Raw genomic sequence first — 56,231 nt, forward strand, 5'->3', positions numbered from 1 at the left:
GGCCCGCGAAATGACCCGCCGCAAGGGCTTGATGGACGGCATGGGCCTGCCCGGCAAGCTGGCCGACTGCCAGGAAAAAGACCCCGCCCTGTCAGAACTCTTCCTGGTGGAGGGCGACTCCGCAGGCGGCTCCGCCAAGCAGGGCCGCGACCGTAAGTTCCAGGCCATCCTGCCGCTGAAGGGCAAGATCCTGAACGTAGAGCGCGCCCGCTTCGACAAGATGCTGTCCAGCCAGGAAGTGCTGACGCTGATCACCGCGCTGGGCACCGGCATCGGCAAGGACGACTACAACCTGGAAAAGCTGCGCTACCACCGCATCATCATCATGACCGACGCGGACGTGGACGGCTCACACATCCGCACGCTGCTGCTGACGTTCTTCTATCGGCAGATGCCTGACATCATCGAGCGCGGTTATGTGTATATCGCGCAGCCGCCGCTGTACAAGATCAAGCATGGCAAGGAAGAGCGGTATATCAAGGATGATGTCGAGCTCAATGCTTATCTGTTGAAGCTGGCGATGGAGAAGGCTGTGCTGGTGCGGCCGGATGGGTCGGAGATCAATGGGGATGCGTTGACTGAGTTGGCGCGGCAGTATCAGCTGACTGAGGGGGTGATCGGCCGCTTGTCGCGCGTTGTGGATACCGACGCGCTGCGTGCCATTGCGGACGGCGTGACGCTGGATCTGGATAGCGCTGCGGCGGCGGAGGCTTCAGCGGTGGCGCTGAAGGCCAAGCTGGCGGAGATGCATGCCAAGACGCTGATTGGCGCTGCGGTCAACGACGATGGTACGGCGGATGTGTATGCCCAGTTTGATGAGAAGACCGACAAGCATCGGTTGATGATTGCGCGTCGTCATCATGGCAACGTGCGGCTGTCGCATCTGGATGCGGATTTTGTGCATGGCGCGGATTACGCTGCCCTCTCCAACGCGGCAAAGACTTTCCAGGGGCTGACGCCGGAAGGGACTAAGGTGCAGCGGGGTGAAGGGGATAAGCTGCGGGACCAGACGGTGAATGATTTCCACGGGGCTATGCAGTGGTTGTTAGCTGAGGCTGAGCGTGGGGTGTCCCGGCAACGCTATAAGGGCCTGGGCGAGATGAATCCTGAGCAGCTGTTTGAGACTACGCTGGATGTTACCCAACGGCGACTGCTGAAGGTGCAGATTGAGGATGCTATTGCGGCGGACCAGATTTTCACCACCCTTATGGGTGATGAAGTGGAGCCGCGGCGGAACTTCATCGAATCTAATGCGCTAGTGGCTCGGAATATTGACGTTTGAGTAGTTACATATATTAGCTGTCGACAAGGCCAACCTATTGATTAGGTTGGCTTTTTTTATGGGCCATTTCGCACCAACGTTAAGGTCCGTGCCGGTGGGCCCTACTACTTTCGGGTGGTCAACAGGCGACGTCACGACGCCGATAATCGAGTATCTTTTCCGATCTCGAAGGTGTCATCATATGGCCGGTGAAATGGCAGTCCATCTGTTCGATGTGCGTAGATTCAATGGTTCACCACGCCTGGAAGTCCTGTTGGAACAGATTGCAGCGGATGACCTGACTGCAAGGCTAAAGCTAGTAGGGCAACAGGAGATTCGAGCCGAATCTATCCAAAGGCCGGACTCCGATGACAATCGGTCGCCATATTGGTTGATTGATTTCACCAAGATTCGTTTTGAACACGGGCCAGGAAAGGCTAGTCGAGAAGAGCCGATTGAGGGATTCGACTTGGCTGAAGATGAAGGCTTCGGTGAAGAAACGGCGGCTCTTTACGATCCCCGGCATCAGGTACTGCTTGTTCAGTACAACCATTTCGGAGTGCGCGCGAGCACCATTGGTCACTACTTCAGTCTTTACAATTATGAAGAAGACGCCATACGCTCATATGATCTTCTAATGCGCATGGACGAGAACGCCGATCTCCGCTTTGCATCAAAGGAAGTCATACGAAAGCTACATTTCAAGGTTGCTCCTCCAAAAATGACCTTCCGGCAGCGGGCAGGTAATGTGAGTCTAGGACGCGCACTTGATGTGAGTGATAGTCTCGGTGCCGAAACCATAGAAGTGGTCATTTCAGCAGGCCGGTCTGCCAATTCATCCCTGAGTATCGAACGTGCCCGAGCAATGGTGGCAAAGCTGATGGGCATGCGGCCTAATGATGGCGATAACGATCCGGTCCTAACGAAGCTGGAGGTGACGGGTAAGGACTCACCAATTGATCCGACAGACGTACTGAACTTGATCGCCCCCAAACTCGAAGTGCAAATTGCTGATCTGGAACTCGGACGGGATCTTCGATATACGCAACAATCCCGCTGGGCAGGGTTGATTCGAGCAAGAAATGGTTGGGCACGGGTGCTTCGGGCATGACAAGGCATTTGTGGCTGGAGCGATGGTACCCATATGGCGCAGCTTTGGTGGTCGGAGTCTTCTGGTGGCGTTTCGCACTCGTGCTTCCCGTAGACTTGAAGGAATTCCTTGCAGCGGCGATTAGTCTCGGTGCGATCCTTACGGGATTCATTGCCACATCACAAGCAATATTGGCCTCCCTCCCGACAGACACTGTGGTAGGACGCCTCCGAGCTTCCGGCTACATTGAAGACCTGATTTGCTATCTCGCGGCGGCCCTATATGGTTGCCTCACATTTAGCGCATTTTCAATTGCTGGATTCTTTCTAATTGGGGCGTTACCGAAATGGTATGGTGCGATTTGGGCGGCATTGGCGCTTTTCTCCACTCTAGCTTTTCATCGCGTTTCACGTATCTTTTTCAAAATTTTGCGTTGGTCTCCGCCTGAAAGCTAGGCGTCCGACGGCGTGGTTCCTGGCTCCATTCAATTTTGCACGTCGCTGTCTTTCCTTCGGAGTGACAAGTGACTAATCCGGTAGTTCTCGCGATCACGACTCAGGCAGTGTCGCATTATAGATACTGGTTGGTTCAATGGTTTGATTCGATAAAGCTCGTTGCGCAGCAGTTACAACATTTACTTCGAATCGTGAGAAATAATTTGAACGCTTTCTTTGATGTGGAATTGCAGCAGGCCATCGGCAATTAAGGGAATATACGTGAGCGAATCGACTACTAAAGCAGCTGTTGTAACTGCGATTATAACCGGCGTCTTTACTGTTGTTGCTGGGGTCGCGACTTATTGGCTAACTACAAAGGAGCCCGAACTCGCCTACTCGATTGTTGGCGGCCCAACGCTTGCTACAGCCGCTGGCTCAAAGCGAATATTTGTAGTTGAAGTAAGAAATAGTGGGCGGAAGGAAATAGCACAGACACTGGTGAGGCTCGGATTGCAGGGCGGCCACTTGAGTGAAATCGCATCCGAGGCAAGCCCGGGAGTAAGGTTAACGGAGGAAAAATCTGAGGCGCGTGTGGAAATTTACGCAGATCTTCTAAACCCAGGTGATCTTGTAAAGGTTTCGTTCCTGACCTCGCTGGCCACTCCAGGGGCAATGCCAGATGTAATTGTACGTGCTCCAGGTGTAAAAGGAACTGCCATTACGAGCAAGGATAGCAGCCTATTTGCCGGCATCTCAATCAACACTTTGTTTGCACTATTCGGAGTCGTTTTTGCAGCCATGCTGAGCTCTGTGCTATCCAGAACACCCATCGGCCGGAAGCTGGGGATACTTCAGGGAAACGGAATGGACCAAGCGGAGGTGGTTTCATTTGTGTGCGGAACATGCGGGCTATTTGATGAAGCAGATCAGCTTCGCTTTACTTCTGGAAATATTACATATCGAGGAGCTGCGGATTATCTGAGGCAACGCGCTCAAAGAGCCACTATGCAGGATAGGAAGAAATATCTAGCAGCTCTACATGGCCTTCTTCTTGTTAGGAAATTGGCGGACGAATCTGCCACGGCGATTCGCGCTTCTATTGGTGAGGTCGCAGGACAAGGGCTATTGGACGCTCAGTTCCAGGATCTAAGGCGGCAAGCAGCGGATGAGGCTTATGATCCCGTTGTCTGGAGATCTCAGGTAAAGAAGTACGTTGAAACTATGTTGCAGCGAAACTGAAGCGGGAACGCTGAACAGGGCTCGAGTCTTACTGCGAGTGAAAGGACTCTCTGGTCCCCAACCGATTCCTCTATAAGATAAGGCTGCCTGTCCGTAGCTGGACTGGTGCGCGAATTCTTAGTTGTTTTGTCTCATTGCATTACGCCGGCGAATAAATCTCCTGCGCGTGGATTATTAGGTTATCGGGGTCAGCTGAGATCTGGAGCTTCGCGTGGAGCTCTGCGAGCTGTGCGTAGGTTACAGGCCGTGAACCGAGCTTGTCCGATGTGAACATATATTCGAAAGCTTCGCCGGAAAGAGATGTTGAGCGCATCGATTTGTATTCGAGGACCTCAGTTCCAAAACGATTAGTTTTTGAGCATTCGTTTATTCTGCAAATGGGAAGGTGCTGGCCACTACTTATTAGTTTCTGGTCGGGACGCTGAAGCTTGTCGGTTGGTCGGAGGAAAGCAGCGCAGTGCGGGAACCGGTATGGACTTTTCGAGGAAAGATCTGTGCATAGTCCTCTGTCACACGTGACGGCCTTTAGCTTTGAAATTTGACCATGCAGTCGTGGATCGGCAAGGCTCAAAGTCTGCTTTTCCCAAATCTTGTATTGAATCAGCACGAGCGTTGCCTGGTCGCAACCTACCGCATGCCGTTCGTAAATTATGTCGGCTCCAGATACATGCTCGGGCTTGTCGGGATGCAAGAGATGTACACGAAGGGCATTCCCGTCAGGTAGCTGAAAACTGCGATAGCCTTTCCCTGTCTCTATGCATGGAAGGCCTTCAGGAAAAGCGGCCACATCCCGAAAAATCAATTGATTTTCCGTATGGGCTGGGGGTGAGATTTCCTCTCTGGTGTGACGAAGAACCTTCAGGCGATTTTTTAATTGGTCTACTTGACCTTTGTCTCGTGTGCTCTTGGCAAGAGCAAGTAATTGTTCTAGCTCTTGAATGTCGCTCTGTACCAGCTCTAGAGGACTTATCGTTCGTGCCTCTGCTTGCCCCTTCAGTCGGGCTCGCTGTCTATATTCGCGAGTCGTGTCGGATTCCTTCGCTCGCCGAAGAATACTAGTCTCGTGACCTAACAAGGCTGGATAAAGTTCTCCCCCAAAATCAATTGCTTCGTCATAAGTTGATTTTGACATATTGCCCTTCGTCGATATCTTGAGCAATTCCCGGAAGGCATTTAGCGCAACCCACTCGGAGTCGATCCTTTGGTCTTGTTGTCCTTGAGTCATCGTTTCTTAGTGAGGCGAGATTGTGATTGCTTGCTTAGTAAGTTGCTTATGATGTAGCTACGTACTTGAAGAAGCCGCCTTTCGAGGAGGCTTCTCCTTTAAGTTGTGGCTCGCATTGAGGCCAGTCGGCGCACTACTGCAATGCGCGAATACCTCGAAACGAGTTCCAAGGCATTCGCCTTTGTTGACAAGAGACAATTCGACGATGAAATGCTCCTCCATCTCAGTCAGATGTGCCCCCAAGTCGTTACTGTGCTGACGTGGTATTGCTAAGCAATTAGACTCCTACTGGCTCACCCCCCGCGCGAAACCGACCACCCCGACGACAACGCCTCGGCTTGCTGTAGTACCGTTTGCACAGCAGTGTCTTGGAGGTCAGGTGGGTAGCCATATTTCCGCAGGATACGCTTCACCAACACCCGCATCCTCGCTCGTGCCGAATCACGGTGAGCCCAATCCACCGACACGTTCTCCCGCAGGCTCACCAGCAGCTCGTGAGCGATCAGCCGAAGCTTGTCGTCGCCCATCATCTGCACAGCACTTTCGTTCTCGGCCAGCGCGTCGTAGAAGGCGATCTCCTCATCGGACAACCCGGACTCTTCGCCTCGCTGGCGGGCAGCGCGGATGTCCTTGGCCAGTTGGATCAGCTCCTGCAGCACTTCTGCAGTGGTGATGGCGTTGGCGTGGTAGCGCGCCACGGCATCTTCCAGGCGTTCCGAAAAGGCCTTGGTCTGCACCACGTTGGCTTTGCTGCGCGAGCGAATGCCGTCGTTGATCAGCTTGCGCAAGGCTTCCAGCGCAAGATTCTTCTTCTCCATCTGCTGAACTTCTGCAAGAAACTCGTCGGAGAGGATGGAGATGTCCGGACTCTTGATGCCCGCAGCGGCCAGGATGTCGACGATCTCGGTCGACACCACGGCGCGGCTCACGATCTGTTGGATGGCCAGCTCGCGTTCTTGCGCGGTGACACCTGACCCGGTAGCAGTCTTGACCAGCGCAGCACGAATCGCCTGGAAAAAGCCCACTTCCTCTCGGATTTGTCGGGCCTCGTCGGAGGCGGATGCCAGGGCGAACGCCTTTGAGAGCGCCAGCACGGCGTCCTGGTATCGCCGATGTGCGTTCTTCTTGCCTTCGTTGGTCTTCTCTTTCGCCGCCAGCTTCTGTTGGAGATCGAGAATCCACTCGATGGCTCCCGCCATCATCGCAAGGCGCTCCTGCGGTGTGCCGTTCATCGCGGAGACGTAATCGAAGCCGTGGTACATATCGCGTACGACCTCGTATTTCTCCATCATCACCGCGATGGCCTTCGCTTCGTCAACGCCGGTGTTTTCCTGGTCGTTCTTCGAGTATTGCTGCAGCGCAGATTTGAGACTTTGCGCGATGCCGATGTAGTCCACGATCAGTCCGGCAGGCTTGTCACGGAAGACACGGTTCACGCGTGCAATTGCCTGCATCAGGCCGTGCCCTTGCATCGGCTTGTCCACATACATCGTGTGCATGCAGGGTGCATCAAAACCAGTGAGCCACATATCCCGAACGATCACCAGTTTGAGCGGGTCCTTCGGGTCGCGGGCGCGCTTGGCTAGCAGATCTCGTCTGGCCTTGTTGCCAATGTGCTGTTGCCACGCCTCCGGGTCACTCGCTGCCCCCGTCATCACGATCTTGACCGCGCCAGCACTGTCATCGGCGCTGTGCCAGTCAGGCCGAAGCTTGACGATCTTGTTGTACAGCTCCACGCAGATGCGGCGGCTCATGCACACCACCATCGCTTTGCCATCGAGAGCTGCCACACGATCCTCGAAGTGGGCGACCATGTCCTTGGCCACCAAGGCGAGTCGCTTGTCACTGCCCACCAACGCTTCGACCGTTGACCACTTCTTCTTGAAGCGTTCCTGATCGACTTCGGAGTCCTCCTCGGTGAGTTCGTCGACCTCGGCATCGATCTTTGTCTTTTCTTCCTCGTCGAGTTCGATGCGAGCAAGCCGCGACTCATAGTAGATCGGCACAGTTGCGCCGTCCTCGACCGCACGGCTGATGTCGTAGACATCTATGTAGTGTCCGAACACCGCCGGGGTGTTAACGTCGTCGGCCTCGATGGGCGTACCTGTAAAGCCGATGAAAGATGCGTTCGGCAGGGCATCCCGCATGTACTTGGCGAAGCCATAGGAAATTTCTCCGGTCTTCGCGTCGAGCTTGGCCTTGAAGCCGTACTGACTGCGGTGCGCTTCATCCGCGATGACGACCACGTTGCGTCGTGTTGTGAGCGGCTCCGCGATCTCGCCAAATTTCTGCAAGGTAGTGAAAATCACACCACCCGACGCACGGCTCAAGACCTTCTGTAGATCCTCGCGGCTCTCAGCCTGCACCGGCGTTTGCCGGATCAGGTCGCGGCACATCGAGAACGTGGAGAACAACTGATCGTCGAGATCGTTCCGGTCGGTGAGAACCACCAGCGTCGGGTTGGCCATTGCCGGGTGTTTGACCAGTTGCCCGGCGTAGAACGCCATCAGCAAGCTCTTGCCGGAGCCTTGGGTGTGCCAGATGACGCCAACCCGCTGATTGCCCTCTGGCGAGGAGGCAGCCACAGTGCTGCTAACTGCGTGCCGTACCGCGTGGAACTGGTGATAGCCCGCGATGATCTTGGCCAGACCAGATCCGGTTTCCCCGAAGACCGTGAAATGGCATAGCAGGTCGAGCAAGCGGCGATGCTCGAACACGCCGTCGATCAGGGTCGAGAGTTCCGGCATACCTTTCGGTGCAACGTCGTTACCGTCAGTTGTACGCCAGGGCATGAATCGCTCAAGATCGGCGGACAGTGAACCAATACGCGCAGCAATCCCGTCCGATGTCACTAGCAGAGCGTTGGTGTGAAACAGCGCAGGAATTTGGTTCTTGTAGGTCTGGAGCTGATTGAAGGCTCCAACAAGAGTTGCGTTGCCGTTTCCGGGGGCCTTCAATTCGATCACACCGAACGGCAGGCCGTTTACGAACACAACAATATCGGGGCGCCGATTGTACTGACCGGCAATGACAACGAATTGGCTCACGGCCAACCAGTCGTTGTGCTTCGATTGTTCGAAGTCGATGATCTTCACCTTGCCAGCGGTCAGCGTCCCGTCGTCGGCGTAGTATTCGACGTCCACGCCTTCGATCATCAGCTTGTGGATGCGCCGGTTTTCTTCGAGCAATGATGGCAGTTCGGACTGCGTCAATTTGCGAATGGCGTCCTGCCTGGCCTCCACTGGCAGGCCAGGGTTTAGGCGAGCAACGGCGTCCTCAAACCGCTTCTTGAGAATGACCTCATCGTGACTCTCGCGCTCCGGGCGGTGTCCATCGGGGCCGATGTCCTCTTCACGCTCGATGCTGTAATCGAGAGCACGCAGCTGGTCCAGCAGCGCTCGCTCCACGGCGGCCTCCGACAGAAACGCCATTACTGTCCTCCTTGTTCTTCAACGGGCGCCATCACTAGAGCCGGTGCTCCGCGCGCAGCGTTCAACGCCTCGACATAGGCATTCCGATCCAATTCGTAAAGCAAACGACTGACCTCGATGTTGATTGCCAGCTCGTCATCGCCTGGCAGCATGAAACGCAAGGTAGGTGAGTCGCCGTCCTCGGCATCCACTGCCAGCCCCACGTGCGCATCAATCAGTGCGTTGTCCTCCGCGAACCGCTCCCAAGGCTCGCGAGAACTGATCGGATCGAGTTGTGTATCCAGATAGGCCTTGTGAAGAAAGGTCACAATCGCATCCGCAGCAAGGATTGCCACGCGACGGTGATAAACGGTCAGGGCTTGGATAAAACCATCCTTCCCATGGCTCAATGGCCCAGCGTCATTTCTCAGCACACGGAGAGACTCTGCCAAGCCATTGTGATGTTTTATTAGATCGGCAAATTTCCTATCCCGGACATCACCACGTCTTAACACCCGTGTTGCAGCAGACACCCACTCAGTGATCGGGGCCTCATCCCTTGGTTTCAGCGGCGACGTTGAATCGTCAAGTTGGTCGATAATTACCCGACAAACACACTCCACCAGTCCCTTTGCGGCATCAATCGAAGCGTCGCTCTCGCTCTCAAGACTTGCCTGCAATGCTTCAAAAGTGTGCTGAAGCATCGGCGCCTCGCGCCAATGCGCACAGGCTTCCCGAATACCGGGGCACCAGTCAAAAGTCATACGACCGCCCCGACCATATGCTTGGCATCCGGCACGCGCAGCTCACCAGATATGAGCTTGGGCAGCAGAGTATCGCGGAGCTGGGCGAGAGTTTCGATTGTCTGGGCATTGGCCTTGATGCTTTTGAACTGCGGCACGACGGCATGAGAGACGGCATTCCACACCTCTTGATTCGGCGGTGATGCTAGTTTGAATGCGGCCACAGAGTCGGCCTGAACACGCTGGCGACCAGATGTGCCCGTCATGCTCCGGATGGCCTGTTCCCGAAAAGCATCATCTCGCGCAAGCAAATATGCAAATTCGGAAGGCACAGGGGCCTTTGTGCGCATAACAATGTACTCAGTAGAGCCCCAGCCCACCGAGTTATCCGGTAAGCCTTGAACAAACGCTGTTTTGCCATTCTCTAAACACGGTGTGATGCGGGCGAGCAGCGTGTCGCCATTACGAAAGCGCATACCGCTTCCAAACGGTCGGGATACCGGCGGCTCAGGCCAGCATCCATTAGTTGGCAGTGAAGCCATTTCAATATAGGGTGCTTCTGTCCCTTTCCGCAGCGGTTCGCTAGGGTTGAAGTCGATGAGCTGGCTTGCCGGTACGCTTTGCCACCCCTCCGGGATCTCCCCCAACTCCGATTCAACGAGGCGCTCGGGGAAGAGGTCGTAGAGGTGCGCGGGCAGCCCGGGCAGCGTTTGTCCCCGCTGCCAGCGGCCTTCCAGCTTGGCGCGCACCGGCTCGAAGTCCACGAACCACGCACGGTACAAGGCGCGGGCTATCGCCTCGAGCGTTTCGTTCGTCCGCCGGTTGAGCTCGATCTTGTCGTCCAGCGCGCCGAGGACATAGGCGATAGCGCGCTGCTCGGAGATATCACCCGGAACACGAACAGGCAGCGGATGTACATGGTTTCGATTCAATGTTGGCACGGCCCCACCAACATTGAACTTGCTGAAGTCAATTGATTTCAGCAAGTAGTAACAGAAGCGAATGTCATTGCCCTTGAAGTCATTCACCCAAAGAGTGGTATTCAGCGGCCAGAAGTCGTGAGTCACATATTGCCCGCCGCCAAGGCTCCCAGAGCGACCAATGACCACTCCCGGAGCCTTAACCATTGCTTTGGAATGAGTACCCACCTCGCCAGTGGATGCAATGATTGGATATACCCCAGACAGGCGCTCATGTGCTGGCAAATCAAAGCCACGCTGCAACGTCAACACATCGCCTAGTGTGCAATTCCTCCATTCACTCGCCATACCCAAGCTCCTTCAGGTTGGCCTCAATTGCTGCCTCCAACTTGGCAGCAGCTTCTCGCTGCTCACGCCACAGTGTTGAGAGCCGCGCCATCTTTTCCTCGAAGGGCTCGCCTTCATCTTCCTGCTCGGCCGCGCCCACATAACGTCCAGGTGCAAGCACGTAGCCATGCTTGCGGATGTCTTCCAGCGAGGCAGATTTGCAGAAGCCGGCCACATCGGCGTACTCACCCGCTCCGTCTTCCCCTCGCCAGGCGTGGTAGGTGGCGGCGATCTTCTGGATTTCCTCATCGGTGAGTTCGCGCCTGGTGCGATCCACCAGTACGCCCAGCTTGCGAGCGTCGATGAGCAGCACCTGCTTGCGCCGGTCGCGAAGTCTCTTGCCGGGGTTCTTGTTGCGGGCCAAGAACCATAGACAGGCCGGAATCTGAGTCGAGTAGAACAGTTGCCCAGGAAGGGCCACCATGCAGTCCACGACATCTTTCTCGACCATCTCTCGGCGGATGTCACCCTCGCCAGACTGGCTAGAGCTCATCGAGCCGTTGGCCAGCACTACGCCCGCCGTCCCATTAGGCGCGAGATGGTGGAAGATGTGCTGCAGCCACGCGTAGTTGGCGTTACCCACGGGCGGCACGCCGAACTTCCAGCGCACGTCTTCACGCAGGCGGTCGCCACCCCAATCGGAGATGTTGAATGGCGGATTGGCGAGGATGTAGTCGGCCTTGAGGTCGCGGAGTTCGTCCTTGTGGAAGCTGCCTTCGTTGTTCCAGCGGATGTCGGAATCGATGCCCCGCACCGCCAGATTCATCTTGGCCAGCCGCCAAGTCACGTAGTTTGACTCTTGGCCGTAGATGGCGATGTCGCCGATGCGGCCGCCGTGCTCCTGCACGAACTTCTCCGACTGCACGAACATCCCGCCCGAGCCGCAGCAGGGGTCGTAGACGCGGCCTGAATAGGGTTCGAGCATTTCGACCAGCACGCGCACCACGGAACGCGGCGTATAGAACTCGCCGCCACGCTTACCTTCGGCTCCGGCGAACTGGCCGAGGAAGTACTCGTACACTCGCCCGAGGATGTCCTTCGAGCGGTCGCCTTCCTCGTTCAACGCAATACCGGAGATTAGATCTATCAACTCACCAAGCATCACCTTATTGAGCGCGGGGCGGGCGTAGTCCTTGGGCAGCACGCCCTTGAGCGATTCGTTGTCTTTTTCGATGGCGCGCATCGCGTCATCAATCAACGTGCCAATGGTAGGGAGCTTGGCATTGGCCTGCAGGTGCGACCAGCGCGCCTCCTTCGGCACCCAGAACACGTTATCCGCGAGATATTCGTCCTTGTCCTCGGCCACCTGCGCGTCTTCTGCCAACAGGGCTGTGTGCTTGGCCTCGAACGCGTCGGAGATGTACTTCAGGAAAATGAGTCCAAGCGCGACGTGCTTGTAGTCGGACGGTTCCATGTTGCCGCGAAGCTTGTCAGCAGCCTTGAACAGGTCAGCCTCGAAGCCGAGGTTTCCTCCATTGCCGTTCCTGCTCGTGTCATTCCGTGCCATCGTGTTCTTTCCTATTTGCGTGATGCCTTCGCAGCCGGGTATTGATACCCCGGGGCGACTTCTGTCTGCATTATCTCGTACCCTACGGTACTTAAATCGAGGCCGTCGCCATGATTCCATTGAGCCCTTGGTCACCTTTGCCACGTCGCAAGATGCGTTCACGGTGGTAAGTCAGATAACCGCTCTGCTTTTTGCTAAAAGCGCCGACACTTCCTCGCGGATCCAAGCCCCACGCCAACATAATGGTTCCAATCTCTGGCGCAGCTAGAAGCACCTCACCACTATCGCCAAACGAAATCCAGCCTCTGTCAAAGAGCCGATCCGCGTGCGGTGCTAACAAAAGTCCATTGGATCCATCAAGACGCTCACTGTTTGTCGCAGTCGCCCAGGGTTTGATGTGACTAGCGATGAGGAAGCGTTTATCCGCAACGCGCGTAAGCCGGCATCGCGACTCAAACTGTTCTACATTAAGTCGGAAAATTCCTTGACCTTTCCGTGCCTTAATAAGCTGCGACTTCTCAGTCTCCCCGATGGACTGGGCCAATAGTTCCTGCTCTGCTTTTGCGTCGTCGATCTCATGCTGGCAATCCGACAGCACTCCAGGGAGATCCGGCGCCCGTCGCTCGACCAAGGCCATGAGCAATTCACCCATGGCATTGGAAATAGACGCGAGGTAGCATGATTCATTGCCGTGGCCGTTCACCCGTATTGGTGAATGCTTTGCAGGTAAGAGCGGTGAGATACGATCAATGTGCTCTTTTGGAGAAAGAGGCGCGTCTAGCCGGTTCCAGTCGACCTGAACATACCACCCGAGGTCTGCCCAACTGTCACCAGCCGCCCCAAATTCTACCGGCTTAGATTTCTCCATTGCCCGGGCAGAAACTATACCCACAGCTCGTATAGCTGTGTTCGCGTAGGAGAAAACAACGTCGCCGGGGGACGTCTCGGCAAGGTTGTCGTAGGTCGGATTCCTAGCGCCATTGGCTTTTACTTTCGGAGACCAAATGTAACCGCCTCGTAGTTCTGCCGCGAAGGTCTTCTTATGATTTACCCACCAAAATCGCATTCTTCGCTCGAATTTAGGCTCAGATCTGCGATGTCCGTCACTTCCTTACATGGCAGTTTCGGGCGGTGACGGAGATGCAGGTCGAGGGCCAGTATTAACTCGTACCAATGCCAAGCGCGCTTCTCGCCTTTCTTCGAGGCCAGCATCGGGCGCGCTTACCATATGTTTTCAGCAGATGGTATCGCTTTTTTCTGCAATTGGACGCGAAATTTCCGCAGATCGAAGAGGAAAAGAGGTGCCTGGCCTAGAGCTTCATGCCGATCTGCTCATTCTCTTGGTGGAAGCCCGCTGGATCGCCATTGCAGGCTGCGACCGCGGCCGTGACAGCCCCCAAGCAAGTCTTGCGAGTTCGCGCATTGTTCGGCAGAGGCTATCGGTGGAGACTTCCAAGGTCGCCAAAAAACAATGGTCGACGAGGTTTGACAGCCTGACCAATGCGCACCCGACGAGCAGCGAAGCGGTGAGGCGTCTTCGCCGCGGCGGGCGCCTACGAGAAGCCCTGGCAGGCATTTGAAGGCCCATACGTGGGCTTTACTTACGACGGCCTGAATGATGCTTTGAGAGTTCGGTGCATTGTTCCGTGCAGACTGTCGTTGGAAACTGGCAGTGTCACCACAGCAATGGTCGACCAGGTTTGACAGCCTGCCCCACGTATCCCGGACGAGCAGCGAAGCGGTATCCTCTCGTCTTTCGCCTACGTACGCCCTTAAGGGGCGGGCTGCGGCGGGGGAGCCCTTCGGGCTCGCCGGTGGTACGTGCCGGTCTGTCAACCCTGCCTCGTGCTCGCCCACCCGATTGACAGCGGACGACGAGCCTCCACCATCTACGTACCGGAGGTCGTAATGACTAGCACCACCCCAGCTCCCCAAGAGCCCACCCTCGCCCAAAAACAAGCGCAACTAGCCGAAAACCTGGCCAAAGCCGACCGCGCTCAATTCCGCCGCCAAGCCAAAACCACCCCGCCCCCACCCAGCAAGGCCGTCACCCTCGAGGACCACATTCTCGAAGTCACTGACGACATCCTGCGCGTCAGCGCCGGCCTTCAGTCCGCCCTGACCTTGCTGGACCTGCAGAGCGACAGCATCCCCGAATGCATCGGCCTCCACGCCCTGCTTTCGCCGCTCAGGCAACAGCTCATCGAAAGCGCCGATCGCCTGCAGGCACTTATCTAACGAAGGGCAGGCCCGCGCGATGCGGGCCTGAAAGCAAAACGGCGGGAGCCAACTGGCCTCGCGCCGTTCTGATTCTGGCACTGTGAAGTGCCGCAAGCTGAAGCCTCAATACCTCCTCAAGATCCAGCCGCTGCTCCCCGCCAGGGACTCACGCAACCGCATGCCCGCGCACTGCTCCGCCAATCGCATCCAGCTCCGCCAGCACGGCATCCGTCAACTCAACCTCCCCCGCCTTCAAGTTCTCCCTCAAATGCCCCACCGACGAAGTCCCCGGAATCAACAACACATTCGGCGCCCGATGTAGCAACCAGGCCAGCGCCACCTGCATCGCCGTGGCCCCGATCCCTTCCGCCACCTTTGACAACCCCGCCGACTGAATCGGCGTGAACCCGCCAAGCGGAAAGAACGGTACGTACGCAATCCCCTGCTCCGCCAGTTCATCCACCAGCGCATCATCCCCGCGCTGCACCAGGTTGTACTGGTTCTGCACACAGACAATCGGCGCAATCTTCCGCGCCTGCGCCACCTGCGCCGATGTCACGTTGCTCAGCCCGATGTGGCGGACCAGTCCCTGCCTTTGCAGCTCGGCCAGCGTAGTGACCTCTCTTTCGATCGAGCCTTCCGTCGGCGCATGGATATCCCCCATGAGCCGCAGGTTGACGACATCCAGCACCTCCACACCCAGATTGCGCAGGTTGTCATGGACCGCTTGCCGGATGGCCTCCGGCTCAAGCGCCGGCAGCCACGAGGCGTCTTCGCCGCGGCGGGCGCCTACCTTGGTGACGATCACCAGGTCATCCGGGTAAGGATGGAGGGCTTCGCGGATGAGCTGGTTGGTGATGTGCGGGCCGTAGAAATCACTCGTATCGATGTGGTTCACGCCGGACGCGACGGCTTCGCGCAGCACGGCGATGGCTGCGGCACGATCCTTCGGCGGTCCGAACACGCCGGGCCCGGCCAGTTGCATGGCGCCGTAGCCCATGCGGTTCACGGTGCGGCCGGCAAGCGTGTAGGTGGTGGCGGGACGGTGCGGTTGGTACGTGGGGGACATGGCGCTCTCCTTGATTCGGTTTGGCTGAACAGGTGGCGCCAGTATGTTTGGCGTTGCAGTGTTTGATAATCCGGCCTAGATTGAATGGGTTGTTTCAAATTTTGAACACTGACATGGAATTCAATGATCTGGCCGCGTTCGTGTCGGTGGCCCGCGCCGGGGGCTTTCGGGATGCGGCGCGGATCGGCGGCGTTTCGGCGTCTAGCCTGAGCATCGCCGTGCGCCGCCTGGAGTCGAAGCTGGGCCTGCGCCTGCTTAACCGCACCACACGCAGCGTCGCCCCGACCGAAGCGGGGCTGCGCCTGCTTGAGCGGCTCACGCCGCTGTTCAGCGAGATGGAGTCCGCGCTGGACGTCCTGAACGCCTTCCGCGACAAGCCATCCGGCACGCTCAAGCTGAACGTGCCATCGAGCGCCGCGTGGACCGTGTTGCCGGCCATCCTCCCGCCGTTCCTGGAGACCTACCCCGACATCCGCGTAGAGCTCGTGGTCGAGGATGGATTCGTCGACGTGCTGGCCATCGGCTGCGACGCAGGCATCCGCTACGAAGAGCGCCTTGAGCAGGACATGGTCGCCATCCCGATCGGGCCGCGCGTGCAACGCTTCGCGACGGCGGCAACGCCTGGCTATCTCGACCGGCATGGCAGGCCGGAGCACCCGCGCGATTTGCTCTCCCACGTCTGCCTGCGCGCGCAGTTCGCCGGTGGCGCCACGCCACCGTGGGTGTTCGAGCGTAATGGGGAGGAGTTGCGGTTGGATCCTCCGCACCGGTTGCTGATCCGGCCTGCCGCGTCTATCGACCTGGCGATCAGTACGGCGCTGGCTGGCGTTGGGGTGATCCACATCTTCGAGGGGAAGCTGCGGCCGTATCTCGAAAGCGGGGCGCTGGAGCCGATTCTTGAGCCCTGGTGGCAGAAGTTCTCAGGGCCGTTTCTTTACTATCCGGGGCGAAGGCACTTGCCGGCGCCGTTGCGGGCGTTTGTGGATTTCCTGAAGACCAGCGCAGAGGCATTGCACCCCTAACGGCTGTTCTCCTTTCTGCGCCAGATCGACCAGAGCGCCGACTGCCTGCAGGCGTTTGTCTGACGAGAGACAGGCCCCACGCAACGCGGGCCTGAAAGCAAATCGGCGCGAACTGGCTGGTCTCGCGCCGTTCGCATTCTGGTGCGGTGGCATTCAAGTCACTGCGCTCACATAGGCCTCGAACGCGCTGGCCTCCACCGGCGGACAGAAGAGGTGGCCTTGCCCGTAGTCGCAGCCGGCAGCCAGCAGGATGTCGCGCTGCGACTCGGTCTCGACGCCCTCGGCAATCACGCGGATGCGCAGCGCATGCGCCATGCTGATGATGGCGCGGCACAAGGCCACGTCGTCCGGGCCCCGCGTCAGCGAGCGGACGAAGGACTGGTCGATCTTGATGTAGTCAATGTCCAGGCGCCGCAGGTACGACAAGGACGAGTAGCCGGTGCCGAAGTCGTCGAGCGCGATCTCGATGCCGGCCGCCTGGAAGCGGGAGAGCTGGTCCATGACATCGGCGTTCTGCTCCATCAGCGAGCCTTCGGTGATCTCGATGACGAGGCTGCCCACCGGCACGTTCCTGCGCTCGATCATGCTGGACCAGGACTCCGGCCCGCTCGCAGGCGCGCAGAACTCCACTGGTGATTTGTTGACCGAGATCTGGAAGCCCTTGCCCAGCAGCACCTGCCAGCGCGCAAGCTGGTCCAGCGCTTCGGTCAGCACCCAGCGGCCGATGTCGATGATGAGGCCGGTTTCCTCCGCAACGGCAATGAAATCGGCCGGGCGGATCGGCCCGCGCACCGGATGGTCCCAGCGGATCAGGGCCTCGGCCTTGCAGACCTTGCCCGTGTTCAGATCGACAATGGGCTGGTAGTGCAGCGCGAACTGCCCGGACGCCAGCGCCGTGCGCAGGTCCTGCGTGATGCGCAGGCGCTCCCTCTCCGCCTGCAGCAGCGCCTGGGTGAAGACCTTCCAGCGATTGCGGCCCTCCTCCTTGGCGGCAAACATCGCCTGGTCGGCGCACACCAGCAGGGCCTCGGCGTTGTCGGCATCCTTGGGCCAGGTCGCCACGCCGATGCTGGCCGACACCACCACCAGCTCGCCGGCCAGGCGGTAGGGCGCGGCAATCCGCTCCAGGATGGCCTCGGCAATGTCCCCGGCAACGCCGGCATCGCCCACCGCGGGCAGGATCACGGTGAACTCGTCGCCGGCCAGCCGCGCCACGGTATCCGACGCGCGCACCGATGCCGCAATGCGCCGCGCCGCCTCCAGCAGCAACAGGTCGCCCTGGTCGTGGCCGAGGGTATCGTTCACTTCCTTGAAGCGATCCAGGTCGATGAACAGCAGCGCCAGCACATCCTGCGTGCCGCGCGAACGCTCGATCTCCTGCCTCAGCCGGTCGAAGAACAGGCGGCGGTTGGGCAGATCCGTGAGCGCATCGAAATTCGCCTGGTGCCGGATGACTTCCTCCGCCTGGCGTTTCTCGGTTATGTCATGGATCAGCGCAACGCGGCGGCGCTCGCCATACGCGTGGGCCAGGTAGGTATCCACGGTCAGATAGGCGGGAAACTCGCTGCCGTCCTTGCGGCGGATCGAGAATTCGCCGCTCCATCTGCCCTTGGCTGCCACGGTGGCCCGCAGGCGCTCGACCAGCCCTGCCGCATTGCCTGCCCCGCTGACGATATAGCCCGGGCGGCCCTTGACCTCCTTGGTTGTATAGCCAGTGGCGGCGGCGAAGGCCGGATTCACGTCGATGATGGTGCCATCGAGCGACGTCACCACCATGGCCTCGCTGCTGGATGAATAGACCAGCGAAGCCAGCTTCATCTCCTCCATATGGCGCCGTCGCTCCCCCATGGAGCGGCGCAGGCTGTAGTACAACAGGCCAAGCAGCAGCGTGGAAGCCATGGCACCGGCCAGGGCAACGCGGCGATAGACCTCGTAGGGCGCCAGCACCAGGCCGACCGACTCGCCCACCACGAAATTGAGCCCGAACTCCGGCAGACGGTAATAGCCGAAGACCCGCTCCACGCCTTCGGAGCCCGACACCGCCCGATAACTACCAGACTGGGGCGACCCGCTGGCGAGGTATGGCCTGTTGCTGACCGCCCTGGCCAGCGTGCCCTCCATGGCCGGCACGCGCGCAATGACCTGGCCGGAAGTCTTGATGACCGACGCCACTTTGCCATCGCGGTTGGTGAACGACTGCGCAAAGCTGGCGAACTGCTCCGGACTGACCGAGACCACGATGACCCCGTCGAAGCTGCCCGCGCGCAGGATGGGGCGCGTGAACTGGATCGACCATTTGCGCGAGACCTTGCCCTTCACCGGGTCGCTGATGAACAGCATGTCGCGCCCGCCCGCGTTCTGATGGACCCGGAAATGCTCGCGCTCGCTCAGGTCGACCTTCTGGCCGGGCACGGGCGGGGCGATGGACGAGTAGATGAGCAGGCCATGCTTGTCGATCACCGACACCTGGAACGACAGGTCCACCACCAGGTTTTCCCGCTCACGCACCATGTCGATGAATCCCGGCTGGCCGACCAGCCAGCTGGCCCGCAGGTCGAGGAGGAACTCGGACAGCCGCAGGATGCTGGATTTCGAGTACGCGCCGAACGCCTGGGCCTGCGCCTGGGTACGCTCCGCCGCGTCGTGCAGCAAGCGGTCCCGCTCGCTCACGAGCTGAAACGCCGCGAACGCCCATGTCGCAATCAGCCACGCCGCCGCCGCCAGGTTCAACGGGGAGAAGAGCTGGTGCAGGCGCTGCAGCGCCTTGCCATATCGGGTGGTCGAGCGTTCTGGCATCAAATGGGTATCGCAACGCAGCGAAGAGTCGACATCGATAGCAGGCTAGTCGAGGTCAGCGAACCCGACAAGCTGCACGCACCCTAGTCCCGTGCTCACCGCGCGGAGCCGGGCCAACGTGTGCCGAAAGCGGCACGTCGCGATCATGCCCCGCTCGACTCGTGGGCACGTGGGCGACTATGTGCCATTCCGGCCTGATTGACGCCCCCCAAAAAGGGGGCTAAGGCATTTTCGCCACAGACATTTCGGCGCCGCTGTCGGGGCCAGGGCGCATACGGCGATAGCCTGATGTCGCTGCGGCGGGCTGCGCAGGAGTCAATACTCCCTCAACACCCATCCACTGATCGCGGCGAAGTATTCACGGAGCCAGGCGTTATACCGAAGGTAGAGCGGCGTTCCAGCCCCGACTCCGGCGACCTCCCCGAATCCTGCCTTCCGGGCAATCCGCACCGCCCGCTGTACATGGAAATCGCTGGTCACCACCACAATGGGATCGGTGGCGGCGACGCCCTGCTCTTCAAGCAAGCGCCGGCTGAACGCCAGGTTCTCCCCCGTGCTGGTACTACGCCCTTCCCGGATGACCCTGTCTGCTGCGACCCCACGGGCGATCAGATACTCAGCCATGATGTCGGCCTCCCGGCACCGCAGCCCGAAATCCTGCCCACCACTGACCGCAACCTTCGCCTGCGGCCATTGCTGAGCCTGTTTCAAGCCCTGATCAAGCCGCGCAACCAACGTTGGCGAAGCGACGCAGTTTGGTGTGCCGGAGCCGAGGATGATGATTGCGTTTGCCGGGAAGCTTCCTGGGATGGCGGCTTCGGTGTTGCGGTGAATCTTGTAGAAGAAAACGGCCACTGTCGCCAGCCAGACTGCGAACGCGATCCATCCTGCTTGCCATAGTTGCTGGCGGCTTCGGCTGGTTGCTCGCCAGTGCGCGACGCGGGGCCATTGCCATGCCAGGAGCAGGAATGATGCGCCGATGCAGCCTGGCAGGACGATGCCGAAGTTGAAGAGGCCCAGGGTCGTCAATGCGATGGCATCGGCAAGAAGGACGGTGCCGGATAGCGCGAGGCCGATGCGGCGCCAGCGCGCGCTTGTGTTCATTTCCTGCATTGCGGTCATTGAGTATTTGGGAGAGCGCCGTGACGCGAAGCGATGCATGTGCTGACCTCGCGCGGCGGCCAGCAACATGCGGCGCAAATTGTACCGGCGTCCGCGTGCGGAAGAAGGGCAACTTTAAGGATTGCCTTAGGGACGCGCGCACAAGAGTTCGATACATCTTGGTATTTGCCAGAGCTGTGCGTGGCGCCGGACTGGAGACCATGATGAGGCACTTCATCGCGCTCGGAGTACTGTTGTTCACGACTACGTCGGCCAATGCATGCCGACCGCCCTACCTGGAGTACAGCGCTGTATTCGAGCCCGGCTCAGCCACGCTATCCGGTGCGGAGGTTAAGCGCCTTGCCGATTGGCGCATCAATTCCCGTCGCACTTTTCCAGCCGGGTACACCGTCTACATGTACCTGCGTCAGAACGAAATCCTCGGTATTCCACGCCAGCTTGCCGAAGCGCGGGCGCGTTCAATGACAGGCCTACTTGAACACCTCGGAATCAACAAGAAGGACATCGAGAGGCCAGAAGTACGTTCCACCGCGAGTGGGCATGTCGCTTCTGAAGAGGAGGGAAGATTCTTCAATGAAGCAGGCATCTCAATCAACCCCCGTTGCCCGCACGTCTGCTGTGAGGGCTAAGACTGTGCAAAGGACTCTGACCTCGCGTTCGCGCGTCAAGTGGGTGGCGTCAGGCGTGCTTCTGGCGGTAATGGCAATGGTCGCGATTGACGCCTGGCAGGCATGGCATTCACCCGAGCACTATCCGTTTGGCGCAGAGGGGCCGGTGGCAAATCTCTGGGCGTACCAGTCGCAGCGACGCTACCTGATTGCAGCAGGGCTTGCGCTCGCCGCTTGTGGCCTCGCGATGATGGGGATCTGGTTGCGCCGCGTGCCGAGACGGCTTCGCTGGCTAAGTGTTGCACCACTTGTCGTCATGGTGGTGATTACGGTCTATGAGCGGCTCATTGAGTTCGAATGAAAACCCAGCTTATGGCATGCAGATGTCTGGGGGGAACGATCTTTTGGCGCTATGGCCAAGACCGGCGTACTGTCACTCGCGCCAAGGAATACAAATGATACGAACTACTCTAGTGCCTCTCATCCTCGCGCTTTCGGTTTCCGCTCACGCGGAACAGGTGCCTGAGGCCATCATCGACAGTTGCCTACTATTCGATAGATCGTCTGACACTTCGATCTCGATCAGCCCAATTGAAGGGGATGCGAATCTGATAGACGAGGTTACGGAGTCTGGCTACCAGCTGTTTACCCCTGGAGGTGATGACAGCAACAAGCTTCGGATTGGCTATGCAACCAGCAAGCGCGGAAGCAACGACTACATCTTCGTCGGGCCGCGTCGCGGATTCATCAAGCGAGCGGTTGCTGTGCAAAAGCTTCAGCCCGCGAGAGTTGAGGAACCGAGCCTTGCCGCTTATGCAGTGCTACGTGAGCACGGGCGCCGGTATGTGTGTGTGATGGAAAGCAACGGAAACGGCAGCGCCGCTTTCGTGAGGTCAGCCTTCGTGGGCCGAATCCCACCGTCGAAGAACGCTACCTTGAGGCTGTTCTACAAGGTGGCAGACGTGAAGAAGTTCAAGGCATACAGTGAGGGGCCGAAACAGATGCCTTGATGAAACGAGGCATCACTTTCGCGATGCTGCTGTTCATGGCGGCGCCGGCCGTTGCCTGCAGGCCGCCGTACATGGGGTACAGCGCTGCTTTATGGGTGGTTATGGATAGTTATGGATGCAATGGGAGGCTGCATTCGCACTATCCCAGGCCCGCCATTCACGGCGGCGCATCAGGGATTGCCCGCTCCGGCGGTCTTCCAAATGCCGGTATCTATCAAGGTTTTGGCCTCCGCAACCAATTCCGTGACAACGGCGCGGACCGCCGGGTCTGCCATGCGTGCGCGCCGCTGTCCCAGGCATACGGCGCGCGCAATAGGCGGATCGATCATGCATGCCACCAGCGTCCCTTGCTGAATCTCCCGTACCACCGCACTCCTGGCGAGAACGCTGAACATGCGACCGGTTTCCACCAGTCGTATCAGCCGTTGGCCGGCGTCAATTTCGACGCGAACGTCGAGCGACACGTTCGCCCGCGCTGCATGGGCCTCCAGCGTCGACCGAATGGCATGCAGACGCGACGGCATCACGAGCGGATATCTGTCCAATGTCCTTGCCTGCACCGTGCTTGTGTCTGGTAGCGACCCTGGCCGGCCTACCAGTTGCATGTCCTCGCTGGCGATGGGCTCGCATTGCACTTCCGGCGTCGCGGTCCGGTCAAACACCACCGCCAGATCAAGCTGTCCTTCTGATAGCCAATTCCACAGGTAGCCGGAGAACGTTTCTACCAGGCGCAGGCGAATTTTCGGGTAGCGCATGGAGATGCGTTCGACCAGAGGCAGGGCGAGTACGGCGGCGGATGAGGAAGGCAGACCCAGGGAAACGTCGCCGCCAGGGTCGGCGGTGCACTGCTGCAGCTCCTGGAACGTGGACTCGACGAGATTCACGATCTCGTACGCGCGCCTCAGCAGGCGTTGTCCCGCTTCGGTCGGCGTGACCCCGCGAATGCCTCGCGTCAGCAACACCGTCCCCAGCACATCCTCCAGCCTGCTCACGGTGACGGTCAATGCCGGCTGGGCGATCCCGAGCCTGCGCGCGGCGGCCGTGATGCTGCCCTCTTCGCAAATTGCGATAAAGGCGATCAGGCGAGGGATGTCCAGTTTGCGGGCGTTCTGCATAGGTTGCCATAGTACGAACTTATGCCCTCCAACAAAACAGATATTGGACGGCACTGATGATGCGCCACAGACTACGGACCCAGAAGCCGCTACGTCATGCGGCCGAGTTCATGAACAGATGGAGGAGGACATCGTGCTACCAGATCATCTTTCCCAGTCAGCCGCAGAGATCTCACCGGTCTCTGCGGCCGAGCCGCGCGTGGCACCCACGTCTGCGCTGCGTGCGCAATGGTGGCGCCTGCTGGATCGCCGAATTGGCGTTGTACCGTTGCCGGTATATCTCGCGCTGCTGCCGATCGTGGTGTGGTTCGCCACCATTGGCAAGGTGCCATCGGATCTCACGATGGCGATCGCCGTATTGTCGTTGGGTGGGTTCTTCTTCATGGAACTCGGTCGCCGTGTGCCGATGCTCAGCCTGATGGGCGGCGCCGCGATTCTTGCGTTTGTGGTGCCATCGGCGATGACCCATTACGGCCTGATTCCGCCTTCGCTTGCGCTATCGATCAAGGCGTTCGTCAAGGCATCCAACTTCCTTTACCTCTATGTCGCGGCCATCGTTGTCGGCAGCATTGTGAGCATGGACCGGGAGGTGCTTCTCGGTGGCTTCCTGAAGATCTTTGTGCCGCTGACAGTCAGCTCGGTCGTCGCGGGTGCGGTCGGGACACTGACCGGCATGGCGATGGGGCTGGATGCCTACCGGGCATTCTTTTTTGTCGTCGTTCCCATCATGGCCGGCGGACTTGGCGAAGGTGCGATCCCGCTTTCCATGGGTTACGCGATGATTACCGGACAGCCACAATCGGAGTTGTTTGCGCAGATCATTCCGGTGGTCATGCTCGGCAGCTTTACGGCAGTGTTGCTGTGCGGACTGCTCAATGCACTGGGCAAACGCTTTCCGCATCTCACAGGAGAAGGTGTGCTGCAGCGGGGCCCGCAAACTAAGGCGAGCGAGAAGGCGACGTCCGCAACGGCTCCGGCGTTCGATCCGGTCAGCCTTGCCGGAGCCATGGTGACCATCGTCGTGTTCTATCTGATCGGCGTGTTGGTCCAGGGGGTTCTGGCGTTTCCGGCGCCGATCACCATGCTGTTCCTGATCGTCGCGGCCAAGCTTGGTCGTGCCATCTCGCCCGCGCTGGAGCAAGGCGGAAAGGGCGTGTATCAGTTTTTCTCCGGCATCGTTACCTGGCCGCTGCTTTTTGCCCTGGGCGTCGCGCTGACGCCGTGGCAGGAGTTTGTGAGCGCGTTCACGGTGCCGACCGTCGTCACGGTGTTTGCCACGGTCGCGTCGATGATTGCCAGCGGGTTCTTTGTGGCGCGCTTCGTGGCTATGTATCCCATCGATGTGGCGGTCGTGACCGGTTGCCACAGCGGCCAGGGAGGCGCCGGAGACATCGCCATTCTCACCGCGGCGAACCGGATGCAGCTGATGCCGTTTGCGCAGATTGCGACCCGCATCGGCGGCGCCATTACCGTAACGTTGGCTCTGATTGCGATTCGCCATGTCTACTGATTTCCCGATCGATGCAACAAGGCCCATCGCGCTCAGGGCAGTGCGCGGCTTTCATGTCGGCGGACGGCCAGTCGACGTGGCCGACCTGCCGCATCGGCAGCTTGCCACGGTACCGGGCGTCCAGCCGCGCGTCTCCAACCCGAACGGGCGTTATCAGGTGGGACAGCTCTATGTCCAGCAATTCGCCCTGGCAGCGCCCACGGCCAGGTATCCGCTGCTGATGTGGCATGGCGGCGGCATGACCGGTGCCACCTGGGAATGCACACCGGATGGTCGTCCGGGTTGGCATGACTATTTCATGCGCAAGGGATACGACACCTTTGTGAGCGACGCGGTGGAGCGTGGCAGGGCTTCCTGGGCGCCCGCCTGCCTGGTTTCGGAAATGCCGGAGCACCGAACGCTGGAGCAGGCGTGGGACATCTTTCGCTTTGGTCCGGTGGACGGATATGACGCTGCTAATGGGAAGCGCCAGGCCTTCCAGGGACAGCGGTTTCCGGTACACGCGCTGGACGAGCTGGGCAAGCAGTTCGTGGCGCGATGGACCAGCACAGGCGACATGGCGTTGGAGGCCTATGTGGAACTGATACGACGGGTTGGCCCGTGCACGATCCTCGCGCACAGCGAAGGCGCACGCCTGGCTCAGCATGCCGCGCTGTCGGTGCCTGAACTGGTAAAGGGACTGATCCTCGTTGAACCCGCCGGTGCGCCATCGACAGCAGTGGAGGATGCAAGCCGACTGCGCGGCATTCCTCACTGTGTGTTGTGGGGAGACTATATTCCGCAGAACTCGTTATGGACGATATATCGCCGGCAGGTAGACGAGTGGTTGTCGGCCGTGCAGCAAGCGGGGGCGGGAGTTACTGAATTTGACTTGCCCGCCATGGGTATCCGCGGGAATTCGCATCTGCCGATGATGGACGACAACAACTTGCTTATTGCCGGGCTCGTCCACGAATGGATCGGCGGTGCGGTGGAAGGCGGCATGTCCGGCTGAGTGCGCAAGCGATGCGCGAAGCCCATGCTCGATGTCGCGTGTTCGGACCTGACTCTTAGTGTGCTCTTTGGCCATCAGCCGGTGTCCATCGGAGCTTCAATACTCCTTCAACACCCACCCGCTAATCGCCGCGAAATACTCACGGAGCCAGGCGTTATATCGAAGGTGGAGCGATGGCATGCGTGATGAAGAGGCGGCCACGATCTTGTGCGCCATGCTTGCCAGTGACCGGTTAGAGGTCGAGTCGAGTGCCGTCGAATGCCATCAATGCCCAGGTGATGAGCACCGGCAGCCCACACAGCCAACGTAGCAAAGTGCTGCGCGTCTGCGCAAGCAACGCCCAAATTGCAAGTGAGCACCCGAGCAAGAAGGCGATGCACGATAGCAGATAGTTCGTCTGTGATTGATACGCCCACATTGCCGCAGCGGGTTCTTGGCTGCGGAATGGATACTCTTCAGGGGCTGTCCAGGCGCCCCATATCTCTACCAGCATCAGCACGGCAAAGAGTCCGAGGATGCTGGCTGCGGCAGCTCTAATAGCGAACTTCCGGTTCCATGTCTTTGGCATAGTACAAAAACTCTTTGGCAAAGGAATTCATCGAACCGGTGAGGTCAATGCAACCTGCTGAGCCATGGTAGCTTCTGCCGTGGATCGTGAAGTTGCTTCGGCCAAACACGTTGGTCCCTGCGTGTAGCCGCAAACCGATGCGCCGTGTGCCCCAGGCTGTTGTACAGCCAGGCCATCGGCCGGCCTTGATGTTGATGAGCCGGAGAAGGCAAGCGGCTCGGTTGAAGACACTTGTATCTTCCCAGCGCTGGAAGTCATCCTGACGTGCGGTGTACAGGCCTTCAGGAAGGGGGCCGACGTCCCTGGTGCCCTGATGCTCTTTGGTCTGGTAGCCAGGGCGCCCAGACACTGCTGGCCAACGCATCTGTACTTCGCCGCTCTCAATCCATTGAAGGGATCTGCCATCGAAGAACAGCTTGGCCCTGCGCCAGTGAATTTCGCGCTCGTGACAGGCAGCGGGTCTGCCCAGACCGCTTTACAGCCCGTCAGCGTTCCTGCCCCTGGCGCAGAAACGGAGCCACCGCGCAGGCAACCAGCAACAAGCCCGCCATGATCACCAGACCATTGCGCGTACTGCCAGTCGCCTGTTCGATGATGCCCATCACCGACGGTCCGATGAACCCGCCCACCAGCCCGCAGGTATTGATAAGGGCCAGTCCGCCCGCCAGCGCCACCCCCTTCAGGCGAGACGACGGGAACAGGAAGACGATCGACTGCACCACGAAAAACATCAGCGCGGTCAGCGAGAAGCCGACTAGCGCCATCACCGGGCCTGCGAAGGCGGCAATCAGCAGGCCGCCTGCCATCACGACCAGCCCCAGGCAGAGCAGGCGGCGGCCGCGCCGTGGGGTGTTGGCATGTCGGGGCAGCCATGCGGCCCCGATGGCGGCGGCTATCCAGGGCAGGGAATTGAGCAGCCCGATTTCCACGGGCGTGAGCTTGCCGTAGGTGCCGATGATGCCCGGCAGGAAGAAGATCACCGTGTAGATCGAGATCTGATGGCAGAAGTAGATGAAGATCGCCAGCCAGACCTGCGGATCACGCATGGCGCCCAGGAATGAGTGGCCGCCTTTGCCGGCGCTGGCATCGGCGGCTTCCGCGGCCAGCCGGCTGCGGACTTCCTGCGCCTGGGCTGGCGTCAGCCATGGCGCGCTGTCCGGACCGTCGGGCAGCTTCTTCCAGACCACCGCGGCCAGGAACACCGCGGGCAGGCCTTCCAGCACGAACATCCATTGCCAGCCCTTGAAGCCCCACATGCCATCCATGCCCAGCAGGGCGCCGCCCAGCGGGCCGCTGACGATGTTGGCGATGCAGACGCCGAGCAGGAAGTAGCCCACTGCCCGCGCGCGATCCTCGCGGCCGAACCAGTACGTGAGATAGAGCATCACGCCGGGAAACAGCCCCGCCTCGGCCGCGCCCAGCAGCACGCGCATGATGTAGAAGGAGGTCTCGCCCTGGACAAAGGCCATCGCCGCGGACAGCAGGCCCCACGTCACCATGATGCGTGTGATCCAGAAGCGCGCCCCGACCCGATGCATGATCAGGTTGCTCGGGATTTCCAGCAAGGCATAGCTGAGGAAGAACAGACCCGCGCCCAGGCCGTAGGCCGCGGCCGAGATGTTCAGGTCGACCGCGATATGGGTCTTGGCGAGTGCAATGTTCGTGCGATCGAGAAAGCTGATCACATAGGACAGCACCAGCAAGGGCATGAGCTTGCGGAACAGTAGTGCGGTCAGCGGGCGGTCTGTCGGCGCGGCCAGCGGCGGCGCGCCCGAGGCGGGTACGGTCTGCATGTGCGTAGTCTCCATCGGCGGATATGGCGCCACGCCCTGGGGCCGCGCGTCAGCCGTTCTGCCTGGTTGATGTCTTCAGTGTTCGATGGTTGGGCGGGGCCGGGCCGTGGCGGCCCCGCCGGTTCAGAACGCGGTGCCTGCCGCGCCCTTGAGGGCGAGGATGTCGCGGGCTTCGTCCGGCGTGGCCACGTCGATGTTCAGCGCTTCAAGCACGGTCCGGATGCGCGTGACCTGCTCGGCGCTCGATGCCGCCAGCTGGCCCGGACCGATCCAGAGTGAGTCCTCCAGGCCAACGCGCACGCTGGCGCCCATGGCCGCGCCGATGGTCGCCAGCGGCATCTGGCCGCGGCCGGCGCCCAGGATCGACCAGCGGAACTGATCGCCGAACAGGCGCCGGGCGGTGCGGTGCATGTGCATCAGGTCCTCGGGATCGGGGCCAATGCCGCCCAGGATGCCGAAGACGGATTGGATGAACACCGGGCCACTGACCAGGCCACGGTCAAGGAAGTGCCGCAGGTTATACAGATGGCTGATGTCATAGCACTCGAATTCGAAGCGCGTGCCGTTGGCATTGCCGATGCGCAGGATGTTCTCGATGTCCTGGTAGGTGTTCTTGAAGATCAGGTTGCGGCTGTTCTCCAGGTGTTCGCGCTCCCAGTCGTGCTGGAATTCCTTGAAGCGGTCGAGCATCGGGAACAGGCCGAAGTTCATCGAGCCCATGTTCAGGGAGGCCAGTTCCGGCTTGAAGGTCGTGGCCGGCAACATGCGTTCTTCCACCGTCATGTGTGGGCTGCCGCCGGTGGTGATATTGATCACGGCGTCGGTCTCGGCGCTGATCCTGGCCAGGAACGGGCGGAACAGCTCCGGGTCCTGCGACGGGCGTCCGTCCTTCGGGTCGCGGGCGTGCAGGTGCAGGATGGCGGCCCCTGCGCGCGCCGCGTCGATGGCGGCGGTTGCGATCTCGTCGGCGCTCACCGGCAGGTGGGGCGACATGCTGGGCGTGTGGATGGCGCCGGTCGGGGCGCAGGTGATGATGGCTTTGGCTCGCTTGGCCATGGTGATTCCTTGGTCGGGTGTTGTCTGGCTGCGGGCCGCGGATGTCCGATGGCCCCCGGAATGCGCAGGGCGCGCTAGCTGAGCGCCTGGGTCAGGCCGTCCACGACCATTTCCTGGCCGTGCACATTGGCCGCCTGGTCGCTGCAGAGAAATCGCACCATGTTGGCGATGTCGCGCATCGTCACCATGCGGCCCAGTGCCGCCTGCGACGTGTAGCTGCGCGTGACTTCCTCAAGCGGCTTGCCGAGCGACCCGGCCTTCGCGGCAATGACGGCCCGAATACGCGGGCCGTCGACCGCACCGGGCAGCACCGTGTTCACACGGATGCCATCCGCGCCCAGTTCAAGCGCCAGCGATTTGGTAAAGCCCACCACGGCCCATTTCGACGCGGAATAGGCGGAACGGCCCGGCATGCCGAGATGCCCGGCAGCGGAAGACAGGTTGACCATCGACGGCGAGCGCCCTTGGCGCAGGCGCGGCACCGCGGCGCGGGCGCACAGGAACTGGCCGGTGATGTTGACGGCAAGCGTGCGCTCCCAGTCGGCCAGCGACAGGGCTTCGATACCGCCAGTCGGGCCGGCAACCCCGGCATTGTTGACGAGCACATCCAGGCCGCCAAAGGCGCCATCCACGGCCTGGAACAGCGCCTCGACGTCACTTTCCTTCGACACATCGGCCCTGACTGCCACCACGCCGGGCAACTCCGCACAGACACGTTCGAGGCTGTCGCCAGCCACGTCGCAAACCGCAACGCGGGCGCCCGCCTCCACCAAGGCCCGCGTGATCTCCAGGCCAATGCCGTCCGCGCCAGCGGTCACCAATACGCGTTTGCCGGCGAGCGATTCATCCTTCCACATGATTCCAATCCTCCTGGGAACAGGCCGATGCCTGCCTTCCGGACGAAGATTAAAACTGTGATCACAGATCAAATATAGAGAATAACCCTATGTGCTATGCTTCGCGGCATGACCCTGAATGACCTTGTGACGCCCCTTGTCCGCCAGACCCTCAGCCGCGACGTCTACACGCAGCTGCGAGACCTGCTGATCAGCGGCCAGATGATGCCGGGCGAGCAGATTTCCCTGCGCAACATTGCTGCCGCACTGGGCGTCAGCGTCATGCCGGTGCGGGAAGCGGTGCATCGCCTGGTTGCCGAGCAGGCACTTGAGCTCACGCCAAACCGTGCACTGCGGGTACCGAGGATGAGCGTCAGCCAGTTCGAGGAAATCACCAAGATCCGGATCGAACTGGAAGGGCTCGCCACCGCGACCGCGGCAGAGCGCATCAGTGATGAGGAACTGAAGCAGGTACAGGCACTGCACCGCCGGTTTGCCGACGAGATGTCGAAGCGCAATCCCGACGGCGCGGATGTCATCGCCGCGAACCAGGCCTTTCACTTTGCCGTGTACGCGGCGGCGCGCATGCCGATCCTGCTGCAGATGATCGAGTCGCAGTGGTTGCGCATCGGCCCGATCCTTAACCACGACCTTCGCTCCGGATCGCGCCGCGTGGAAGAGCGCGTCGCGGTCAAGCATCACGACAATCTGATCGAAGCGCTGCGCAGGCATGACAGCGCGGCGGCATGTGCGGCGCTGCGCGGGGATATCGAGAGCGCGGCGGCCTATATTGTCTCGGCGGGGGTGTTGGTCAACACGGAGAGGGCCGAGGATGCGGCGGCCACGCTGGTGCCCGTGAAGCGGGCTGTGAAGGCGGGGCGTGCGGGGGTGAAGGGCTGATCAGCGCGGAAGACTTGAAGAAGGTCAAGGCATTGAATGGGGGCTGAAATCGATGCCGCTAGGAAGCGAGCCATCCCCCCTCGATGCTGCTGTTCGCGGTGGCGTCGGCCGGGAAGCGCCGACCGTGGTAGTACAGAGGTAGCCGTTAGCTGTCATGCATTCAGGCCATCGTGATCGATGCCTGCATTCCCGCCCCTCAAGCCGGCGCCAACCCAATCATCCGGCTAACATTCCCCGCAGCGCGCTGCAGCGCCGGCACCATCTCCTCCCTGATCCGCGCAGGCGTAGCCTCGCCCATTGACGTAGAGATCCCAAGCGACAGCTGCCTGGACCCCACCGCAGGCAGCGGCACGGCAATCGACATCTGATTGCTTTCCGGATATTCCAGCTCGCTCCATTCGCCGACCGGCAGGGCAAGGGCCATCGCCAGCGCGCTGCCTGGCGGCAGCACGCTGCCTACCCGCAAGTTCATGACCACCAGCCGGCGCCGCTCGGCCGGGGCCATTGCGCGTCCGACGATGATGACGCCTTCGGGGTTTATCTCCCCCAGGTTCGCCGTGCCGGAATAGGCGTCGGCCAGCTGCTGCAGGTGCTCCTGCACCGCCTCGGTCACGCCCAGGCTTTCCATCGCGGCAAATCCGATCTCGAACACGCGCGTGGTGAGCCGCCACTGGTTTGCCTCGCGCGCCACGTAGCCCTCTTCCTCCAGCGTCAGCAGGAATCGCAGCACCGTGGGGTGGGGCAAGTCCACCGCGCGTGACAGCTCGGCCAGGGTCGGACGGCCGTTCTGGCGGAACGCTTGCAGGATGGCTAGACACCTGAGGATTGATCTATTACTCTTCATCCGTTCACTACGTGTAATGTACGTTCACTAGATGAACAATATAAACCAAGAAAGCGTGGGCGGCAAGCATTCTCGCTGCTCCACCACAGGAGACAACATGAAGCGCCCCATTCTCAGTGCCGCGCTGGCCTGCGCGGCTGCAATCATGCCCGGGTCTGCCGCCTGGGCCAGCGATGCCTGGCCGAGCAAGCCGATCAAATGGGTTGTCCCTTACCCGCCCGGTGGATCCACCGACATGCTGGCGCGCATCGTCGGCCAGAAGCTGGGGGAACGGCTCGCGCAACCCGTGGTGGTGGAGAACAAGCCAGGCGCCGGCGGCAATGTCGGCACTGACTACGTGACCAAGCAGCCGGCCGATGGCTACACCATCGTGATGGGCAATATCGGCCCCATCGCTATCAATCCCTCGCTCTATCCCGACCTGCCGTACAAGCCGGGCAAGGATCTCGCGCCGGTGACCATGCTGATGGCGGTGCCCAACCTGCTGGTCGTGAATACGGCACTGCCGGTGCATTCCGTGAAGGACCTGATCCAGTACGGCAAGCGCCAGGCTACGCCGCTGACCTATGCAACGCCGGGCGCCGGCACCTCGCTGCACCTGGCGGGCGAGCTGTTTGCCAGCACCGCCGGCGTGCGCATGACCCACGTTCCCTACAAAGGCAGCGCGCCGGGGCTGAACGACACCGTGGCGGGCCATGTTCCGGTGATGTTCGACAACATGCCGTCGGCGCTGCAGCTGGTGAAGTCCGGCAAGCTGCGCGCGCTGGCGATCACCGGGGCCCAGCGTTCGCCGCTGCTGCCCGATGTGCCCACCATGGCGGAAGCCGGCCTGCGCGGCTATGAGATTGCAGGCTGGTTCGGCGTGCTGGTGCCCGCAGCAACGCCCAAGCCCATCGTTGCCCGGCTGGATTCAGAGCTGGAAGCGGTGCTGAAGATGCCCGACGTCCGCAAGAAGATCGATGAGATGGGCGGCGTCATCTCCGGCGCCGGGCCGGAGGCGTTCGGTGTCTTTATCGACGCGGAAACGCAGAAGTGGCGCGCGCTGGTGCGTAGCGCCCACATCACCGTCCAGTAACCCACGCAGTCGCTAACACGCTTTAAGCAAGGAGAACGCAAGCCATGTCGCAATACCGTTTCATCGATGTCCAGCCCATCGCGGGCGCCCTCGGTGCGGAGATCAGTGGGGTAGACCTGTCCCAGCCGGTGCCGGACGAGACGTTCGCAGAGATCCGCTCGGCGCTGCACAACCATCAGGTCATCTTCTTTCGCGACCAGCAGTTGACGCCGGACCAGCACAAGGCGTTCAGCGCCCGCTTCGGCGATTTGCTGGAAGTGCCGTTCGTCCGCGCGCTGGAAGGCCACGCTGAAATCCTGCCGGTGATGAAGGGCAAGGCAGAGCAAACCAAACGCAACTTCGGCGGTGCCTGGCACACGGACATGAGCTATGCAGAAATCCCGCCGCTGGGGTCTGCCTTGTATGCGCGCGTGATTCCGCCCTACGGTGGCGACACCATGTGGGCCAGCATGTATCACGCGTACGACGCGCTTTCCGATGGGCTAAAGCTGGTGATCGACAAGTTGCGCGCGGTGCATAGCCCCGTGCGTTCCTATGGCGCCAGGGGCGCCGTGGTCAACAACGGCGACCCCGCCCACAAGATGGACGTGCGTACCGACGACCGCGCCAACAGCGAGGTCCTCCATCCGGTGGTGCGCGTGCATCCCGCCACGGGCAGGAAGGCGCTGTACGTCAACAGCACCTACACCATGCGCTTCGAGGGCATGACCGAAGAAGAAAGCGCGCCGCTGCTGCAATACCTCTACGCCCACGCCGCCCGCCCCGAATTCACCTGCCGCTTCCGCTGGACCCGCGGCGCGCTGGCCGTGTGGGACAACCGCTGCACGCAGCATCTGGCGATGAACGACTATGACGGCTTTGACCGCGAGCTGCATCGCACAACCATCGCCGGCGACCGCCCGGTCGGCGTGGCAGCCTGAGCGCGCCGCTGTTCGCCTGGTGCGCCCCACTCGCTCCCTTACGCACATCAAGGAGACGCAATGGCAATGCAAGTTTTGCCGCAGGAGGCCCCCTGCGGTGCGCTGGTCAGGGGCCTGGACCTGAAGCAGGCACTGACCGATGCGCAAGTCGCAGAAATTCGCCGGCACTGGCTTGAGCACAAGGTCCTTGCCTTCACCGACCAGGACCTGGCCATCGAGGACATCGAACGCTTCGCGTCAACGATCGGCCCGCTCGGCAGCGATCCCTATTTCACCGCCATCCCTGGCCATCCCCATGTCGCGCAAGTTCGGCGCGATGCCAACGAGCGCACGCCGATCTTTGCCGAGTCCTGGCACTCGGACTGGAGCTTCCTGGCGCAGCCACCGGCGGCTACGGTGCTATACGGCAATGTCATTCCGCCAGTGGGTGGTGACACGCTGTTCGCCGACCAGTACGCCGCCTGGGACGCGCTGCCGGAGGAACTGAAATCACTGGTGGCCGGAAGGCAAGGGGTCCATTCCGCGCGGCGCGGCTATTCGCGGCAGGGCGCGTATGGTGAGAAGGACAAGGGGCGCTCGATGGTTATCCGCTATTCGGATAGTGCGCTGGCAACGCAGCTACATCCCATTGCGCGCAAGCATCCCGAAACCGGGCGCACTGCGTTGTTCGTCAGCATGGGTTATACGATCGGCATCGATGGCATGAGCGATGAGGAGGCGGCGCCGATCCTGCGTGCGCTGTTTGAACACCAGGCCAGGCCGGAGTTTGTGTATCGCCATCGGTGGTCGCAGGGGATGCTTGTCGTTTGGGATAACCGCTGCGTGAACCATGCGGCGACTGGTGGCTATGATGGGTACGATCGCCTGTTGCATCGGATTACTGTGGAGGAGCGCGGCGATCGCGCCGGCTGACGCTCCGGGCGGACGTTGGGGGCCGACGGGATGACGGCGACTGTATGACTTGCCTCAGTCCGGGTGCGGCGAAGCCAGCCGGTATCCCGGCTCCCAGCCGGGCGCCAGGCGCCCGGCGGCAAGGGGCGCCGCGCCGTGGCGGCGGCGCACAAGCCCGTGTATGCGGCCCCCAGTGCGGAGGCTGCGCTGGCCGAGCTGGAGGCCTTCGACCAAGACAAAGGGGTAAGGACTACTCCCCGATCGCCGCGTCCTGACGTCGCGTCTGGGATCAGGTGATCCCGCTCTTTGCCTTTCCGCCGGCGATCCGCAAGATCATTTACACAACAAATGCCACTTGAGCGCTGCGAGCCGCTTCATGCCAATGAGGTCCCAGTGATATTCCACTTCAGTCAGTACCACTGAGCCCCGGGTCGAGACGCGCCGGTCTAGCAGTCGTCCGCCGGCACGTTCGTAGAACTTGCGCGCCCGTGCATTTTCCTCGAGTGACCACAGGCGCATCGAACTGGAACCTCGCCTCAACAAGGCTGACGCGCAGCACGACAGAAGCCTCAGTCCGACACGCTTGTCATGAAACGCCTGCAGTACGTAGAGGGCGTAGACCTCTCCCCGACATTCCTGCTCTGCTTCGCGACATGGTCCGCAATCGGAAAAGCCGACGACTTCAGCCTCACTGGTCGCGACGAAACAGGCTATCGATGGGTCCGCGAGAATGCGATACCTGGCTGGCAGCCGGCTTTCCGCTGTCACATTCGCAAGCATATCCTTGGGAAGCAGCTCGCCATATGCTTGATGCCAGCAAAGCGCATGAACCGCCGAAATCGCAGCTGCATCGGCTTGGGTGGCAAGTCGGATGGTCAGGTCTTCCTGATGCGGGCGATCGGGCATTGGTCTGGTCATGTGGTTGCTAATGGAACCTCGCGATCCTCGGCCCAAGATCACCTCAAGTCAAACAAGCCGCATTAACCACCCCCACCGCCAGCGAAATCACCCCCATCACCGCCCCAACCCCCCGGTTATCACTGGAAATAGCCTCACCAACACCCCCCAAGGCCCGCGCCACCACCAGATAAGCCAACACCTGCACCGCAAACGCCCCAAACGCCCACAACAAAAACATCCCAAACGTAGCGTTGTGCTGAATGCTCGACGACAACGTCAGCGAGAACCCCAGCACCGCACCGCCCAGCGACAACGCCGCAGCAACATTGCCCTCGCGGATCAGCTGGAATTCCCGATGCGGCGTCACCCGCGTATAAACCAGCAGGAACAGCCCCAGCATGGCAAAGCTGGTGACGATATAGATCAGGTAGGCAAGCGCCGGGTGCATGGCATTGACCATAGGTTGGACTCGTTGTCAGTTGTCAGGGATGTAAATACGACATGGCGATCGGCAGGCGGCACTCAGCCGCCGCCGGAGCGTCCGGAGCTGCCGAAGCGGCTGGTGAAGCCGCCGCGCGATACCACCGGCGCGCGCGATACCGCCGCGGCGCGCATGGACAGGCCCATGGAGCGTCCGCCGCTGAGGGAGCTGCGGCGTACGGTGGCTTCTTCCACCATCGCGGCGTGCGGGGTGGCGTTGGTGAAGGATTGCGTGCGCGTGCCGGTGCTGTCGTAGACGTTCATCGGGCGCAGCGGGCCGGCGGACATGTCCCGCTGGGTCTGGGTGCCGTTGGGGTGGTAGACGGTGCCGCTGGAAGTGTAGTACGGGCCGTACCAGCGCGCGTAGTACAGGCTGCTGCCGTGGCTGGTGCCGGAGCCGCCGGTGGCGGTGTCGCTGGCGGATGCGTTCAGGCTGGAGCTGTAGATCGTGCTGGGGTCGTCGACCGGCACGCTTTCGCAGTCGTTGGGGATGTTCCAGTCGGCTTCGCAGTCTTCCAGCGTGGCGTAGCTGGCGCGGCGCACGGTCACGCCGGGATCGTCGTCGGCGTCGTCGCTGCAGGAGCCGAGTGCCGCCACGCCGGCCACCACGGCGCAGGCGCCGATGATCCACAGCGTGGGCGAACTGCGTTTCTGCTCGCCCGCATAGGGCTGCGGCTGCCACGCGGACCTGGGCGATCCCTTTGGCTTGGGCTGGTACGGGCTGCCGTACTTCGACGGCTTGCGGCCGTTGTTGTTCTTCTTTGCCATCGGTCCTTACTCGTTCATGAAGTAGTGTGGAACGAAGAAACTGGTGTTCTTGGCGATGGGCCCGGATTCCTCGCGCACGCACAGGCCGCTGGGCACGTCGTCGACGATCCATACGCCCAGCGTGGTGTAGCGGCCGTCAAAGCGACGCGCCGGGGAATAGGCCTGGTAGATGAAGCCTTCGGCGCCGTATTCGCCGGGGTTGTGGACGTGGCCGCCTTCCGGGGTGGCCAGGGTCACGCTCTCGCCTTCGCGTGACAGGAAGGGCTTTTTGGCGTGCGGCTGACCGGCGAAGTGGCTGGGGTCGAAGCTGGCTTCCAGCAGGTTGGGATGGCCGGGAAAGAGCTCCCACAGGATCGGCAGGATGGCCTTGTTGGACAGCACGGCCTTCCACGGCGGCTCGACCCAGCGCACGGGGCTGTGTGGCAGCTGGTCGCGGTAGTCGGAGGTGGCCATCCATTCCCACGGATAGAGCTTGAAGACGACTTCCATCGGCACGTTGTCGGCGTCATAGAAGTTGCCGCGGCCGTCGGTGCCGATGTCTTGCAGGTCGACCAGCTTGACGGACCAGCCGGCCTGCAGCGCGGTGTCCATCAGGTACTCGGTGTTGCAGATGTCTTCCTGGCTGTCGAACATGCACGCAAGGTGCAGCAGGCTGGCGTTGCGGTAGTGCTTGCGCAGCCATTGCCAGCGCGCCACCAGCGCGTCGTGCAGGCTGTTGAACTGGTCGGCCTGGGGCTGCACGGTGTCTTTCCAGTACCACTGCGCGACGGCGGATTCGATCAGCGAGGTCGGGGTGTCGGCGTTGAACTCATACAGCTTGGGCGCGCCGTGCTGGTCCAGCGTCATGTCGAAGCGGCCGAACAGCGTGGGCTCGTCGCGGTCCCAGGAGGTGCGGATCAGTTGCGCGAAGTCCTTGTCGATCGCCAGGCGCGCGAACAGGTCGTGGTCGATCACGTGCTGCACGGCTTCCAGGCAGCGCTGGTTCAGGTCGTACGCGGCGGCGTAGAGCGTTTCCACCTCTTGCTTGCTGAAGGCGTAGGCGGCGTCTTCGCGCCAGTAGAAGAAGGTGTTGTCATCGACTTCACGCGGGACGTTGAATTCGTCCAGCGAATGGAAGTGGAAGCCGACCTTCTCAAGTTCGCGCGGCCAGTTGGGGCGCGGGGTCTGGGGGATGCGTTGCATCAGCAGGCCATTGTCAGGGGCGATGGATCGGGCTGGGCCAAGGCGTCGTCCAGCAGGAAGTCGGTGAAGGCGAGCGACGTGGCGCCGGGCTGCGGCAGCCAGTCGGTGAACTGCACGCTGAGCGGTGCCCACCAGTGCGCGGCGTCGGCCAGCACGGGGCGGAAGTCGAGCGCATCCGATTCCACCACGCCGCGCGCCGGGTTGGCCAGCATCGACCGCATGCCGGCGACCAGGCTCGATGCCACCTGCAGGCTGGTGGCGGTGTTGTACGGCGCCAGCGAGCGCGCGCGTTGGGTGGAGAGGCGCGATCCGTACCAGACCGCGCCATGGCGGCCGCTCATCAGCAGCACGCCCAGTTCGTCCTCGCCGCACTGGATCTCGTCGCGCAGGATGCGTTCGCCGCGCACGCGCGGGGCGGCGCGTTCGTCGAGCCATTGCATCGAGGTTTGCGTGGCGGATGTCGGGCGGTAGGCGTAGTAGACGGTGGGCCGGTACAGCGGCTGGCCGGCAGGCTGGTCGGTCAGGTATTCGGCGATCGAGATCGATTCGTTGTGCGTGATCAGGTACGCATCGAACGGGCCGTGCACCGGCGACCATGACCGCACGCGCGTGCGGTGCCCTGGCCGATCCAGTGCGATGGCCGCGCCGCTGCCGTAGCCGTGGCGATAGCCATCGGGCGGCAGCGCGGGCTCATGGCTGCCCCAGCCGAGTTCGGCGTCCTGCAGGCATTCGGTGATAAAGCCTTCGGCCGACCAGGTGTTGGCGAACTCGCCGTCGCGCGGATAGCCGGGGGCTTGCTGGCTGTCGTACTCGGCGACCTGGATCACGCGCACGTCCAGTGATCGCGCCAGGGCAGCCCAGCTGGCGCGATCCTGGGGCTCCTGCTGATTCAAGCCGACATTGCCGGCCAGTTCCATCAGCGCGGCCTTGACCAGCACCGAGACCAGCCCAGGGTTGGCGCCGTGCGCCACCAACGCGGTCGGCTGCGTCTCGCGGCTGCGGGCGAAGGCCAGCAGTTCATGGCGCAGCGCGTAGTTGCTCAGGTGCGAGGCCTGCGGGTCGGCCTCATAGTCCCACGGTTCGATGCCGGCATCGACATAGAACGTGCCGTGCGCCTGCGCCAGCGCGATCAGGTCGCGGCTGCAGACGGACGGCGCCAGGTTCAGCAGGAAAGTGCCAGGCCGCAGCAGCGGGCCCAGCATCGCTTCAAAGTTGCCGGCCGTGATGGTGGCTTCGATGGCATCCAGCCCGTGGCGGGCGGCCAGTTGCTGGCGCGCGGCGTCGAGCACGCGGTCCACCACGGTAATCGCTGCCCGCGGCCAGGTTCGTTCCAGCAGCGGCAGCACGGCCTGGCCGATGCAGCCAAAGCCGACGATAACGATTTGTTCGATCACGCAGACCCTTCCGCCCGTAACCGGCGATGGGCGGCCTGGGGCGCGGCAAGACGGCCACGCCGGCGCAGGACTGCCCTCGCCTCGCTTTATCAATTCTGATCGGAATCGCTTAATGTAGCGAAGGGCAATACTATAGCCGGGCGCGGCTGGTGCCAACCGCCGCGCGGCTTGGGGGGGCGTGACTTGCCTGTCAGCCGAACAGGCGCCAGGCCAGCCGCGCCGCCACGCGCGCGCCCTGGTGGTCGCGGTCGTACTGCGGGTTGTACTCGGCCAGGTCGGCCACGCGCAGCTTGCCGCTGCGGCGCGCAAGCATGGCCACTTCCTCCACCACCGGCAAGGGCACGCCATAGGCGGCGGGTGCCGACACGCCCGGCATCACGGCCGCGGGCAGTGCGTCGAGGTCGATGGTCAGGTACACGTGGTCCGTGGCATCGATGCGCGCCGCCAGTTCCGCGAGGCGCGATGCCAGGTGGCGCTCCTGCATGTCCACGTCTTCGACGTAGCAGACGCCCAGCGCATCGGCGCGGCTGAACAGCGCCGGCGTGTTGCTGAGGCGGCTGACGCCGAGGCAGACATAGTCGAACGGCTGCCCGCGCTCGGCGCAGGCGTTGGCGATCTGGTCGAACGGCGTGCCGGAGCTTGCGGGTCGGCTGGTGCGCAGGTCGAAGTGGGCGTCGATATTGATGATGAGCACGCGCCCGCCATCGTCCTGCGCATCCAGGTGCGCGCGCAGGCCTTGCCACGTGCCCCAGGCCACTTCATGGCCGCCGCCGAGCACCAGCGGCAGCCCGCCGCGCGCCAGCACGTCGCGCACGGTGCCCGCCAGCGCCAGCTGGGCTGATTCCAGGTCGCCGTCGTCACAGCTGACATTGCCGGCGTCGTATAGCGCGGGCAGCCCGTGCGCCGGCACGTTGGCCAGCGCCTGGCGGATGGCGTCGGGGCCGTGCGCGGCGCCGGGACGGCCCTGGTTGCGCAGCACGCCGGCGTCGCAATTGAAACCGAGCAGCACCGGCGCGCCGTCGAGGGGCGTCACGTCCGCTGCTTCCAGCGCATGCACGATGCGGAACAGGCGCGTGGTGTCGCCACGCTCGCCGTCGTCGACACGGCCCTGCCAGAGGTTCTGGGTCACAGCCATCGTCACGCCCGCGTCAGCACGGCCTGCAGGAAGCCGCGCGTGCGTTCCTGCGTCGGCGCCGAGAAGATGACCGACGGCGGCCCGGCCTCGATGATGCCGCCGCCATCCATGACCACCACCACATCGGCCACTTCGCGGGCGAAGCCCATTTCATGGGTGACCACGACCATGGTCATGCCTTCGGCGGCCAGCACCTTCATCACCTGCAGCACTTCGCCCACCAGTTCGGGGTCCAGCGCGGAGGTCGGCTCGTCGAACAGCATTACGCGCGGCTCCATGGCCAGTGCGCGGGCAATGGCCACGCGCTGCTTCTGGCCGCCGGACAGGCTGGCGGGCATGGCGTGGGCCTTGTGCGCAAGGCCAACCTTCTCAAGCAGGCCCGTCGCCTTGCGCTCGGCTTCCTCGCGCGAGGCGCCGCGCAGCATGCGGGGACCCACCGTGACGTTGTGCAGCACCGACAGGTGCGGGAACAGGTTGAACGACTGGAACACCATGCCCACTTCGGTGCGCAGCTGGTTCAGCTCGTGCTCGCCGATCAGCTGGCCGTCGGTCACCAGGCGCTTGCCGACGATGTCGATGGTGCCGGCCTCGGGTTGTTCCAGGCCGTTGCAGCAGCGCAGGAAGGTGCTCTTGCCCGAGCCGCTGGGGCCGATCACGACCACGACCTGCGACGGCTCCACATCGAAGTCGATGCCGCGCAAGACGGTATGGCCGCCGAACGATTTGCCCAGGTTCCGGATCCGGATGATTGCGGAATCGCTCATTGCACCATGCCTCCCATGCGCAGCCGTTGTTCGGCGCGCCGCAGGATCAGCCCGGCCGCGCTCGTCAGGATCAGATAAACCAGCGCGATCGCCAGATAGACTTCCAGCGACCGGTACGACACGCTGATGATCTTCTGGCCCTCATGCATCAGGTCGGCAATGGTCAGCAGCGACACCAGCGCCGAGTTCTTGATGAGGGCGATGAATTCGTTGCCCAGCGGCGGAATCATGCGCACGATGGCCTGCGGCAGGATCACCGCGCGCATGGCCTGGCCGGACGACATGCCGATCGAGCGCGCGGCTTCCATCTGGCCCTTGTCCACGGACTGGATCGCGCCGCGGACGATCTCCGACACATAGGCGCCGGAATAGATGCCCAGCCCGATCACGCCGCACACAAAGGCCGGCAGCAGGATGTTGAACTGCGGCAGCCCGAAGAACAGCAGGAACAGCTGCACCAGCAGCGGCGTGCCGCGGATGAAGGTCACGTAGGCGGTGCAGATGCCGAAGATGAAGCGGCGCTTCGGGTCCAGCCGGCCGATGCCGACCAGCAGGCCCATGACGCAGCCCAGCACCAGCGCGCAGGCCGTCACCTCCACGGTGATGACGGCGCCGTGGACGATGTCATGCCAGCCGGCAAAGACAGGAGAAAAATCCAATTCCATGATGATGATCCGCGCGGCTTACTTGGCGGCCGTGCCGAACCATTTCTGGGTCAGCTTGGCGTAGGTGCCATCGGCCTTCACCTTGGCGAGTGCCGCATTGAGGGCGCGGGTCAGCTCGGGCGTGTCCTTGCGCACGGCCATGCCGTATTCCTCGGTGGTCAGTTGCTGCTCCACCATGCGCAGGCCGCCGCGGGTCTTGACGTACTGCATCGCGGCCGGCTTGCCGGTCACGGCGGCATCGGCGCGGCCGATCTCGACCAGGTTGAACATTTCCTGGTTCTTCTCGACTTCCACGCGTTGCACCTGCGGATACGTGTCGCGCAGGAAGCTGACCGACTTGGTGCCCACCTGCACGCTGACCTTCTTGCCGTTCAGGTCGGCCGGGGCGTGGACGGTGGTGTTGCCGCTCTTGACCAGCGCCACCAGGCCGCCGACGTAGTACGGCTCGGTGAAGTCCACCACCTTGCGGCGCTCGGGGGTGATGTAGATGCCGGACACTGCCATGTCGAAGCGGCGCGAGACCAGCCCCGGGATCAGGCCCTTGAAGTCGATGTCGGTCCATTCGACCCGCTTGCCCATGGTCTTGGCCATGGCCTCAACCAGCTCCACGTCAAAGCCGGTGCGCTTGCCGTTCTCGATAAATTCCATCGGCGGGAAGGTGGCGTCGGTGGCCACGCGCAGCACGGCATTGTCCTGCGCGTGCGCGGCGGTGCCGAGGGTCAGGGCGGTCAGGGTTGCCAGGCCGGCCATCAGGCATTTGCGACGAAGGTTCATGGAAGTCTCCTATTCTCGGGAACGAGGGATCTGCCGTCGCATGGATTTGCCGACGGCGGCGGTAACGAATTGCTTGGTATTCAGTAAGACTGCAGCCGCGCGGAAATCCGCATCGCCGCTGCCACGGTCATGTCGATCAGCGCGGTCTCGCGCCCTTGCCGCCGCGTGGCCGGCACCATCAGCGTGATGGAGCCCAGCGCATCGGCCTTGCTGCGCCGCGAGAACAGCGGCGCGCTCACGCCCCACACGCCCGGATCCACCTCGCCCTCGCTGACGGCGTAGCCGGTCTCGCGAATGGCGCCCAGCTCGGCCAGCAGCCGTTCGGCTTCGCCTGGCTCGCACTGGGCCCGGACCAGGCGCTCGCGCGCTTCGTCGCGCATGAACGCCAGCAGCGATTTGGCCGATGCACCGGCGCGCAGCGGCACGCCGCGGCCCTTCTCGAACGAGCAGCGCAGCGACTGGCGGCTCTCCACCATCTCCAGGCACACCACGTGATCCTTGACGGCGACGACCAGGCCCACGCTTTCATCGGACTGCTGCGCCAGCAGCTGCATGTCGGGCAGGGCTTCGCGCGCCAGATGCGAGGCCATGTCAAAGCCAAGCGCCAGTTGCAGGCTGATCGGGCCCGGCGCGTATTCGCCGTCGGACTCCAGCACGAAGCCCCAGCGCTTGAGCAACATCAGCTGCCGGTAGAGCGTGCTCTTGGGCAGGCCCGTCTTGGCAACCAGCTCGCGCACCGTGATCGGCGCGCCGTGTTGCGCCAGCGCCGCCAGCACGAACAGCACGCGATCGGCACCGCCCGCGGGCTGGGCGGGTTCGGCAGGCGCGGAGGTCGCGGGCTTCACGGTGGTGGGGTTGTCGACGGCATTCAACATAGGGCCCAAGAATAGGACCTGATTCCCAGAAATCAAAACCTAGAGTCCCGGAAAATGGGAATGAATGACTAGGGATAACCCTTGGTGACTGGCGATTTGATCCGCCAAGTGCGCGGGGCGCCGCTGCGCCGCGCTCAGTAGATGCCCGGCAGCATGCGCCAGGTCCGGTCGCAGTACGATGCGTACTCGTCGCCAAACTGGTCGCGCAGCAGCGCTTCTTCCGCCCGGATGCGCGCCAGCAGCACCGGCACCATCAGCAGCGTCAGCACCACGCCCACGCCGGAGCGGAATGCCAGTACCCATCCCAGCGAACTGACCAGGAAGCCGAGGTAGCTCGGATGCCGGATCACGCCATAGATGCCGGTGGTCACCAGCGTGTGCCCCGGCTGGATCGCCACCAGCCCGCTGAAGCGCCGCCCCAGCACGAACACCGGCCACAGCCGCAGCACGCCGCCGCCGGCAAACAGCGCCACGCCGATCCAGCGCATGGTGTCGCCATCGAGCGTCCAGAAGCCGATGCGGTCGGTAAAGGGCGGCAGGTACGCCGCCAGCAGCCCCAGCACGCCAAACACTGCCAGCACCCAGCGGTTGCCGCGGTCCTCGCGCATGCCGCTGCTGATATTGCCGCCGGAGAACAGTGCGGCGATGGACAGGGCGAACAGGACCAGGGTCAGGGCCACACGCGCCGGGTGCGCGAAGAAGGGGGCGATGCCACCCCAGCCTGCAATGGCGATGGCCAGGTAGGCGAGCGTGCCGGCGAGAGTGGCAATTGCCAGGCCGGGAGTCGGGCGCATGGGGAACCTCCGTTGCGGCGGTGGATGCACAAGCGAAGGGTAAGCCTCAGGCCGCCCGGGTGTCGAGGGTGGCCGGGTCGTGATTAAATCTGCGTCTTGCGCCGGCGCATTGCCGGCGCGCTGTGAACCGCTTTCGTCACACCATCATGCCCCTGATCGACATCAAGAACCTCCAGCAAGCCGCCCAAGACTTCGGCAAGGCCCGTAACTGGGGCAAGTACCACAGCCCCAAGAACCTCGCGATGGCGCTGAGCGTGGAGGTGTCCGAGCTGGTCGAGATCTTCCAGTGGCAGACCGACGCGGAATCGCGCGCCATCATGTCCACCGACGAGCGCGAGCATGTGGAGCAAGAGCTTGCCGATATCACCATCTACCTGGCGCAGCTGGTGACGGCGCTGGGCGTGGACCTGGACGCGGCGATCCGCGCCAAGATGGAGATGAACGCCAGGAAGTACCCGCTGCCGGAATGAGCCGCCCGGCGCAGGGTGTGTCGCCGCCATCGCGATGCCTTGCCGGCGGCTTGATGCTTTGATCAATGGATCGTGGCGGTGCTCGGAATTTGATCATTTGATCAAACCGGCCGAGCCCTGTTTCTGCGGTGCACGGCCGCTCGGCATCGGGCCGTATCTCGCATCCCTCGCTTCGCCCCCCTTCATGCAACGCCCACACCACTAGGTGCCCACCTCACCCGTCACTGGCACGCCCCATGCAGTCATAGGGCATGGCCCGACAGAGGCCTGCAACGGAGACGGTGATGGCATCCCTCGGTGAAACGACGAAGACAACGGCGCAGGCCACCCACAGCCCGCACGTCCTGGCATAGCGCCTCGCCGCCGATGCAGAGCCGCCCCTCGGCGCACACCTGGTCACGCCGCGGCATGGCTATGCACACCACGGCATCTACGTCGGGCGTGGCATGGTGGTGCACTACGCTGGCTATTGCCACCGGCAGCAGCGCGGCCCGGTGGAAGAACTGAGCCTGGCCGCCTTTGCTGCCGGCCATGGCATCACGGTGTTGGGCACGCCGATGGCGCGGTACAGTGCCGCTGAATCCGTCGGCCGCGCCCGCTCACGGTTGGGCGAGGACTGCTACCGCCTGCTGACCAACAACTGCGAGCACTTCTGCATGTGGTGCCTGTACGGCGAAAGCCGCAGCGGGCAGGTGCGGCATTGCCTGATGCATCCGCTCAGCGGCCTGCGCCTGGCAGCGAGCATGCTGCTTTGCTGGTGCAAGCCTGCGTGGGACGGCGCGACGGCGTGAGCTCACGACAATGGCCGGCTCCCCGTCAGGACGCACAACAGCAGCACCCCGTTCAAAGCGAGCAGTCCGCTCACCAACAGCACGATGGGCGGGGCATCCCGAGTCCGCGCGCGCAGGCGGGTGACCCCCGGCAGCCACTCGCCTCGCGTACGCCGGGACCAGCAGGCGATGCCCGCGCCGCACATGCCCAGCCACGCCAGCGTTCCCAGCGATGTCCAGCCGCGTGGTTGCGGCGCCGGGATCGGACGAATGGAGGCTTGCTGGAGCGTCGGGCCGGAGGCTCTTTGGATTACCACAGGGGGCGCCTGAATCCCCGCTTCTGCCAATGGCTCTGACGGTGGTGGAGCGGGGAGCGGCTCCGCTGCCGGTTGAGTCGCTGGCGTCGCTAGCGTCGCTGGAGGTGGCGCGACCGCTGGCCGCGAGGCCTCGACCCTGACCGCAGCCTGCTTGTTCCTCGACGCCTCCCGCGCCCGCGCCGCCGGCGGCGTTGGTTGCGGCGCGGCAGCCCGCGGCGGTTTCCTGGCTGGATGCCGGCGCCAGCTGGCAAAGACCCGGTCCAGGCATGCCACCGACGTGCAGGCGTCCCGGCGCTCCCGCCAGGCGGCGATGTCGCTCCCTTGGATCGCGCCGGCGCGCAGCCGGCGCTGCTGGTCCGCATGGATGCGCTCGTGTTCGCGCTGGAGCATGGCGTGATCGCAGATCAGGTCGCCGGCGTGTGGCACTGAATGCAGGCAGGACGTGCCGGCGGCGAGCGGATCGTCGCAGCGCGAAGGACGCAGCGTGGTCTTGCAGGCGATATCCGACGCCTGCGCACTGGCAGCCAGCAGAAGACCGAACGCGATGCAAGCGGCCAGACGGCCCGGAAGCCTTGTCATCCTGTCGCCCGTGGATGGTGGGGATCGTCCGGCGCTGAAGCGGGCGCCGATGGACTTCTATTCTGGAGCGGCGCCAGCAATCTACGGTTCGATAGCCCACAGAAGCGGGCGGCAAACTTTTGGGCGCGGTCTCGGATGCCTGGCTGAGGCCATAAATCCGGAGAGCCGCGGAAATTTCTCCTCTACCTTGGATCTGACAACGGCAGCCTGCCGCTGTGCCCGCTTTTCAGATCACTACCAGGCTCACGACCCAACCTGCCACATAGAGCCCCAGCCCGAACACCGCATGCGTCACCAGGCTATGCACCCGTGCCACATTCGGCCGCGGCGTGCGGCTCGCGGCGATGCCGGCACCCATCGCCGGCTGCATCAGCAGGAACGGTGCGGCCACACTAACGATGCCGACGAGCAACGCGGGCGCCAGCGTCGGATGACGCGCCCAGTCGAGTCCCCATAGTCCCAGCAGGATGGCCGCGAACACGATGCCGGTCAGGTAATGCGCGATCCAGCCGATCCCGCGCTCGCCGCGCACCGGCGGCGATGCGGCGATGGGATGGTGGCAAAGGCGTCCTCGCGGCAGCCATGCGAGCCAACGGCCAACTAATCCATAGTCCAGTGCAGGCACGCCCAGCAGCCGCTTGCGCAGGATGGCCCAGGCGTCCATCACCAGCGTTGCGCCGGTGCCGATCACGATTGCATTGAACATGAGCGCCACCGATGTATCAGGCATGGGCAGTCTCGCCGGCGGTCAGTGATGAAGCCGCAGCGCGGGCGGTGATCATCCAGCAGGCAGCGGTGTAGCGCACAGTTGCGCGATGAACGTAAGGCTCGAATGCTGCGCGAACGGTTGCGACGACGCTGGCGCGTGTGCTTGCATCGGCCTCGCGCAGGGCCAGTCCGACGGGACCCAGGCGGGACAGGTAGTCCACCAGCGCAGGCTCCGGCAGCGTGCAGGCGAAGTCGATCGGCTCGACATCGATCCCGGTCCAGCCGCCCTCTTCCAGGATGGCATGCACGTGCTGGCGGTCGCCGAAGGCGAACTGCCCCGGCGCCCCCGGCTGCCGCCGCGGCAGGTTGGACAGCAGCGGTGCGGCCGCTCGCTCGGCGGTGGTCATGAACGGATTCTCTGCGGCGCTGCGCCAGGCGATGCAGTGGAGCGTGGCATCCGGTGTTGCAGCCCGGCGCAGGTTGGCAAAGGCCCGCACCGGCTCGCTGAAGAACATCACGCCCAGGCGCGACACGATGCTGTCGAAGCTTGCTGGCGCGAAGGCATAGTCCTGCGCGTCGGCGCGAATAAAGCTGGCGGTCGAGCCGCCGTGCTGCGCGCGTGCCCGTGCAGCGGCGAGCATCGGCTCGGAAATATCGATGCCGGTGCATCTGCCCTGCGCGCCGAGCCTACGCGCCAGCGCGATCGTAGTGCTGCCGGTGCCGCAGCCGACATCGAGCACATGCTGCGCGGAAGTCTTGCCGACCGTATCGACAAGCAGGCCTTCCAGCGGCCGGAACATGTCGTCGAGCACCGCCTGCTCCGCGACCCAGGCATGGCCGGACGGGCCGTTCCACAGGGCGGCCTGGTCGCCGCCGTTGCTGCTGGTCTGCTGTTGCTCACCCATGGTTGTATCCCCTTGCACGCCGTCCTGGCATGGAAGCTACACTGTGCCAGTTCAAGTCAACTTGAGGTCAAGCGGTGACAAGCCTGGATATTGCGGAAGTGGCCCGGCAGGCTGGCGTGCCGGCCTCGACGCTGCGGTACTACGAGGAAAAGGGGCTGATCGCGTCCATCGGCCGGCGCGGGATGCGGCGCATGTTCGATGCCGGCGTGCTGGATCGGCTGGCGCTGATCGCGCTGGGGCGTGCCGCCGGTTTCTCGCTGGATGACATCGCGCAGATGTTCTCGCCACAGGGCCAGCCGAACATCGACCGGCAGGTGCTGGCGGCCAAGGCGGATGAGCTGGACCGGACCATCCGCAAGCTGACTGCGATGCGCGACGGACTGCGGCATGCGGCGGTTTGTCCGGCGCCAAGCCATATGGAGTGCCCGACGTTCCAGCGGATCCTGCGGGCGGCGGCGTCGGGGGCGATTGGCGGGAGGAAGCATGCCCACGGGCTCCCAACGCACTGACGCTCCGCGCTGAACAAGCGTTTCGAATGGCCCTTTTTTGGGCTCTGCGGAGTTTGGCGGGACCATTCTCCGCGGAATTTGCGGAGATTAGCTTTAAGGAGGGGGCCGGCCTCACCCCAACCTGAACTGCCCCACCGCCCCCGCCAGGCTTCCGGCCTGCGTCTGCAGCGCCGCGGCAGCAGCCGTGGATTGCTCAACCAGCGCCGCATTCTGCTGCACCATCTGATCCAGCTGGCTCACCGCCATATTCACCTCTTGAATGCCGCGGGTCTGTTCCATGGCTGCGTGAGTGATCTCGGAAATAATGCTGGTCACCCTGGAGACGTTGCTGACGATCTCGCTCATGGTGTGGCCGGCGCGGCGGACTTGGCCGGAGCCGGAACTGACGCTGCCCACGGTGGATTCGATCAGGGTCTTGATTTCCTTGGCTGCCTGCGCGCTGCGTTGCGCCAGGGCGCGCACTTCGCCCGCCACGACCGCGAAGCCGCGGCCCTGGTCGCCGGCGCGGGCGGCTTCCACCGCGGCATTGAGCGCCAGGATGTTGGTCTGGAAGGCGATGCCTTCGATCACGCCGATGATGTCGGAGACCCTGACCGAGGCGTTCTCGATCTGGCCCATGGTGGTGATGACTTCGCCGATCACGACGCCGCCGTCGGCGGCTACGCGCGAGGCAGCGGTGACGGATTCACAGTACCAGTGCGATTACCGATGCGATCAGCACTGAGCGCATGCCGGCGGTGGCCTCGGCCTTGTCCAGCGCGACAGGCAGGCGAAAGCCGGTCGAATGCGATCAGGTTGACGACACAACGCGCCAAGTTGGTGCAGGATAGTGCGCTTGCGCTTCCCGGGAATGCGCGCTGGCGGATCTGCATTCGTAACGCGAACACACGCAGGAGCGAGTGGAGCGGATTTCGGCGGGATCAAACGCCAGATCGAATGCATTGCAATACAAGCGGCGTTGCACTGCAGCAGTGATGTCGATGGGGGCGTTCATGACTATGACAGCTGCCGCAGCAGAACGCTTGCCGCAGCGCATCCGACGGCGGCTTGGGCAAGTTACGCCTGTCGTCAAGCGTTGCTGATCCGTCATGCAGACAAGCTAACGACTTTTTCACAACGTATTACAAAGATTTACAGCCGTTATGCGATCGGCAACATATCCTCCGATCAACTCACAAATAACCCAAACGGAGAGCCTACCGTGTCATTCCTTTCTTTGACTTCCGCGCCGCTGCGCGTGCTTGCCCTGAGCGGTGCCCTGGCGCTGGCCGCCTGCGGTGGTGGTGGCGGCGATGATGGCGGCGGGCAGGGCACGCTCAAGGTCTCGATGACCGATGCGCCGGCCTGTGGCTTCAACAATGTCTTCGTGACCGTCAACAAGGTGCGCGTGCATAGCAGCGCCAGCGCCGAGACGAGCGCCGGGGGCTGGGTCGATATCGACGTCGTGCCCGCGCGCAAGATCGATCTGCTGTCGCTGACCAACGGCGTGATGACGGTGCTGGGCCAGACCGCGCTGCCTGCCGGCAACTACCAGCAGGTGCGCCTGGTGCTCGATGCCAACCGTGGCAGCGGTGCCGGTGCGCTGGCCAATTCGGTAGTGCCCATCGGCGGCACTGAGCAGGCGCTGGATACGCCCAGCGCGGTGCAGTCGGGCATCAAGATCAACCGGCCGTTCACCGTGGCAAAGGATACGCTGACCGACCTGGTGCTGGACTTTGACGCGTGCAAGTCGGTGGTCACGCGCGGCAATGGCACTTTCGGCCTGAAGCCGGTGGTGACGGCGATCCCGACGACCGTCAGCGGTGAAGTGAACGGCGTGGTCAGCGGGGCACCGGGCGCGCGCGTCTATGCCGAGCGCAACGGCGTGGTGGTGAAGTCGACGGTGGCGGACGCCAACGGCAACTTCAAGCTGGTGCCGATCGAGCAGAGCAGCACGGCCGGCCCGGTTGACGTGGTGGTGGTGCCGGGTTCTGCCAATGCCAAGGCGGCGGGCATCGTGCGCGGCGTGCCGGTGGTGGTGGGCACGCCCACGGCGATCTCGACCGCGGCCGCACCGATGTCGCTGCCGGCGTCGACCTATCGCCGGGTTTCGGGTTCGGTCACGCCGGTTTCGGCGGAAGCGACCCTGCGCGCGCTGCAACTGGTCAATGGCGGCAATTTCGAGATTGCGGCCACGGCTGCCGCCAGCGATACCGGCGCCTACAGCATGTTTGCCACCGAACCGGCGCTGCCGGTGGCCGCTCCGGTGATCGGCACCTACCAGGCCGCGCTGCCGATTCCGCTGCAGCCGGATGGCGCTGCCGCGGGCAAGTACAGCGTGCAGGCCACCAGCGCCACGGGTGCGGTGCAGACCCAGCCGGCGGACGTGAGCGCTGCCGACGCCCTGGTGAATTTCTCGTTCTGATTCCGGGGGACCGGGACCGGAGCCGGAAGGGGGCCTGGCCCTCTTCCGGCTTTTTTTGTTGGCCAGGGGCGTGGTTGCGCCGCCACCGCCTGGCGCAGTTTCCCGCTAGACTGCCAGTCTCGCGTTTCGGGAGATCGCGCCATGGCAGCACGCACCGCGGCGAAGGCCGCATCCAGGACTGCAGCAACCTCAGAGGCCACACCCAAGGCCAGGCCACGCAAAGCCGCCACGTCCGCCGAGCCGGTGCGGGTTGGCATCGGCGGCTGGAATTTCGCCCCGTGGCGCGACAACTTCTATCCCGCCGGCCTGGCGCAGGCACGTGAGCTGGCCTACGCCAGCCGCCACCTCAGCGCGATCGAAATCAACAGCACTTACCACGGCACGCAGAAGCGCACCTCGTTCGCCAAATGGCGCGACGAGACGCCGGATGATTTTGTGTTCGCGGTGAAGGCCTCGCGCTTTGCCACCAACCGGCGCGTGCTGGCCGAGTCCGGCGAATCGATCGAACGCTTCATCGACAGCGGCATTGCCGAGCTTGGCCGCAAGCTGGGTCCGGTGGTGTGGCAGTTCGCGCCCACCAAGCAGTTCGATGCCGAGGACTTCGAGGCCTTCCTGCAGCTGCTGCCGGATTCGGTGGAAGGCGTGAAGCTGCGCCACGTGCTGGAGGTGCGGCACGACAGCTTCCAGTCGCCGGACTACCTCAAGCTCGCGCGCAAGTACAAGGCCGCCACCGTCTTTACCGATTCGCCCAAGTTTCCGTCGATGGCGGATCTCACGGCAGACTTTGTCTATGCACGGCTGATGGCCAGCAGCGCGAAGCTGAAGGCCGGCTACGCGCCCAGGGACCTGGATGCGTGGGCTGCACGGGTGCGCACGTGGGCGCAGGGCCACCAGCCGGACGACCTGCCGACGGTGGAAGACCGCAAGTCCGCCGCGCGCAAGCGCGAAGTCTTTGTCTTCTTTATCAACGGCGCCAAGGAACGCGCGCCGGCCGCGGCGCAGGCGCTGCTGGAGCGGCTGGACTGGGCGCCGCCGGCCGATGACTGACGGATCGACGTCCCTGGATCGCTATAATCGCGCATGAACTCGACCCCCGCCCAGCCGCAAGCCGGCACCGCTTTTTCCAACCTGCCGCTGTCGCCCACCATGCTCGCCACGCTGGCGCAGCTTGGCTATGACGAAATGACGCCGATCCAGGCGGCCAGCCTGCCGATCACATTGGCGGGCCAGGACCTGGTGGCGCAGGCCAAGACCGGCAGCGGCAAGACCGCCGCCTTCGGGCTGGCGCTGCTGCACCGGCTCGATCCGCGCCGCTTCGACGTGCAGGCGATGGTGCTGTGCCCCACGCGCGAGCTGGCCGACCAGGTCACGCAGGAAATCCGCCGCCTGGCGCGCGCCGAAGAGAACATCAAGGTGCTGACGCTGTGCGGCGGCTCGCCGATGCGGCCGCAGGTCGACAGCCTGATCCATGGCGCACATATCGTGGTGGGCACGCCCGGCCGCATCCTGGATCACATCGACCGCGGCAGCCTGGACCTGTCCGGCATCAACACGCTGGTGCTGGACGAGGCCGACCGCATGCTCGACATGGGCTTCTTCGACGACATCGCCTATGTGGCCAGCCGCTGCCCGAAGGACCGGCAGACGCTGCTGTTCTCGGCCACCTATCCGCCCGGCATCGACAAGCTCAGCCACCGTTTCCTGCGCAACCCGCAGTCGGTCAAGCTGGAGGCTACGCACGACAACACCACCATCCGCCAGCGCTTCTATGAGGTCGAGGAAGGCGAGCGCCTGAACACGGTGGGGCGCCTGCTGGATCACTTCCGCCCGGTCAGCACGCTGGCCTTCTGCAATACCAAGGCGCGCTGCCGCGAGCTGGTGGAGCTGCTGCGCGCGCAGGGCTACCAGGCGCTGGCGCTGCACGGCGAGCTGGAGCAGCGCGAGCGCGACCAGGTGCTGGTGCAGTTTGCCAACCGCAGCTGCTCGGTGCTGGTGGCCACCGACGTCGCCGCGCGCGGGCTGGATATCGCGCAGCTCGAGGCAGTGATCAATGTCGAGATCACGCCCGATCCTGAAGTCCACGTGCACCGCATCGGCCGCACCGGCCGCGCCGACCAGGAAGGCTGGGCCTTCAGCCTGGTCAGCATGGACGAGATGGGCCGCGTGGGCAACCTGGAACAGCACCACGGCGGCGAATTCGAATGGCAGCCGCTGGCCGACCTGAGGCCCGCCAGCAATGAACGCCTGCTGCCGCCGATGGTGACCTTGCAGATGCTGGGCGGCCGCAAGGAGAAGATCCGCCCCGGCGACATCCTGGGGGCGCTCACCGGCGAGGCGGGCTTCACCAAGGAGCAGATCGGCAAGATCAATGTGCTGGAGATGTCTACCTATATCGCGGTGGAGCGCAGCATCGGGCGCGAGGCGGTGAAGCGGCTCAATGCCGGCAAGGTCAAGGGCAAGAAGGTGAAGGTGCGGATGCTGACGGAGTGAGGTCAGGACTGCCTTGACCCACGCCTGCCATGAGCGCGTCACAACATTGCTTACAAAGATTCGCGTAAGTCACCCTGTAACGGCGCGCGTTACTTTGCTACTCTGATGCCATTGGCACCTAAGCAGGCACCGCCAGCCGCATTGCATTGTCGACGGAAAAGGAGTTGGTGATGAAAACCGCACGCCAGGTTCTGGAGTCCAAGCCGAGTCAGGCCATTTACAGCATCCCGCCCACGGCGACCGTCTACGCCGCGCTGCAACTGATGGCGGAGAAAGGCATCGGCGCGCTGCTGGTGATCGAGCATGGCGAGATCCTGGGGATCCTGAGCGAGCGCGACTATGCGCGCAAGGTGATCCTGATGTCGCGCACCTCGCGCGAGACGCTGGTTCGCGACATCATGACCAATGCAGTGATCTACGTCGGCGCCAGCCAGACCACCGACGAATGCATGGCATTGATGACCCGGCACCGGCTGCGCCACCTGCCAGTGATGGAAGGCGACGAGCTGATCGGCATGCTGTCGATCGGCGACCTGGTCAAGGACATCATCTCCGAGCAGCAGTTCATCATCGAGCAGCTGGAGCATTACATCACCGGGGGCGGGCGCTAGGCCTGTCGTGTTCGGGGGCTGGTCGCATTGCATGCGCCCGCCCCGTCCACTCTCCCGCGCGCGCCCGCCGGCTAGCCCAGCGTGCCGAACCTCACCCCATGCGCCGCCAGGTAGCGGCGGTACGCGCCTGCCAGCTTGTCCGCCGGCTGGGGCACCTCCACCCCGGTGCGCAACGGCAGGCGGCGCGGCTGCTGCGATTCCACGATCGGCTTGTCCTGCAGGAAGATGGTGTCCTGGAATTCGCGCAGGCTGGCGTCGTCATCGTCCGTCACCAGTGACATCACGAACCACACGCGGCTCGATTCCTCGTCCCGCGGGCCGATAAACAGCGCGATGGCGCCGCGATGGTTGTCGCCGAGGTCGGGCACCTTGGTCAGGATCGCGGCGTAGGGCGCAACCACGCGGTATTCATACTCGACCATGGCTCCGCCGGCGGCGCTGGCGTGCGCGCGCGGCTGCCAGGCGCGGCAGCCGATGGTGCGCAGCGCGTCGGGCTTGCGCGCATCGCCGATGGCTTTCACTTCATAGGGCGGCACTTCGGTGTGCGCCGGGTCACCCAGGTAGCCGTCATGGACATAGCCGAAGTGCGCCATGTCGAGGAAGTTCTCCACCAACCGTGGCGCCGAGGTGGCAACGTCGTAGGGGCCGCAGACCACGTGGCGGCATTCGGCGTCGTGGTACTCGGGGAAGGACGGCAGTTCGGGCACGGCCTCGGTGCCGTCGCCGCCAAGGCGTACCCATAACAGCCCGTAGCCCTCGCGCACCGCGTGCGTGGTGGCGCAGGCGCGCGGCGCGGGCACCAGTTCCGGGTGGGCGGGATAGCGCGTGCAGCGGCCGCCCGAGGCAAAGCGCCAGCCGTGATAGCCGCAATGCAGCAGGCCATCGCGCACGGCGCCCAGCGTGAAAGCGGCGCCGCGGTGCGGGCAGCGATCGTTCCAGGCGTGCCAGCCGTCGACATTGCGCCACAGCACCAGCGCGCGGCCAAAGAGCCGGGCGGCAAAAGGGCCGTCGCCATCGGCCTGTTCGATGGCCAGCACGGGGTGCCACTGGCCCAGTTCGGGCCCGGCCGCATCGGCGGCCTGACCTGCTTCGTGTCGTGGGGTCTCGGTCATGACGAAATCTTACCTTCGTAGTGGCGATGTGATCTTGCATCGACCATCGTGCCTGATCCTTGCCACGCAAGTGACGTGCCAGATATCTGGGTCACGAGCGCGATATTTGCTGGCCGCATATAATTATGCGTTCGCTGAATTAGGTCACCCGCGACGGCGTCACGCCCCCTATTGCGCGGTTCCCGGCCGATATTCCCTGCATTTGACGTAGCTTTCACCGCACATCGCTGCGGTTTCGTGCCTGCCCATGTCTTCACCCACTTCTGCCGCATCCGCCCGGGACACCACGCCGGCCCTGCCCGCCCACGACCATCGCGCCGTGATGCGGGTGATCGGCGGCATCGTGCTGTGCATCCTGCTGGCCGCGCTCGACCAGACCGTGGTGATCCCGGCGGTGCCGGCGATCGCCAATGACCTGAACGGCTTCAGCCACCTGTCATGGATCGTGACGGCGTACCTGATCGTGTCGACGGTGACCACGCCGCTGTACGGCAAGCTGTCGGACAGCTTTGGCCGGCGGCGCCTGCTGATGGTGGCGATCACGCTGTTTATCGGCGCCTCGGTGGCATGCGCGCTGGCGCAGACGCTGGGTCAGCTGATCCTGTTCCGCGCGCTGCAGGGCGTGGGCGGCGGCGGGCTGATGTCGCTGGCGCAGGCAGCCATTGCCGATGTGGTGGCGCCGCGCCAGCGCGGGCGCTACCAGGGCTACCTGGCCACGGTGTGGGCGGTGGCGTCGATCGCCGGGCCGCTGGTGGGCGGCTGGGTCTCTGACCATATGTCGTGGCGCTGGCTGTTCTGGGTCAACGTGCCGCTGGGCCTGCTGGCGATGTTCATGTGCTACCGCGGTCTGGCCATGCTGCCGCCGCGTGGCGGGCGTGCGCGGGTGGACTGGCTGGGGGCGCTGCTGCTGGCGGTGGCCATCGTCGCCTTCCTGCTGGCGATGAGCTGGGGCGGCGACGTCTACGACTGGCTCTCGCCAGAGCTGGGTGCCCTGCTCCTGGCCGCGGTGGCCGCCGTGGTCCTGCTGACCTGGCAGGAGCGCCGCGCCGCGGATCCG

At 62.9% G+C, this 56,231-nt stretch carries 51 protein-coding genes and 3 pseudogenes (2 of these 54 only partly in view); 24 read left to right on the top strand and 30 right to left on the bottom strand.

What is annotated here, in order from left to right:
* The 3 genes from gyrB to AC3WLF_RS19470 form a co-directional block, all read left to right on the top strand.
* A protein-coding gene (gene gyrB / locus AC3WLF_RS19460) for a DNA topoisomerase (ATP-hydrolyzing) subunit B (protein WP_492358659.1) crosses the window boundary here: on the top strand, positions 1-1,282 show its 3' portion. The gene continues 1,244 nt to the left of window position 1, outside the view; 1,282 of the gene's 2,526 nt are visible here — the last part of the coding sequence; the start codon falls outside the window, past its left edge; the stop codon is at positions 1,280-1,282.
* 181 nt (positions 1,283-1,463) lie between these two features.
* Complete coding sequence (locus AC3WLF_RS19465) at positions 1,464-2,372, top strand: DUF6731 family protein (RefSeq protein WP_492358660.1); 909 nt, start codon at positions 1,464-1,466, stop codon at positions 2,370-2,372.
* 695 nt (positions 2,373-3,067) lie between these two features.
* Positions 3,068-4,027 carry a hypothetical protein gene (locus tag AC3WLF_RS19470; protein WP_492358661.1) on the top strand — a complete coding sequence of 320 codons (960 nt, stop codon included), beginning with the start codon at positions 3,068-3,070 and terminating at the stop codon, positions 4,025-4,027.
* 139 nt (positions 4,028-4,166) lie between these two features.
* Here AC3WLF_RS19470 and AC3WLF_RS19475 read toward each other — a convergent pair whose 3' ends face one another.
* From AC3WLF_RS19475 to AC3WLF_RS19500, 6 genes are all read right to left on the bottom strand, one after another.
* Complete coding sequence (locus tag AC3WLF_RS19475; RefSeq protein WP_492358662.1) at positions 4,167-5,252, bottom strand: hypothetical protein; 1,086 nt, start codon at positions 5,250-5,252, stop codon at positions 4,167-4,169.
* Positions 5,253-5,545: 293 nt separating this feature from the next.
* Positions 5,546-8,683, bottom strand: coding sequence for a type I restriction endonuclease subunit R (locus tag AC3WLF_RS19480; protein WP_492358663.1), 3,138 nt, complete (start codon positions 8,681-8,683; stop codon positions 5,546-5,548).
* Positions 8,683-9,426 (bottom strand): abortive infection family protein, encoded by a 744-nt coding sequence (locus AC3WLF_RS19485; RefSeq protein ID WP_492358664.1) that lies wholly within the window; start codon positions 9,424-9,426, stop codon positions 8,683-8,685. The genes AC3WLF_RS19480 and AC3WLF_RS19485 overlap by 1 nt, the downstream gene beginning before the upstream one ends.
* Complete coding sequence (locus AC3WLF_RS19490) at positions 9,423-10,634, bottom strand: restriction endonuclease subunit S (RefSeq protein WP_492358665.1); 1,212 nt, start codon at positions 10,632-10,634, stop codon at positions 9,423-9,425. Before AC3WLF_RS19490 ends, AC3WLF_RS19485 begins: the two co-directional genes overlap by 4 nt.
* Positions 10,635-10,662: 28 nt before the next feature.
* Positions 10,663-12,219 carry a class I SAM-dependent DNA methyltransferase gene (locus AC3WLF_RS19495; protein ID WP_492358666.1) on the bottom strand — a complete coding sequence of 519 codons (1,557 nt, stop codon included), beginning with the start codon at positions 12,217-12,219 and terminating at the stop codon, positions 10,663-10,665.
* A gap of 91 nt (positions 12,220-12,310) precedes the next feature.
* Positions 12,311-13,285, bottom strand: coding sequence for an HNH endonuclease (locus tag AC3WLF_RS19500; RefSeq protein ID WP_492358667.1), 975 nt, complete (start codon positions 13,283-13,285; stop codon positions 12,311-12,313).
* 175 nt (positions 13,286-13,460) lie between these two features.
* Here AC3WLF_RS19500 and AC3WLF_RS19505 point away from each other — a divergent pair, with 175 nt between their 5' ends.
* Together AC3WLF_RS19505 and AC3WLF_RS19510 are read left to right on the top strand one after the other, a co-directional pair.
* Positions 13,461-13,799, top strand: a complete 339-nt coding sequence (locus AC3WLF_RS19505) for a hypothetical protein (protein WP_492358668.1) — start codon at positions 13,461-13,463, stop codon at positions 13,797-13,799.
* Positions 13,800-14,127: 328 nt separating this feature from the next.
* Positions 14,128-14,457, top strand: coding sequence for a DUF1484 domain-containing protein (locus AC3WLF_RS19510; RefSeq protein WP_492358669.1), 330 nt, complete (start codon positions 14,128-14,130; stop codon positions 14,455-14,457).
* A 148-nt stretch (positions 14,458-14,605) separates the two neighbouring features.
* Here AC3WLF_RS19510 and AC3WLF_RS19515 read toward each other — a convergent pair whose 3' ends face one another.
* Positions 14,606-15,508, bottom strand: a complete 903-nt coding sequence (locus tag AC3WLF_RS19515) for an aldo/keto reductase family oxidoreductase (protein WP_492358670.1) — start codon at positions 15,506-15,508, stop codon at positions 14,606-14,608.
* A 113-nt stretch (positions 15,509-15,621) separates the two neighbouring features.
* Between AC3WLF_RS19515 and AC3WLF_RS19520 the strand changes: the two genes are divergently transcribed.
* On the top strand, positions 15,622-16,530 hold the full coding sequence (locus AC3WLF_RS19520; protein ID WP_492358671.1) for a LysR family transcriptional regulator: 909 nt from the start codon (positions 15,622-15,624) through the stop codon (positions 16,528-16,530).
* 153 nt (positions 16,531-16,683) lie between these two features.
* Here the strand turns inward: AC3WLF_RS19520 and AC3WLF_RS19525 are convergent, their stop codons facing one another.
* Positions 16,684-19,326 (bottom strand): bifunctional diguanylate cyclase/phosphodiesterase, encoded by a 2,643-nt coding sequence (locus tag AC3WLF_RS19525; protein ID WP_492358672.1) that lies wholly within the window; start codon positions 19,324-19,326, stop codon positions 16,684-16,686.
* A 315-nt stretch (positions 19,327-19,641) separates the two neighbouring features.
* A complete protein-coding gene (locus AC3WLF_RS19530; RefSeq protein WP_492358673.1) occupies positions 19,642-20,448 on the bottom strand; it encodes a YdcF family protein in 807 nt (268 codons plus the stop codon).
* Positions 20,449-20,648: 200 nt separating this feature from the next.
* Here AC3WLF_RS19530 and AC3WLF_RS19535 point away from each other — a divergent pair, with 200 nt between their 5' ends.
* The 3 genes from AC3WLF_RS19535 to AC3WLF_RS19545 all read left to right on the top strand — a co-directional run bounded on the left by AC3WLF_RS19535 (position 20,649) and on the right by AC3WLF_RS19545 (position 22,066).
* Entirely contained in the window at positions 20,649-21,077 is a 429-nt protein-coding gene (locus tag AC3WLF_RS19535; RefSeq protein WP_492340219.1) for a hypothetical protein, read from the top strand.
* A 76-nt stretch (positions 21,078-21,153) separates the two neighbouring features.
* Positions 21,154-21,417: a hypothetical protein gene (locus AC3WLF_RS19540; RefSeq protein WP_492358674.1), complete on the top strand. Its 264-nt coding sequence runs from the start codon at positions 21,154-21,156 to the stop codon at positions 21,415-21,417.
* A 112-nt stretch (positions 21,418-21,529) separates the two neighbouring features.
* The gene (locus AC3WLF_RS19545; protein ID WP_492358675.1) at positions 21,530-22,066 is read left to right on the top strand and encodes a hypothetical protein; all 537 of its coding nucleotides are present in this window, start codon (positions 21,530-21,532) and stop codon (positions 22,064-22,066) included.
* Between the two features lie 170 nt (positions 22,067-22,236).
* Here AC3WLF_RS19545 and AC3WLF_RS19550 read toward each other — a convergent pair whose 3' ends face one another.
* Complete coding sequence (locus tag AC3WLF_RS19550) at positions 22,237-23,181, bottom strand: LysR family transcriptional regulator (protein WP_492358676.1); 945 nt, start codon at positions 23,179-23,181, stop codon at positions 22,237-22,239.
* A gap of 118 nt (positions 23,182-23,299) precedes the next feature.
* Between AC3WLF_RS19550 and AC3WLF_RS19555 the strand changes: the two genes are divergently transcribed.
* Entirely contained in the window at positions 23,300-24,691 is a 1,392-nt protein-coding gene (locus tag AC3WLF_RS19555) for a 2-hydroxycarboxylate transporter family protein (RefSeq protein WP_492358677.1), read from the top strand.
* On the top strand, positions 24,681-25,685 hold the full coding sequence (locus AC3WLF_RS19560) for an alpha/beta hydrolase family protein (RefSeq protein WP_492356893.1): 1,005 nt from the start codon (positions 24,681-24,683) through the stop codon (positions 25,683-25,685). Before AC3WLF_RS19555 ends, AC3WLF_RS19560 begins: the two co-directional genes overlap by 11 nt.
* 232 nt (positions 25,686-25,917) lie before the next feature.
* On the opposite strand, the gene AC3WLF_RS19565 is transcribed toward AC3WLF_RS19560, so the two are convergent.
* The 4 genes from AC3WLF_RS19565 to AC3WLF_RS19580 form a co-directional block, all read right to left on the bottom strand.
* Positions 25,918-26,253 (bottom strand): hypothetical protein, encoded by a 336-nt coding sequence (locus AC3WLF_RS19565; RefSeq protein ID WP_492358678.1) that lies wholly within the window; start codon positions 26,251-26,253, stop codon positions 25,918-25,920.
* Between the two features lie 485 nt (positions 26,254-26,738).
* Entirely contained in the window at positions 26,739-28,046 is a 1,308-nt protein-coding gene (locus AC3WLF_RS19570; protein ID WP_439668448.1) for an MFS transporter, read from the bottom strand.
* A gap of 123 nt (positions 28,047-28,169) precedes the next feature.
* Complete coding sequence (kce, locus tag AC3WLF_RS19575) at positions 28,170-29,102, bottom strand: 3,5-dioxohexanoate:acetyl-CoA acetone transferase (RefSeq protein WP_492356894.1); 933 nt, start codon at positions 29,100-29,102, stop codon at positions 28,170-28,172.
* Positions 29,103-29,176: 74 nt separating this feature from the next.
* The gene (locus AC3WLF_RS19580) at positions 29,177-29,959 is read right to left on the bottom strand and encodes an SDR family oxidoreductase (protein ID WP_492358679.1); all 783 of its coding nucleotides are present in this window, start codon (positions 29,957-29,959) and stop codon (positions 29,177-29,179) included.
* Between the two features lie 96 nt (positions 29,960-30,055).
* Here AC3WLF_RS19580 and AC3WLF_RS19585 point away from each other — a divergent pair, with 96 nt between their 5' ends.
* On the top strand, positions 30,056-30,838 hold the full coding sequence (locus tag AC3WLF_RS19585) for a GntR family transcriptional regulator (RefSeq protein WP_492321528.1): 783 nt from the start codon (positions 30,056-30,058) through the stop codon (positions 30,836-30,838).
* A 196-nt stretch (positions 30,839-31,034) separates the two neighbouring features.
* Here the strand turns inward: AC3WLF_RS19585 and AC3WLF_RS19590 are convergent, their stop codons facing one another.
* Complete coding sequence (locus AC3WLF_RS19590) at positions 31,035-31,682, bottom strand: IclR family transcriptional regulator (RefSeq protein ID WP_035823737.1); 648 nt, start codon at positions 31,680-31,682, stop codon at positions 31,035-31,037.
* A 97-nt stretch (positions 31,683-31,779) separates the two neighbouring features.
* Here AC3WLF_RS19590 and AC3WLF_RS19595 point away from each other — a divergent pair, with 97 nt between their 5' ends.
* From AC3WLF_RS19595 to AC3WLF_RS19610, 4 genes and pseudogenes are all read left to right on the top strand, one after another.
* Positions 31,780-32,757: a Bug family tripartite tricarboxylate transporter substrate binding protein gene (locus AC3WLF_RS19595; RefSeq protein WP_492358680.1), complete on the top strand. Its 978-nt coding sequence runs from the start codon at positions 31,780-31,782 to the stop codon at positions 32,755-32,757.
* Between the two features lie 44 nt (positions 32,758-32,801).
* Positions 32,802-33,677 carry a TauD/TfdA dioxygenase family protein gene (locus tag AC3WLF_RS19600; RefSeq protein WP_492321526.1) on the top strand — a complete coding sequence of 292 codons (876 nt, stop codon included), beginning with the start codon at positions 32,802-32,804 and terminating at the stop codon, positions 33,675-33,677.
* A gap of 60 nt (positions 33,678-33,737) precedes the next feature.
* The gene (locus AC3WLF_RS19605; RefSeq protein ID WP_492353255.1) at positions 33,738-34,589 is read left to right on the top strand and encodes a TauD/TfdA dioxygenase family protein; all 852 of its coding nucleotides are present in this window, start codon (positions 33,738-33,740) and stop codon (positions 34,587-34,589) included.
* 120 nt (positions 34,590-34,709) lie between these two features.
* A pseudogene (locus AC3WLF_RS19610) lies at positions 34,710-34,921 on the top strand (transposase); the annotation flags it as partial.
* Here AC3WLF_RS19610 and AC3WLF_RS19615 read toward each other — a convergent pair.
* From AC3WLF_RS19615 to AC3WLF_RS19665, 11 genes are all read right to left on the bottom strand, one after another.
* The gene (locus AC3WLF_RS19615; RefSeq protein ID WP_492358681.1) at positions 34,902-35,486 is read right to left on the bottom strand and encodes a GNAT family N-acetyltransferase; all 585 of its coding nucleotides are present in this window, start codon (positions 35,484-35,486) and stop codon (positions 34,902-34,904) included. The pseudogene AC3WLF_RS19610 and the gene AC3WLF_RS19615 overlap by 20 nt on opposite strands.
* Before the next feature lie 43 nt (positions 35,487-35,529).
* On the bottom strand, positions 35,530-35,928 hold the full coding sequence (locus AC3WLF_RS19620) for a DUF350 domain-containing protein (protein WP_010811407.1): 399 nt from the start codon (positions 35,926-35,928) through the stop codon (positions 35,530-35,532).
* Between the two features lie 62 nt (positions 35,929-35,990).
* A complete protein-coding gene (locus AC3WLF_RS19625; protein WP_492358682.1) occupies positions 35,991-36,716 on the bottom strand; it encodes a hypothetical protein in 726 nt (241 codons plus the stop codon).
* A 6-nt stretch (positions 36,717-36,722) separates the two neighbouring features.
* Positions 36,723-37,898 carry a glutathionylspermidine synthase family protein gene (locus AC3WLF_RS19630; protein WP_492358683.1) on the bottom strand — a complete coding sequence of 392 codons (1,176 nt, stop codon included), beginning with the start codon at positions 37,896-37,898 and terminating at the stop codon, positions 36,723-36,725.
* A complete protein-coding gene (locus tag AC3WLF_RS19635) occupies positions 37,898-39,292 on the bottom strand; it encodes a saccharopine dehydrogenase NADP-binding domain-containing protein (protein WP_492358684.1) in 1,395 nt (464 codons plus the stop codon). Before AC3WLF_RS19635 ends, AC3WLF_RS19630 begins: the two co-directional genes overlap by 1 nt.
* A 190-nt stretch (positions 39,293-39,482) precedes the next feature.
* On the bottom strand, positions 39,483-40,427 hold the full coding sequence (gene hutG / locus AC3WLF_RS19640; protein ID WP_492321520.1) for a formimidoylglutamase: 945 nt from the start codon (positions 40,425-40,427) through the stop codon (positions 39,483-39,485).
* A 2-nt stretch (positions 40,428-40,429) separates the two neighbouring features.
* On the bottom strand, positions 40,430-41,191 hold the full coding sequence (locus AC3WLF_RS19645; protein ID WP_492321519.1) for an amino acid ABC transporter ATP-binding protein: 762 nt from the start codon (positions 41,189-41,191) through the stop codon (positions 40,430-40,432).
* A complete protein-coding gene (locus AC3WLF_RS19650; RefSeq protein ID WP_492321518.1) occupies positions 41,188-41,856 on the bottom strand; it encodes an amino acid ABC transporter permease in 669 nt (222 codons plus the stop codon). Before AC3WLF_RS19650 ends, AC3WLF_RS19645 begins: the two co-directional genes overlap by 4 nt.
* Before the next feature lie 18 nt (positions 41,857-41,874).
* Entirely contained in the window at positions 41,875-42,630 is a 756-nt protein-coding gene (locus AC3WLF_RS19655; protein WP_492358685.1) for a glutamine ABC transporter substrate-binding protein, read from the bottom strand.
* An 80-nt stretch (positions 42,631-42,710) separates the two neighbouring features.
* Entirely contained in the window at positions 42,711-43,505 is a 795-nt protein-coding gene (locus AC3WLF_RS19660) for an IclR family transcriptional regulator (RefSeq protein WP_492357385.1), read from the bottom strand.
* A 134-nt stretch (positions 43,506-43,639) separates the two neighbouring features.
* The gene (locus AC3WLF_RS19665; protein WP_492353371.1) at positions 43,640-44,299 is read right to left on the bottom strand and encodes a methyltransferase family protein; all 660 of its coding nucleotides are present in this window, start codon (positions 44,297-44,299) and stop codon (positions 43,640-43,642) included.
* 146 nt (positions 44,300-44,445) lie between these two features.
* Here AC3WLF_RS19665 and AC3WLF_RS19670 point away from each other — a divergent pair, with 146 nt between their 5' ends.
* Both AC3WLF_RS19670 and AC3WLF_RS19675 read left to right on the top strand, forming a co-directional pair.
* On the top strand, positions 44,446-44,769 hold the full coding sequence (locus AC3WLF_RS19670; protein ID WP_010811417.1) for a nucleotide pyrophosphohydrolase: 324 nt from the start codon (positions 44,446-44,448) through the stop codon (positions 44,767-44,769).
* A gap of 377 nt (positions 44,770-45,146) precedes the next feature.
* Positions 45,147-45,560 (top strand): annotated as a pseudogene (locus AC3WLF_RS19675) (lecithin retinol acyltransferase family protein); the annotation flags it as partial.
* A 1,101-nt stretch (positions 45,561-46,661) separates the two neighbouring features.
* Here AC3WLF_RS19675 and AC3WLF_RS19680 read toward each other — a convergent pair.
* Together AC3WLF_RS19680 and AC3WLF_RS19685 are read right to left on the bottom strand one after the other, a co-directional pair.
* Positions 46,662-47,165, bottom strand: coding sequence for a DUF2938 domain-containing protein (locus AC3WLF_RS19680; RefSeq protein ID WP_492321512.1), 504 nt, complete (start codon positions 47,163-47,165; stop codon positions 46,662-46,664).
* Positions 47,158-48,048, bottom strand: coding sequence for a class I SAM-dependent methyltransferase (locus AC3WLF_RS19685; protein ID WP_492358686.1), 891 nt, complete (start codon positions 48,046-48,048; stop codon positions 47,158-47,160). Before AC3WLF_RS19685 ends, AC3WLF_RS19680 begins: the two co-directional genes overlap by 8 nt.
* 74 nt (positions 48,049-48,122) lie before the next feature.
* Here AC3WLF_RS19685 and AC3WLF_RS19690 point away from each other — a divergent pair, with 74 nt between their 5' ends.
* Complete coding sequence (locus AC3WLF_RS19690) at positions 48,123-48,557, top strand: helix-turn-helix domain-containing protein (RefSeq protein ID WP_492353373.1); 435 nt, start codon at positions 48,123-48,125, stop codon at positions 48,555-48,557.
* A gap of 111 nt (positions 48,558-48,668) precedes the next feature.
* Here AC3WLF_RS19690 and AC3WLF_RS19695 read toward each other — a convergent pair.
* A pseudogene (locus tag AC3WLF_RS19695) lies at positions 48,669-49,244 on the bottom strand (methyl-accepting chemotaxis protein); the annotation flags it as partial.
* 514 nt (positions 49,245-49,758) lie between these two features.
* Between AC3WLF_RS19695 and AC3WLF_RS19700 the strand changes: the two are divergent.
* The 4 genes from AC3WLF_RS19700 to AC3WLF_RS19715 all read left to right on the top strand — a co-directional run bounded on the left by AC3WLF_RS19700 (position 49,759) and on the right by AC3WLF_RS19715 (position 54,062).
* On the top strand, positions 49,759-50,961 hold the full coding sequence (locus tag AC3WLF_RS19700) for a DUF4382 domain-containing protein (protein ID WP_492353269.1): 1,203 nt from the start codon (positions 49,759-49,761) through the stop codon (positions 50,959-50,961).
* A gap of 141 nt (positions 50,962-51,102) precedes the next feature.
* Entirely contained in the window at positions 51,103-52,008 is a 906-nt protein-coding gene (locus AC3WLF_RS19705; protein WP_492357389.1) for a DUF72 domain-containing protein, read from the top strand.
* 33 nt (positions 52,009-52,041) lie between these two features.
* On the top strand, positions 52,042-53,451 hold the full coding sequence (gene dbpA / locus AC3WLF_RS19710; protein WP_010811426.1) for an ATP-dependent RNA helicase DbpA: 1,410 nt from the start codon (positions 52,042-52,044) through the stop codon (positions 53,449-53,451).
* A gap of 170 nt (positions 53,452-53,621) precedes the next feature.
* On the top strand, positions 53,622-54,062 hold the full coding sequence (locus tag AC3WLF_RS19715) for a CBS domain-containing protein (RefSeq protein WP_492321507.1): 441 nt from the start codon (positions 53,622-53,624) through the stop codon (positions 54,060-54,062).
* 71 nt (positions 54,063-54,133) lie between these two features.
* On the opposite strand, the gene AC3WLF_RS19720 is transcribed toward AC3WLF_RS19715, so the two are convergent.
* Positions 54,134-55,174: a Rieske 2Fe-2S domain-containing protein gene (locus tag AC3WLF_RS19720; RefSeq protein ID WP_492321506.1), complete on the bottom strand. Its 1,041-nt coding sequence runs from the start codon at positions 55,172-55,174 to the stop codon at positions 54,134-54,136.
* A gap of 247 nt (positions 55,175-55,421) precedes the next feature.
* On the opposite strand from AC3WLF_RS19720, the gene AC3WLF_RS19725 reads away from it, so the two are divergent.
* A protein-coding gene (locus AC3WLF_RS19725) for an MDR family MFS transporter (RefSeq protein ID WP_492358687.1) crosses the window boundary here: on the top strand, positions 55,422-56,231 show its 5' portion. 756 nt of this gene lie beyond the right edge of the window; only the first 810 of its 1,566 coding nucleotides appear in the window; the start codon lies at positions 55,422-55,424; the stop codon falls past the right edge of the window.

The sequence above is a fragment of the Cupriavidus sp. FW306-01-F10A genome (genome assembly GCF_058782785.1).

What these genes read in the sequence shown, in the direction of transcription:
- dbpA (WP_010811426.1), top strand. Translation starts at nt 52,042, where the DNA reads ATGAACTCGACCCCCGCCCAGCCGCAAGCCGGCACCGCTTTTTCCAAC.
- AC3WLF_RS19615 (WP_492358681.1), bottom strand. Translation starts at nt 35,486, where the DNA reads ATGACCAGACCAATGCCCGATCGCCCGCATCAGGAAGACCTGACCATC.
- hutG (WP_492321520.1), bottom strand. Translation starts at nt 40,427, where the DNA reads ATGGCTGTGACCCAGAACCTCTGGCAGGGCCGTGTCGACGACGGCGAG.
- AC3WLF_RS19605 (WP_492353255.1), top strand. Translation starts at nt 33,738, where the DNA reads ATGGCAATGCAAGTTTTGCCGCAGGAGGCCCCCTGCGGTGCGCTGGTC.
- AC3WLF_RS19515 (WP_492358670.1), bottom strand. Translation starts at nt 15,508, where the DNA reads ATGTCCCCCACGTACCAACCGCACCGTCCCGCCACCACCTACACGCTT.
- AC3WLF_RS19630 (WP_492358683.1), bottom strand. Translation starts at nt 37,898, where the DNA reads ATGCAACGCATCCCCCAGACCCCGCGCCCCAACTGGCCGCGCGAACTT.
- AC3WLF_RS19715 (WP_492321507.1), top strand. Translation starts at nt 53,622, where the DNA reads ATGAAAACCGCACGCCAGGTTCTGGAGTCCAAGCCGAGTCAGGCCATT.
- AC3WLF_RS19520 (WP_492358671.1), top strand. Translation starts at nt 15,622, where the DNA reads ATGGAATTCAATGATCTGGCCGCGTTCGTGTCGGTGGCCCGCGCCGGG.
- AC3WLF_RS19590 (WP_035823737.1), bottom strand. Translation starts at nt 31,682, where the DNA reads ATGAAGAGTAATAGATCAATCCTCAGGTGTCTAGCCATCCTGCAAGCG.
- AC3WLF_RS19540 (WP_492358674.1), top strand. Translation starts at nt 21,154, where the DNA reads ATGGTCGCGATTGACGCCTGGCAGGCATGGCATTCACCCGAGCACTAT.
- AC3WLF_RS19600 (WP_492321526.1), top strand. Translation starts at nt 32,802, where the DNA reads ATGTCGCAATACCGTTTCATCGATGTCCAGCCCATCGCGGGCGCCCTC.
- AC3WLF_RS19500 (WP_492358667.1), bottom strand. Translation starts at nt 13,285, where the DNA reads ATGCGATTTTGGTGGGTAAATCATAAGAAGACCTTCGCGGCAGAACTA.
- AC3WLF_RS19495 (WP_492358666.1), bottom strand. Translation starts at nt 12,219, where the DNA reads ATGGCACGGAATGACACGAGCAGGAACGGCAATGGAGGAAACCTCGGC.
- AC3WLF_RS19720 (WP_492321506.1), bottom strand. Translation starts at nt 55,174, where the DNA reads ATGACCGAGACCCCACGACACGAAGCAGGTCAGGCCGCCGATGCGGCC.
- AC3WLF_RS19665 (WP_492353371.1), bottom strand. Translation starts at nt 44,299, where the DNA reads ATGCGCCCGACTCCCGGCCTGGCAATTGCCACTCTCGCCGGCACGCTC.
- AC3WLF_RS19685 (WP_492358686.1), bottom strand. Translation starts at nt 48,048, where the DNA reads ATGGGTGAGCAACAGCAGACCAGCAGCAACGGCGGCGACCAGGCCGCC.
- AC3WLF_RS19625 (WP_492358682.1), bottom strand. Translation starts at nt 36,716, where the DNA reads ATGGCAAAGAAGAACAACAACGGCCGCAAGCCGTCGAAGTACGGCAGC.
- AC3WLF_RS19580 (WP_492358679.1), bottom strand. Translation starts at nt 29,959, where the DNA reads ATGTGGAAGGATGAATCGCTCGCCGGCAAACGCGTATTGGTGACCGCT.
- AC3WLF_RS19505 (WP_492358668.1), top strand. Translation starts at nt 13,461, where the DNA reads ATGGTATCGCTTTTTTCTGCAATTGGACGCGAAATTTCCGCAGATCGA.
- AC3WLF_RS19585 (WP_492321528.1), top strand. Translation starts at nt 30,056, where the DNA reads ATGCTTCGCGGCATGACCCTGAATGACCTTGTGACGCCCCTTGTCCGC.
- AC3WLF_RS19465 (WP_492358660.1), top strand. Translation starts at nt 1,464, where the DNA reads ATGGCCGGTGAAATGGCAGTCCATCTGTTCGATGTGCGTAGATTCAAT.
- AC3WLF_RS19510 (WP_492358669.1), top strand. Translation starts at nt 14,128, where the DNA reads ATGACTAGCACCACCCCAGCTCCCCAAGAGCCCACCCTCGCCCAAAAA.
- AC3WLF_RS19655 (WP_492358685.1), bottom strand. Translation starts at nt 42,630, where the DNA reads ATGAACCTTCGTCGCAAATGCCTGATGGCCGGCCTGGCAACCCTGACC.
- AC3WLF_RS19530 (WP_492358673.1), bottom strand. Translation starts at nt 20,448, where the DNA reads ATGACCGCAATGCAGGAAATGAACACAAGCGCGCGCTGGCGCCGCATC.
- AC3WLF_RS19550 (WP_492358676.1), bottom strand. Translation starts at nt 23,181, where the DNA reads ATGCAGAACGCCCGCAAACTGGACATCCCTCGCCTGATCGCCTTTATC.
- AC3WLF_RS19475 (WP_492358662.1), bottom strand. Translation starts at nt 5,252, where the DNA reads ATGACTCAAGGACAACAAGACCAAAGGATCGACTCCGAGTGGGTTGCG.
- AC3WLF_RS19555 (WP_492358677.1), top strand. Translation starts at nt 23,300, where the DNA reads ATGGAGGAGGACATCGTGCTACCAGATCATCTTTCCCAGTCAGCCGCA.
- kce (WP_492356894.1), bottom strand. Translation starts at nt 29,102, where the DNA reads ATGGCCAAGCGAGCCAAAGCCATCATCACCTGCGCCCCGACCGGCGCC.
- AC3WLF_RS19525 (WP_492358672.1), bottom strand. Translation starts at nt 19,326, where the DNA reads ATGCCAGAACGCTCGACCACCCGATATGGCAAGGCGCTGCAGCGCCTG.
- AC3WLF_RS19620 (WP_010811407.1), bottom strand. Translation starts at nt 35,928, where the DNA reads ATGGTCAATGCCATGCACCCGGCGCTTGCCTACCTGATCTATATCGTC.
- AC3WLF_RS19560 (WP_492356893.1), top strand. Translation starts at nt 24,681, where the DNA reads ATGTCTACTGATTTCCCGATCGATGCAACAAGGCCCATCGCGCTCAGG.
- AC3WLF_RS19680 (WP_492321512.1), bottom strand. Translation starts at nt 47,165, where the DNA reads ATGCCTGATACATCGGTGGCGCTCATGTTCAATGCAATCGTGATCGGC.
- AC3WLF_RS19650 (WP_492321518.1), bottom strand. Translation starts at nt 41,856, where the DNA reads ATGGAATTGGATTTTTCTCCTGTCTTTGCCGGCTGGCATGACATCGTC.
- AC3WLF_RS19705 (WP_492357389.1), top strand. Translation starts at nt 51,103, where the DNA reads ATGGCAGCACGCACCGCGGCGAAGGCCGCATCCAGGACTGCAGCAACC.
- AC3WLF_RS19485 (WP_492358664.1), bottom strand. Translation starts at nt 9,426, where the DNA reads ATGACTTTTGACTGGTGCCCCGGTATTCGGGAAGCCTGTGCGCATTGG.
- AC3WLF_RS19595 (WP_492358680.1), top strand. Translation starts at nt 31,780, where the DNA reads ATGAAGCGCCCCATTCTCAGTGCCGCGCTGGCCTGCGCGGCTGCAATC.
- AC3WLF_RS19660 (WP_492357385.1), bottom strand. Translation starts at nt 43,505, where the DNA reads ATGTTGAATGCCGTCGACAACCCCACCACCGTGAAGCCCGCGACCTCC.
- AC3WLF_RS19670 (WP_010811417.1), top strand. Translation starts at nt 44,446, where the DNA reads ATGCCCCTGATCGACATCAAGAACCTCCAGCAAGCCGCCCAAGACTTC.
- AC3WLF_RS19480 (WP_492358663.1), bottom strand. Translation starts at nt 8,683, where the DNA reads ATGGCGTTTCTGTCGGAGGCCGCCGTGGAGCGAGCGCTGCTGGACCAG.
- AC3WLF_RS19535 (WP_492340219.1), top strand. Translation starts at nt 20,649, where the DNA reads ATGATGAGGCACTTCATCGCGCTCGGAGTACTGTTGTTCACGACTACG.
- AC3WLF_RS19565 (WP_492358678.1), bottom strand. Translation starts at nt 26,253, where the DNA reads ATGCCAAAGACATGGAACCGGAAGTTCGCTATTAGAGCTGCCGCAGCC.
- AC3WLF_RS19645 (WP_492321519.1), bottom strand. Translation starts at nt 41,191, where the DNA reads ATGAGCGATTCCGCAATCATCCGGATCCGGAACCTGGGCAAATCGTTC.
- AC3WLF_RS19570 (WP_439668448.1), bottom strand. Translation starts at nt 28,046, where the DNA reads ATGCAGACCGTACCCGCCTCGGGCGCGCCGCCGCTGGCCGCGCCGACA.